The organism is Saccharopolyspora sp. ID03-671, from assembly GCF_045278815.1.
Lineage (GTDB): Bacteria > Actinomycetota > Actinomycetes > Mycobacteriales > Pseudonocardiaceae > Saccharopolyspora > Saccharopolyspora ipomoeae.
The window spans coordinates 6928468-6986138 of sequence record NZ_CP134054.1 but is presented as its reverse complement, the minus strand read 5'-3'; the positions used below and the strand labels follow the sequence as shown (position 1 = coordinate 6986138).

The 57671-nt window shown below is 67.2% G+C and carries 39 protein-coding genes, 1 tRNA gene and 1 pseudogene (1 of these 41 running past the window's edge); 17 read left to right on the top strand and 24 right to left on the bottom strand.

Annotation, left to right across the window (positions count from 1 at the left end; translation table 11 throughout):
- The first annotated feature begins 344 nt into the window (after nt 1-344).
- From REH65_RS32420 to mobF, 4 genes are all read left to right on the top strand, one after another.
- The gene (locus REH65_RS32420; RefSeq protein ID WP_406690531.1) at nt 345-983 is read left to right on the top strand and encodes a hypothetical protein; all 639 of its coding nucleotides are present in this window, start codon (nt 345-347) and stop codon (nt 981-983) included.
- A gap of 219 nt (nt 984-1202) precedes the next feature.
- The gene (locus tag REH65_RS32415) at nt 1203-1790 is read left to right on the top strand and encodes a hypothetical protein (RefSeq protein ID WP_406690530.1); all 588 of its coding nucleotides are present in this window, start codon (nt 1203-1205) and stop codon (nt 1788-1790) included.
- Between the two features lie 761 nt (nt 1791-2551).
- Nucleotides 2552-3652: a hypothetical protein gene (locus REH65_RS32410; protein WP_406690529.1), complete on the top strand. Its 1101-nt coding sequence runs from the start codon at nt 2552-2554 to the stop codon at nt 3650-3652.
- A gap of 571 nt (nt 3653-4223) precedes the next feature.
- A complete protein-coding gene (mobF, locus tag REH65_RS32405) occupies nt 4224-9281 on the top strand; it encodes a MobF family relaxase (RefSeq protein WP_406693279.1) in 5058 nt (1685 codons plus the stop codon).
- 20 nt (nt 9282-9301) lie between these two features.
- Here mobF and REH65_RS32400 read toward each other — a convergent pair whose 3' ends face one another.
- The 13 genes from REH65_RS32400 to REH65_RS32340 all read right to left on the bottom strand — a co-directional run bounded on the left by REH65_RS32400 (nt 9302) and on the right by REH65_RS32340 (nt 23521).
- The gene (locus REH65_RS32400) at nt 9302-9952 is read right to left on the bottom strand and encodes a hypothetical protein (RefSeq protein WP_406690528.1); all 651 of its coding nucleotides are present in this window, start codon (nt 9950-9952) and stop codon (nt 9302-9304) included.
- A 1085-nt stretch (nt 9953-11037) separates the two neighbouring features.
- A complete protein-coding gene (locus REH65_RS32395) occupies nt 11038-11397 on the bottom strand; it encodes a WhiB family transcriptional regulator (RefSeq protein WP_406690527.1) in 360 nt (119 codons plus the stop codon).
- Nucleotides 11397-12077 (bottom strand): GGDEF domain-containing protein, encoded by a 681-nt coding sequence (locus tag REH65_RS32390; protein ID WP_406690526.1) that lies wholly within the window; start codon nt 12075-12077, stop codon nt 11397-11399. The genes REH65_RS32395 and REH65_RS32390 overlap by 1 nt, the downstream gene beginning before the upstream one ends.
- A 20-nt stretch (nt 12078-12097) precedes the next feature.
- A complete protein-coding gene (locus REH65_RS32385; RefSeq protein ID WP_406690525.1) occupies nt 12098-12511 on the bottom strand; it encodes a thioesterase, FlK family in 414 nt (137 codons plus the stop codon).
- Nucleotides 12512-12728: 217 nt separating this feature from the next.
- Complete coding sequence (locus tag REH65_RS32380; RefSeq protein WP_406690524.1) at nt 12729-13358, bottom strand: hypothetical protein; 630 nt, start codon at nt 13356-13358, stop codon at nt 12729-12731.
- Complete coding sequence (locus REH65_RS32375) at nt 13355-15235, bottom strand: type IV secretory system conjugative DNA transfer family protein (protein WP_406690523.1); 1881 nt, start codon at nt 15233-15235, stop codon at nt 13355-13357. The genes REH65_RS32380 and REH65_RS32375 overlap by 4 nt, the downstream gene beginning before the upstream one ends.
- Nucleotides 15232-16353: a C40 family peptidase gene (locus REH65_RS32370; protein WP_406690522.1), complete on the bottom strand. Its 1122-nt coding sequence runs from the start codon at nt 16351-16353 to the stop codon at nt 15232-15234. The genes REH65_RS32375 and REH65_RS32370 overlap by 4 nt, the downstream gene beginning before the upstream one ends.
- Before the next feature lie 23 nt (nt 16354-16376).
- The gene (locus tag REH65_RS32365; protein WP_406690521.1) at nt 16377-17939 is read right to left on the bottom strand and encodes an ATP-binding protein; all 1563 of its coding nucleotides are present in this window, start codon (nt 17937-17939) and stop codon (nt 16377-16379) included.
- Nucleotides 17936-19441 carry an SCO6880 family protein gene (locus REH65_RS32360; RefSeq protein WP_406690520.1) on the bottom strand — a complete coding sequence of 502 codons (1506 nt, stop codon included), beginning with the start codon at nt 19439-19441 and terminating at the stop codon, nt 17936-17938. Before REH65_RS32360 ends, REH65_RS32365 begins: the two co-directional genes overlap by 4 nt.
- A 44-nt stretch (nt 19442-19485) precedes the next feature.
- Complete coding sequence (locus tag REH65_RS32355; protein WP_406690519.1) at nt 19486-21234, bottom strand: hypothetical protein; 1749 nt, start codon at nt 21232-21234, stop codon at nt 19486-19488.
- Nucleotides 21235-21236: 2 nt separating this feature from the next.
- Nucleotides 21237-21830 carry a hypothetical protein gene (locus tag REH65_RS32350; RefSeq protein WP_406690518.1) on the bottom strand — a complete coding sequence of 198 codons (594 nt, stop codon included), beginning with the start codon at nt 21828-21830 and terminating at the stop codon, nt 21237-21239.
- 240 nt (nt 21831-22070) lie between these two features.
- A complete protein-coding gene (locus tag REH65_RS32345; protein WP_406690517.1) occupies nt 22071-22454 on the bottom strand; it encodes a hypothetical protein in 384 nt (127 codons plus the stop codon).
- A complete protein-coding gene (locus REH65_RS32340; RefSeq protein WP_406690516.1) occupies nt 22451-23521 on the bottom strand; it encodes a hypothetical protein in 1071 nt (356 codons plus the stop codon). Before REH65_RS32340 ends, REH65_RS32345 begins: the two co-directional genes overlap by 4 nt.
- A 608-nt stretch (nt 23522-24129) precedes the next feature.
- Here REH65_RS32340 and REH65_RS32335 point away from each other — a divergent pair.
- The 5 genes from REH65_RS32335 to REH65_RS32315 all read left to right on the top strand — a co-directional run bounded on the left by REH65_RS32335 (nt 24130) and on the right by REH65_RS32315 (nt 33360).
- Nucleotides 24130-26406: an ATP-binding protein gene (locus tag REH65_RS32335; protein ID WP_406690515.1), complete on the top strand. Its 2277-nt coding sequence runs from the start codon at nt 24130-24132 to the stop codon at nt 26404-26406.
- A 173-nt stretch (nt 26407-26579) separates the two neighbouring features.
- Nucleotides 26580-28046, top strand: a complete 1467-nt coding sequence (locus REH65_RS32330) for an FAD-binding oxidoreductase (protein ID WP_406690514.1) — start codon at nt 26580-26582, stop codon at nt 28044-28046.
- A 73-nt stretch (nt 28047-28119) separates the two neighbouring features.
- On the top strand, nt 28120-29424 hold the full coding sequence (locus REH65_RS32325) for a helix-turn-helix domain-containing protein (protein ID WP_406690513.1): 1305 nt from the start codon (nt 28120-28122) through the stop codon (nt 29422-29424).
- Between the two features lie 577 nt (nt 29425-30001).
- Nucleotides 30002-31660: a class I adenylate-forming enzyme family protein gene (locus REH65_RS32320; protein ID WP_406690512.1), complete on the top strand. Its 1659-nt coding sequence runs from the start codon at nt 30002-30004 to the stop codon at nt 31658-31660.
- 215 nt (nt 31661-31875) lie between these two features.
- Nucleotides 31876-33360 carry a HEPN domain-containing protein gene (locus REH65_RS32315; protein WP_406690511.1) on the top strand — a complete coding sequence of 495 codons (1485 nt, stop codon included), beginning with the start codon at nt 31876-31878 and terminating at the stop codon, nt 33358-33360.
- A gap of 239 nt (nt 33361-33599) precedes the next feature.
- On the opposite strand, the gene REH65_RS32310 is transcribed toward REH65_RS32315, so the two are convergent.
- From REH65_RS32310 to REH65_RS32295, 4 genes and pseudogenes are all read right to left on the bottom strand, one after another.
- The gene (locus REH65_RS32310; protein ID WP_406690510.1) at nt 33600-34715 is read right to left on the bottom strand and encodes a pentapeptide repeat-containing protein; all 1116 of its coding nucleotides are present in this window, start codon (nt 34713-34715) and stop codon (nt 33600-33602) included.
- A gap of 649 nt (nt 34716-35364) precedes the next feature.
- Nucleotides 35365-36525, bottom strand: a pseudogene (locus REH65_RS32305) (IS3 family transposase).
- Between the two features lie 232 nt (nt 36526-36757).
- The gene (locus tag REH65_RS32300; RefSeq protein WP_406690509.1) at nt 36758-39160 is read right to left on the bottom strand and encodes a WD40 repeat domain-containing protein; all 2403 of its coding nucleotides are present in this window, start codon (nt 39158-39160) and stop codon (nt 36758-36760) included.
- Complete coding sequence (locus tag REH65_RS32295; RefSeq protein ID WP_406690508.1) at nt 39054-41039, bottom strand: AAA family ATPase; 1986 nt, start codon at nt 41037-41039, stop codon at nt 39054-39056. The genes REH65_RS32300 and REH65_RS32295 overlap by 107 nt, the downstream gene beginning before the upstream one ends.
- 138 nt (nt 41040-41177) lie before the next feature.
- Between REH65_RS32295 and REH65_RS32290 the strand changes: the two genes are divergently transcribed.
- Genes REH65_RS32290 through REH65_RS32280 form a run of 3 tightly spaced genes read left to right on the top strand, consistent with a single transcriptional unit; the run spans nt 41178 to nt 45764 of the window.
- The gene (locus tag REH65_RS32290; protein ID WP_406690507.1) at nt 41178-42512 is read left to right on the top strand and encodes an esterase/lipase family protein; all 1335 of its coding nucleotides are present in this window, start codon (nt 41178-41180) and stop codon (nt 42510-42512) included.
- Nucleotides 42509-45085: a hypothetical protein gene (locus REH65_RS32285; protein ID WP_406690506.1), complete on the top strand. Its 2577-nt coding sequence runs from the start codon at nt 42509-42511 to the stop codon at nt 45083-45085. The genes REH65_RS32290 and REH65_RS32285 overlap by 4 nt, the downstream gene beginning before the upstream one ends.
- A 49-nt stretch (nt 45086-45134) precedes the next feature.
- A complete protein-coding gene (locus REH65_RS32280; RefSeq protein ID WP_406690505.1) occupies nt 45135-45764 on the top strand; it encodes a hypothetical protein in 630 nt (209 codons plus the stop codon).
- Between the two features lie 275 nt (nt 45765-46039).
- Here REH65_RS32280 and REH65_RS32275 read toward each other — a convergent pair whose 3' ends face one another.
- Entirely contained in the window at nt 46040-46357 is a 318-nt protein-coding gene (locus REH65_RS32275; RefSeq protein ID WP_406690504.1) for a GyrI-like domain-containing protein, read from the bottom strand.
- 372 nt (nt 46358-46729) lie between these two features.
- On the opposite strand from REH65_RS32275, the gene REH65_RS32270 reads away from it, so the two are divergent.
- Complete coding sequence (locus REH65_RS32270; protein ID WP_406690503.1) at nt 46730-47668, top strand: tyrosine-type recombinase/integrase; 939 nt, start codon at nt 46730-46732, stop codon at nt 47666-47668.
- Between the two features lie 349 nt (nt 47669-48017).
- On the opposite strand, the gene REH65_RS32265 is transcribed toward REH65_RS32270, so the two are convergent.
- Together REH65_RS32265 and REH65_RS32260 are read right to left on the bottom strand one after the other, a co-directional pair.
- Entirely contained in the window at nt 48018-48977 is a 960-nt protein-coding gene (locus REH65_RS32265) for a tyrosine-type recombinase/integrase (protein WP_406690502.1), read from the bottom strand.
- A 115-nt stretch (nt 48978-49092) separates the two neighbouring features.
- Nucleotides 49093-49166, bottom strand: a tRNA-Pro gene (locus REH65_RS32260).
- 222 nt (nt 49167-49388) lie between these two features.
- Here REH65_RS32260 and REH65_RS32255 point away from each other — a divergent pair.
- The 3 genes from REH65_RS32255 (at nt 49389) to REH65_RS32245 (ending at nt 52298) form a co-directional block, all read left to right on the top strand.
- A complete protein-coding gene (locus tag REH65_RS32255) occupies nt 49389-50270 on the top strand; it encodes an SAM-dependent methyltransferase (RefSeq protein WP_406690501.1) in 882 nt (293 codons plus the stop codon).
- A gap of 56 nt (nt 50271-50326) precedes the next feature.
- Nucleotides 50327-51361, top strand: coding sequence for an esterase/lipase family protein (locus tag REH65_RS32250; protein WP_406690500.1), 1035 nt, complete (start codon nt 50327-50329; stop codon nt 51359-51361).
- Between the two features lie 130 nt (nt 51362-51491).
- A complete protein-coding gene (locus REH65_RS32245; protein WP_406690499.1) occupies nt 51492-52298 on the top strand; it encodes an alpha/beta fold hydrolase in 807 nt (268 codons plus the stop codon).
- On the opposite strand, the gene REH65_RS32240 is transcribed toward REH65_RS32245, so the two are convergent.
- Nucleotides 52288-53700, bottom strand: coding sequence for a sugar porter family MFS transporter (locus REH65_RS32240; RefSeq protein WP_406690498.1), 1413 nt, complete (start codon nt 53698-53700; stop codon nt 52288-52290). The genes REH65_RS32245 and REH65_RS32240 overlap by 11 nt on opposite strands.
- 109 nt (nt 53701-53809) lie before the next feature.
- Nucleotides 53810-54805 carry a zinc-dependent alcohol dehydrogenase family protein gene (locus tag REH65_RS32235; protein WP_281456461.1) on the bottom strand — a complete coding sequence of 332 codons (996 nt, stop codon included), beginning with the start codon at nt 54803-54805 and terminating at the stop codon, nt 53810-53812.
- 162 nt (nt 54806-54967) lie between these two features.
- Here REH65_RS32235 and REH65_RS32230 point away from each other — a divergent pair, with 162 nt between their 5' ends.
- Nucleotides 54968-55972, top strand: coding sequence for a LacI family DNA-binding transcriptional regulator (locus tag REH65_RS32230; protein ID WP_406690497.1), 1005 nt, complete (start codon nt 54968-54970; stop codon nt 55970-55972).
- Here the strand turns inward: REH65_RS32230 and REH65_RS32225 are convergent.
- Both REH65_RS32225 and REH65_RS32220 read right to left on the bottom strand, forming a co-directional pair.
- Nucleotides 55962-56993: an aldo/keto reductase gene (locus tag REH65_RS32225; RefSeq protein ID WP_406690496.1), complete on the bottom strand. Its 1032-nt coding sequence runs from the start codon at nt 56991-56993 to the stop codon at nt 55962-55964. The genes REH65_RS32230 and REH65_RS32225 overlap by 11 nt on opposite strands.
- A 157-nt stretch (nt 56994-57150) precedes the next feature.
- On the bottom strand, nt 57151-57671 hold the 3' portion of the coding sequence (locus tag REH65_RS32220; protein WP_406690495.1) for a PQQ-dependent sugar dehydrogenase. 508 nt of this gene lie beyond the right edge of the window; 521 of the gene's 1029 nt are visible here — the last part of the coding sequence; the start codon falls outside the window, past its right edge; the stop codon is at nt 57151-57153.

Below are 57671 nucleotides of genomic sequence, written 5' to 3'. Positions count from 1 at the left end.
GACCCATGGGCGGTGGGCCGTCAGCGATCTGACGGCCCACCGCCCATTTTTCGTGGACCCAGCGCAACCTCAGTCGCTAGCTCGACGAGTCGGTCGTCGACGATCTCAATGACGCCCACCCCGAAATCCGCGAGGCCCTCGACCGCCACGAGGGCCTGCCACACATCGATCCGTCCAGGTGCTGGGGCCGCTAAGACACACCCGGTTAATGGGGCGAAGCGATCGTGCCTTGGTGGGGTGGGGAGGTCCAGCACAAAGACGCTGGACTTCCCCACCCCACCAAGGCCTTCGCGCGAGCGCCCCACCAACCGGTGGGAGGCACCCGTGTGAAGGGAGACCCTGACATGCACCAGCTGCCCCGCGACGTCTTCAACCAGATCCAGCAGAGCCAAGCCAACAGCACCGGAGCCCCCGACAACGAACTGTGCTCGGTCGCCAGGCTCTGGGATGTCTCCGAGCCCGCGAACATGCGGGCCGTGCTGCTCGGCCACCTCGGGATCGAGCTCATCGAGCTCCCCCGCACCCAGCCCTTGAGCACCATCGCAGACCTGGTCGGTGACCCGGTGCCCGAGCGAGTCCAGTACACCCCCGACGTGCTTGTCTGGGTTGGAGACAACAGCCGTTACTCCGCCCCGCCCAACGAGGACGCCACCGGTCTCGTCTGCGAGCTCATCTGCGACGTCGCCAACGGCACCTACTCATCCACCGAGCACGGCCGGGCCCACGCGGAACGCCTGGCCGCCACTCCCGATTTCATCCCGCACCTGCACGGTCGCGTCTTGCTCACCGGCGCCGACCTCAACAGCGAACCCGCACCGTTCAGCGACGCGTTCCGCGGGTGGTTCGGCGCCATCATCGAGCAGGCCGCCCGTGCCGCCGAGGCACAGGCCCAGGCCGTCATCGACGTGGTGCAGCACCTGTTCGGGCCCCTCGACCGTCCGAACTCCGACGCCGGTGAGTCCGATCGACCCGACCGGAACTGACACCCTCCTCACACGCTTGGTGCCCTGGTCCACGGACCAGGGCACCAAGCCCGATCTACGTCTCCTGCCGCGTGCCTACTAACGGAACCGACGCACGAGTCGGTTTCCTGCCGACGCCTCTGTCCGTCACCTACCGAAACGCCACCAGAACCGCACGTCCCTGTCCGAGGCTTGTCCGCAGGCCCGACGCGTCTACGAGCCCGACTGCCCTGGTTCGATGTGGCCAGCGACGTTTACGTCGCTCCCGCTCGCTCCGGCGACACCATGCCGTCCTCGATCAGGAGACGCCAGCTCTCGGGACTCGTCTCCACTGCGTGCCTGCTCGCTATTCGCCAGTGGAGTAGCTGGTTTCCGGTCAACCTGGTGGGCGCGGCCGGCGGCGATGAGTCGGCGAGCTTCCTTTTCGCTGCGGAGCTCAAGCAGTTCACAGACCTGAGCGGCGCTGCGCCCGCCTTGCTCGTGGATCGCCCAGGCTGCGCGGGCTTGCCGGGCGTGCTGCCCGGCCATCTTCTGTTCAGATTCAGTGCGGGCCTGGTCGATCTTGTGGCGCAGGGCCGCAATTCGATCTTCCAGGGCCGCGTGTTCGGCCGCGATGACATCTCCGGCTTCGATGTAGTCGACGAGGTGTTCCTCGACCAGTTGCTCACGCCGCTTCTGCTCGGCGAGTTGCTCGGCATTGCGTTCACGCGCGCGTTGCAGGGTTTGGCTGACCCGGGTCGAGCGGCGTGGCCGTCGGCCCCCGTTCGGTGTCGCAGCAGCCATGCCCTTCTCCCCTCTCACCGTTGGCTTGGGCGTCTCCGACGCTAACCAGGGAGCACGGCGCGGCGTCCCGACACGCCGGGCGGCAACATCCGAGGGGACGTGTGCCGCGGAGGAGAGGCGGGGGTGCCCGGCCGTAAGCCGGGCACCCCCGCGTGCCGGTTGCGGCAGTCCCGTAGGACCGACCGCCCGAAGGGGGCGGCTCCGCCAAGACCGCAGCGGCAGCACCGCCCGGCAAGCACCAAGGCTCATTGAGGGCCTTCTCGCCGGACGTGTGATCAGTGTAGCCAGTTCCAGCGACCGGCCCACAGAGTTTCACTACCCAGCCCTGCCAGCGACGCTTTACAGAGACGGGACGGTCCGAAGGGCGCCGTTGAGGTTTCTGGCTTCCTGTCGCAGCTGGTTGGTTTTCCCGGCGTTTCGACGGCCGGATTGTCTCGGCGTTGGGAGGTGCCGCGTCAAGGGCACCCCAAGGTGGGGAAGAATTCTTCTCCGCAAGCTCCGAACAATTATTCCCCACCCCGGGGACCCCACCCTTGACCCGGCACCTCCCAACGGAGTGATGGCCTTTATCGAAACGACGGCGAAAACCAACCAGCTTCGCAACACGCCCGCATGACCCCATCTGCGCAGTTCAACAGCCTCTTGATCGCTTTCAGAGCGCAAGCTAATTCACCCTATCGAACCAGGCCATGAATCACTTTTTCCCTACATCTATTTCCTATTTTTAGATATACTGATATCGCATCATTCGGGAACCGCCAAGCCCGGACGTGCGACGACACCATAATCATTGATTTGGGGTTTTCATGTCGAATTCTGTAACGCTTTCTGATGCCGTTCTGTCCGTCGCGGCGCTGCTGCGCGCCGGTGACCTCGACGCCGCCCGCAGGCAGTGGCACACCGCGTTGGCCACCGCCCAAGAGGTCGAGACGGCCACACTCCGCGAGTGCGGCCGCATCCTGGCCGCCTACCCACGCACCGCGACGCCGCACCTGCGTCGCCTCTGGCAGCGCACGAGCGACGAGCGCGCCCGCGCGGTCATCGCGGCATGCGCACCGCTTCCCAACCAGCAGCCCACACCAGGCACCGAGGCATCGGCCGCGCAAGCGCCGCGCTGGGACCGCCGCTCCATCGAGCACGCCCGCGCGCAGCACCGCACCGGCGGAACCGTCCGCACACATATCGACGCCGACCAGCGCCGGACCCGCACCCAGCAGCGCCAGGCCGCCCAAGAACTCGCGGCCCGTCTCGACCACACCGACACCACCGACGACCGGCCCCAGCGGCAGGACACCGGTTCCCGGCCCGACGGTTGGGCCATCGACTACGACCTGATGGCCATCAACCCCGTTGCCCACGACCCCGAACGCCCCGACCCCCGACAGACCGCCGTTGCTGGCAACGGACGACCGTGCGTGGCGGTGGGCTGCCACGTGGAGCCCAGCCGTGCCGACCGCCAGCACCAGGACGGGTTGTGCCAGGAATGCCGCGACGCCGACCGCCCCGGCATCCAGGTACCCGAGAACGCCAGCCGCGCGCAGAGGATCGAGGCCCTGTGCGCCTACATCTGGCAGCACTACCCCGGCGGGCTCGACCACCTCCGCCGGGAATGGGCGCGGTACAGCAGCGAGACCGACCGCGCCACCGTCGCAACGTGGGTCAAGACCCACGTTCCCAAGGCCATCCCGGATCTCACGACCTGCGAGCAGTGCCCGAGCGTGCGGCAAATCCGCAACGGGTTGTGCCTGGACTGCCGCCGACTCGACGAGGAGGACATGCCCAGTCTCGCCGCCGTGCGCAACCACCCCACGGCCACGCCCGCCGACGACGAGAGCACCACGGTGGGAACTCTCGTCGGCCCGCTCAGCGAGTGGGCAGCCGACCAGCACGCGACCGCAGCGGCCTAGCCGCTGCGCCCGGGGGGACCGGCAACGCGCCGGTCCCCCCGGGCGCTTTCCCTTGACGAGCACGCAGCCCATTACCGGCCACCGACCGCGCCACCACGCGGAGGACGCCGACGTGATCGCTGCACGGTGGTATCGCGCGCCGGGCAGCGGAAGGCCGAAGCGCGGTGCGACCCTGCGCGAGCGTCGCGCGGCCTGTGCTGTCGTGCGCCCACGCAGGTGGCCCGACTAGCCCGAGTCTGTTCTCAAGCCCCCGGTTTTCGCCGGGGGCTTTTTGCTGCGCGCCTCACCCTGGCACGCATCCGTACTCGGCGGTGCCCGCGCCCTACCTGTTGCCGTCGGTGCGGTGCCGCCGCGTCTGGTTACCTTCCGGCCGGCGCCGCACGTGGTGACGGTGCCGGCGCCCGTTACCTGGCCGGGTCACCTCGCACACAGCACCTCTTGCACTTGAAGTGCTCCCCGGAACTGTATCGATTTCGTCTGCGACAGAAGTCCCCACCGTTCGGCCTAGCGTGAAAGCACGGTCGTGCACGCAATTTCAGGGTTTGGGGGCGTTGTGATCGGTGTGCGCAAGATGTCGCCCAGCGGTCACGAGTACCTGACCGGAAGCGTCGCCTGCGGCGACCGCGACCTCGATGCAGGTGAGTCCCTGTCGGACTACTACACCGCCCACGGCTACCCGCCCGGGCAGTGGTTCGGCCGCGGTGCCACCGAACTGGGCGTCGACGGTGAGGTAACCGCAGCGCAGATGCGGGCGTTGTTCGGGGAGGGACGACACCCGGATTCCGACCGCATCGAAGCCGGCCTCATCGCCGCCGGGGCCTCACCGAAGGAAGCGCTGGAGGCAACCAAACTCGGTCGTCGCTTCCCGCGACACAGCGAAATCGACGACCTCCGCACCCGCGTCATCGACGCCTACAAGGCCCACAACCTCGAACACGACCGCCCCATCGGCGCACCTATCGACGAGGCCACGCGCGCCCGCATCCGGCACGACGTGCAGGCCCAGGCCTACGCTGACGCCCACGACGGCACCCGTCCCACCAGCACCGATCTCAAGGAATGGCTGGCCCAACAGAAGAAGCAGGTCAAGAACGCCACCAGCGGCTACGAACTTGTCTTCGCCCCGCCCAAGTCCGTCAGCGTCGCCTGGGCACTGTCCGATGAGGCCACTCGCGAACAGATCGTGGAGTTGCACCGGCAAGCGGTGCGCGACACGTTGCAGCACTTCGAGGACAACGTCGCCCACACCCGCAAAGGTGCCGGCGGTTACGCCCAGTACGACGCCCGCGGCATCACCGCCGCCTGCTTCGAACACTGGGACAGTCGCGCCGGAGACCCGCACCTGCACACCCACGTGCCCATCAGCACCAAGGTCCAGGGCCCCGACGGAACCTGGACCAGTCTCGACGGCCGCACCGTGCTCGCCGCCGCCGTGACCACGTCGGAGCACTACAACAGCCGTTTGCGGGACCTGTTCCGTCAGCACGGTGCGGCCTGGAGGGAGAAGCCCAGCGGCGGGATCGACCTCAAGCGCCCCGTCTGGGAACTCGACGGAGTCCCCAGCGAGCTGCTCGCCGGGTTCTCCCAACGCGCCTCCGCGGTGGAGCAGGAACGAGCCCGGGCCATTGTGGAATTCCGCAACACCCACGGGCGTGAACCGTCTCCGAAGGACATCCTGGAAATCGGGCGCCGCGCCCAGTACGGCACCCGTGACCCCAAGCAAGCACCCCGCACACTCACCGAACACAGACAGCGCTGGCGAGATCAAGCGCGCGAATTCGCCGACCCGGACACACTCACCAATCTGGGGCATCGCGTCTTCGGTGGCGAGCCCGAAACGGTCGCCGAAGTCGATGTCGCCGACCTCGCCGCCCGTACTCTGGCCACGGTCTCCGACCACCACAGCCACTTCAACATCTGGAACATCGAAGCCGAAGCGCACCGTCAATCCGCCCACCTTCGCGTACCGGACAACACCCGGGGTGCCCTCATCGCTCAGGTCGTAGAGGCGGTTGTGCGCGACTCCGACACCGTCAGCTTGCAGGCGCCTTCGCTCGTGGACGAACCCGCGGAGCTTCGCCGAGCCAACGGCGAAAGCGTGTTCACCGAGCACAACGCGCAGCGCTTCACCACCCACCGGACGCTACGCGAGGAAGCCGCCCTCGCGGCCTGGGGACGCCGCCGTGATGGCACGCGCATCAGCACGTCAGCGGTGGAGAAGGCGCTGCGGGGGACGAAACTCAACGACGGTCAGGCCAAAGCGGTGCGCGCGTTCGCCACCTCAGGACGCCGGGTGCAGCTGCTCTACGCGCCGGCCGGGACCGGAAAGACCACTACTATGCGCGCCTTCGCCGAAGCCTGGCGTGCCGAGGCGGGCACGGTGTATGCCTTCGGGCCCAGTGCCCGTGCCGCTCAAGAGCTCGGCAACTCCATCGGCGCCCAGCCGCACACACTGCATCAAGTCACCACCGCGCAGAAGTTCGGATTCGCGGGATTCGCGTTCCCGTTCGCCCGGGGTGATGTGCTCATCGTGGACGAGGCCGCGATGGCCGGCACCCACACCCTCCACGCCGTCGTCAGCTACGCCCTCGACCGCGGCGCCGACGTGCGCCTGGTCGGAGACGACCGCCAACTCACCGCCGTGGAGGCCGGTGGCGCGGTGCGCTGGTTCGCCCACCGCAACGGCGCCCTCCGCCTCAACGAGGTCGTGCGCTTCGCCGATCCCGACCAATCCAAGGCCTCCCTCCTGCTCCACGACGCCAACCCCGCGGGGCTCGACTACTACTTCGAGCAGAACTGGGTGCAGGCAGGCAGCCGGGAAACCATGCGCGATGCCGCCCACCGCGCCTGGCGCAGCGACCTGGACGCCGGGTGTCCGTCGCTGCTGATCGTGCCCGCCAATGACGACGTCACCGCCCTCAACCACCAAGCCCGTCAACTACGGCTGCAGCGCGGCGACGTCGACGGAACCGGCCGCAGTGTCGCGTTGCACGACGGCACCCACGCCAGCACCGGCGACCTGGTTGTCACCCGCCGCAACGACCGCCTGACCACCCTGTTCCGGGGCAAGGACTTCGTCAAAAACGGAGACACCTGGACCGTCACAGCCGTCACCCACAGCGGTGGACTGAAACTCCGCCACCACACCCACAAAGCCACGGTGACCCTGCCCGCCCACTACGTCGCCGAACACGTCGAGCTCGCCTACGCCACCACCGGCAACCGCGCCCAGGGCATGTCCATCAACGGCAACGCCCACAACCTCGTCACCCGCGGGCTCTCCCGCGAGCAGCTCTACACCCAGATGACCCGCGCCATCCACAACAACTACAGCTACGTCGAGATCCTCCAGCACACAATCGACTCCCACCAGGAAACCCCACCCGAAAGCACCGCGATCGGTGTCATGAAAGCCGCCCTCAAGCGCTCGTCGGCCGAAACCTCGGCAACCGAGGAACTGCGGGGCGCGCTGGAGAAGGCCGAATCGCTGCGCACCCTCGTCGGCCACCACGACTTCGTCGCGCACCTGCACACCGACACCCGCATCGAAACGGTGCTCACCGACCACGTCCCGCACCTGCTCGACCACCCCGCCGCACCCGCCCTCCGGCAAACCGTGCGCACTGCCGAAGACCTCGGCTGGCAAGCCGAACAGCTCATCCCCGCCGTCCTCAACCAAGGCCCCCTCACCGACACCGACGACCCCGCCGGTGTCCTGCAATGGCGCATCGCCCAACGTCTCATTCACGACACACCACCACCTCGCCTCGGCACACCTACCCAGCACCAACTCACCCAATGGCGTGCCCTCGTCCAGCACCACAACGACACCGCCGAGGTGGGCGAACCTGCGTGGGACCACGTGTGGAAGCTCGCCGCCGGAGGTGTCGACGAGGGCCTCGACGGCGAAGTCGCCGTCGAGGCTGCGGCCCACCAACTCGCCCAACGCCCCAGCCATGACCCGATGGACGCCCACCACTACACCGCCAACACCGTCACCGCGGCGTTGGCCGAGCAGCGCGCCCACGGTCACGGCTGGAACCCCGCGCTGCCCTGGCTTGCCCGACCCGAAACCCAGGCCTTGTCCGAAGACATGAACGACTACCTCGAACGACTCGGCGCCGCGATCGACGCCCGCCACACCGAGCTCCGCGCGCGAGTCTCCGCCGACCCACCCGCCTGGACCGCTTCCCTCGGCCCACGCCCCGAAACCCCGGAAGCAGCACAGCGCTGGGACACGGTCGCCGGACTCGCCGCCGCCTACCGCGACACCTACACCATCACCACCAACGACCCCGCCGCTCCCCTCGGTCCACGCCCCCAAGGCAACGGACTACGCGCACGTGCCTACGCCAGCATCCGCGAACAGTGGCGCCCCACCGGCCACACCCAGGGACGGCCCGACGTCGCTGACCACGCCCACGTACAAGCCGACGCCGTCGAACAGCTCCGCACCGACATCGACGCCGACGAACTCCTGCGCACCTTCGCCGAGCCCCTGCACCAGACCACGCCTGAACCGCTCTCCGTGCTCGTCGCACAGCATCACGACCTCAGCCGGCAACTCATCGACCACGTCTCGCGCCAAGCCCTGGCCGAACACGCCCCCAACGCACTCGGTCAACCCGCCGAACCCGCGTTGCTGGCCACGCTGCGGCGCGCCGAAGCACACGGCTGGCAACCCGACCGCCTCATAGCCCGCGCCGCCACCACCCGCGGGCGCGACCACACCGACGACCTCGCCGCCGTGCTGCGGTGGCGCATCGAATCCCACATCGCCGACCACGAGCCACCCGCACGAACCGCGGAGCCCACCCCTGACCAACTCGACCGGTGGCGCGACATCGTCACCCAACACGCACCCCAAGCTCAGATCACCGACAACTGGCAACTGCTCTGGCGCCACGCCGCCGGCGGCGCCGCCGAAGGCCTCAACACCGACGCCGCACTCACCTCAGCCGCCCGCGCACTCGCTAACCGCCCCGACCACGACCCCATGGACGCCCACCGCTACACCGCCCAAACCCTCGTCAACCACCTCGCCCACCAACGCGACCAACACCCCACCAGCCAGGCCGTCCTGCCGTGGGTCACCAAGCCCCACCGCACCCTGCACACCACCAACCCGGACCTCGGCGAACGACTCGACGAACTCACCACCGCCATCCACACCCGCTACACCGAACTCCGCGACCACTTCCCCACCAACCCACCCGAATGGGCTGCCAGCCTCGGCCCCAGACCACAGAACCCCACCACTGCCCACACCTGGAACGACGTCACCAGCCTCGCCGCCGCCTACCGCGAGACCTACCGCATCAACACCAACAACCCAGACGCACCGCTCGGCCCCGAGCCCAGCGGTCCCACCGCCAAAGCAACCGCCTGGCGGGACATCACCGAAAAATGGAGCACCATCATGACCAACCCCAACCCCCACTACCAACAAGACGACACCCTCGAACGCCTCGAAGCCCTCCGCGACCAGATCCAAGAGACTCACGACCACTGCCACGACGAACACACAGAACAACGCGAGGATTACCACGATGACTCGGCAATCCGCCGGGCCAACGAATACGATGACGATGGACTCGACCACGGGATCGAATCCCACCTTGGTTTCTGATTATACGCACTGTAAATACCCTACCCCGCAATTCCTCTCTCCCAGCTTTCAATTAACTCGCGCGGCAAGCCGCTAAAAAAATAGAATTCAGTTATGATTCGATCCAGTTGATGCCAAGCGCGAAAAAGGTCCTTTTCAGATGAGGCCATTTCCGCCACGATTTCCGTAATTTGCGACTCAGACCAGGGTGAACTGAAAAGTCGATCAAATTCCCTTGCGGGACCCGTTGCGAAGTCGTACCTAGATTCAATCGCATCCTCGAATCGGCGAAGAAATTCAGGAAAGTAGACCTGGAGAACGGACCGCAAGCTACGGCGAGCCGCACGGCGACGACTAGACTTCTGCCACCTGTACAGCAGCGGCGTCTTCGGGTGTAGCACTTCCCTGATGTCGTCGTACGCTTCCTCAACGTACGGCCCGGAAAGATTCACACGCGAAAACATCTCCCTGATTCGAAGATCTGCCGTTAGGGCCTCATCGTTTACCTTGGCCTTAATATAATCGTTTGCATTTGCGGCGCGCTCACACCATTCATAAACAATCGAATGAAGCTCCAATAATGATTCGAATGTCTCCGGCCACGACAGCGGAGATTTCGAAGATTCAGCCAAAACAGCGCGCGCCGCACCGAGACCCACTTTTCCGATTACTCCATACTCAGACAGCGTCACTACTTCCTCCTCAGTTTGGCGGATCACTACATCGCCCATCAAACTACCAGGGAACGCCGGACTTTTGACTTTGACCAATTTTGAGCGGCGAGCGCATCAACGTTCTCGGCCCGACCGTATGGCCACCACACTCGAAGCTTGGTTACACGAGCATCCCGGCCGTACGGGTGGGGCCCTGCCGAGGCACCTTCACCCGCAGCCTCGGACTCGACCGACACGCCGTGAGCACGGCCCCCAATTAGTACACATTGGACTTCTTTAATAAGGGAACACCAGAACATATCTGACCAAGCGACAACTGTACGACCAGGTCTGCCCGTAAGCCAACGCTACACGTAGTTAGAGCTGCCACGATCATGTGCTCGACTCCGATCGAGGTTACTTCGAGTCCCTAGCGTCTAACCCGATGCATTGGCCACACCTCGGCCTACTCTTTCTCGGGGGAATGACGCCTCCTCCGTATGCCTTGGAGCTGGCGCATGTCCCCTTACTGGACGTTTGCGGCTGTGGCCGCCCTCATGATTCTGTCGATGCTCGTGCTCGGAGTTGTTGCGCTGTGTCGTGCCAACACTGAGGACATCCCAGCGGTGTGCGAGAAGATCGGCGGTTGTTCACATCCCTCCGGCCGTGGGGGCGCCGCTGAAACCAAATGAGACCGTGACGAGGAATAGACCACAAGGGTGACCGACATCGGCACCTCATCACACGCTTCTCAACCCGTAGCCCACTGAGAGCCGTCCGCAGGGACCGGTAGCCGTCGAGCAGAAGCTCGACGGCTACCGGTCGCACCCCGACTACCCATGTGCGTCCGATCGTAGGTATCAACGACGCGTTGATACCCCGCGTTGGCTACCTTCGACCATGTCCTGGTGTCCAAATCTCACCACGACCGAGAATTTCGTGTCCACACGTACTCAGGTAGGGACGTTCTGGGTCATCAGCACCTCACGATCCTGATGGGCGCCACAATCGACCCGCATGCGTTCCTGCTCACTGCGGGGCCTGGTCATCGCCTTCGGAACAGGCCGGGCCACGCACCGGATGCGTAAACGCCGCTCCGCGAGGACTGGGCAGAACTGACGGTGCTAGCCGTGGCGCGTGCGTGGCTGTTGCGGCTGCGCGGGTTGTTCCAGCAGCCGACGCACGTTCTCGATTCCGTCGGGCGGCCGGTACTCAGGAACGAGGCCGGCCTGGCGCCATCGTGCCAGGAGTCGTTCTCGTGCTCGTGGTGTCAGTCCTCCTCGGATTCCGTGTTGCTCGGCGAGTGGCCGGACCAGTTCTTCTGCCAGACAGTCGGTGCGTACCGGACAACTGGCGCAGACTTCGGCGGCTCGTCGTTGTCGCCAGCGGGCTTGGTCTTTCGGCTCCGGATAGCCTTCGGGGCCGAACCAGAGCTCGAGCATGGTGTCGTGGCAGGCCGCACGATTCCTCCAGTGTCCACTCATCACGGCCGCACCTCCGCAAACTTGAGTTCGCTGCACGACCGCTCGTGTTCGGTTCGGGGGCGTCCTTTCGCCTCGTACATGGCCGCGTCCGCAGCGGCGAGAGCCATCGAGAGCGGCATGTCCGGTCGTGGTGTGACGGTGCCGATGGCCGCGCGGACGTTGATCGTGCCGATTCCGTTGACCTGAACCGGGTTGGCCAAGGCCGACCGCAACCTGCACGTCTCGGGCCCGCCGGGTCGGCTGGTGAGGAAGACCAGTTCGTCACCGCCGTAGCGGCCGATAATCGCGCGTGGCCCGAGTTCGAGTCTGAGTCGGTTGGCGGTGGTGCGCAGTACCTGGTCTCCGGCGTGGTGGCCGTATCGGTCGTTGATCGTCTTGAAGTCGTCCATGTCCACCAGCCCCACCACGCCCACGAAGCCAAGACGAGCCCACAGGGCGTTGGCGGTATGTTCCCAGGTTCGGCGGTTGAGCAGCCCGGTGACATAGTCGTGTTGGGCGTCGTCGAGAGCTCGCCTGGTGTCGCGGCATTCGCGGCGGACGTGGTGGAGTTCCCGGGTGCGTTGGCGGAGATGGCGGGACGTGGTGGCCCAGCCGGTAGCGGTGGCCAGGGCGCCGGCCGCGAGGGCCAGCGTGGCGGGGCGGGGCTCGGGAATGCGGTAGTGGCGGTGGGCGTGGTTCATCGTGGTTCACTCCCTGGTCCTCACGTGTGCAGCCGCCGGTAGAAGCGGCTTCGGCTGGGGGTGGCGAGTTCGTGGTGCAGGACCCCTGCTGGTTGGCCGGTGTCGATGTTGATCGCGCGGGCGGTCCAGCGTTGTCGCCCGCCGCCGTCTGGGAGGTGGCGGGAGGTGACCTCGATGCGGACTTGTTGGCCTGGGAGTGTGGGTGCGGTGTGGTGGTAGGTGCCCCCACAGCCGAGCATCGCGCGCTCAAAGGGGACCTCGGGTGCGATGGCTTCCCAGGTGGCGTCTTCCATCATGGCGATGAGCATCGCGGTGGCCAGGACGGGTTCGCCGCGGCGGGCGAGCATGCTGTTGGGCAGGATCTGCGGCACGGTGTGTGCTTCGCTGATCACGCGGCGGGCCGTGTGGATGCGCAGGGGCTCGGTGGCGGTCATGATCGGGTCTCCTTCAAGGCGGGTGCGGTGGTGGAATTGGTTTCGGTGGTGTTGTTTTCGCGGAGTCCGGGTTGTCCGGGGTAGCGCCAGGAGATGGCGCAGTCCGGGCAGATCCAGCGTGCGATCGGTGGGGTGAGCCACCGCGTGGGTGCGTGGCATTGCGGGCAGGATGGTCCCGGTCGTGGGTCGAGGAATGAGCGGACGGGCATGGTTGCGGTCATGTCGGTTCTTCCTTTCCTGATTGGGTTTTCGATGTTTCGTCCTGGGTTGCGGGGGCCGGGGCGAAGCGGGTGAGTCGGGCGGGTGCGCCGACCGGCCGGTGACGTCCGTCCGTGCAGTGGGGGTGGATCCAGGTGGCCAGGCGTGTGGCGAAGCCGGCTCGCCAGGTGTGGTGCCAGTACTGGGCGTCACGGACGTTGGCGGTGGCGCCGACGTTGGCGCGGCGCCAGCTGTAGGCGAGGGTCGCGACTTCCATCGCCAGTCCTGGATGCTGGTGCCAGCAGTCCGGGATCGGTACCGCCGGGCTTCCGGGCAGTCCGAGATAGGTGGCGTTGAACCACGCCACGAAGTTCTCCAGCGTCCACTCGGGCGTGTGCCCGTTGAGGGCATGTTCGCGGTCTTCGGCCGCGGCCGGTGGAGTGAACACGACCCACGGGGCCGGTTGATCCGACGGTCCGTCTTCGTCCTCGCTGTCGGCGGTTTCGAGTGCATGCACACGCCGGGTGAGGGCAGTGACTTTCCCGGCCAGGCCGCCGATCAGTTCCATCAGGACGCTGATCTGTTCCTGCGGTCCGCCGCGTGGCTCTGGCAGCGGTCCGGGGTCAGGTGTGAGTTCGTCGTCGTTCACCGCACCTCACCTCCCACCACGGTCGGGGCCTGCTGGTTGCCGCTTCGGAGGTACCCGTCCGGGGTGACGGAGGCGGTGCCGTTACGGATGGTGGTGACGTCGCCGTCGAGGTGTTTCCAGTCTCGGCGTTGGGTGACGTCGACGGTGCGGGCCAGGATCGGTTTGAGGTGTCGGTGGATGACCAGGACCCGGCCGCGGTCCAAGGTCCGCACAGCGCCGGGCCGGTAGGTCGGGACGGTTTCGGTACCCACCGAACTGCGGCCGATTCCGAACAGGCCGTCGGATTGTTGCTGGTAGCGGCGCCGGTCGTGGTGAGCGGAGATCGTGGAGATCCACTCGAGAGTCTTCGGGTCCTTGATCCCGCCCCAGAGCGTCAACGTGGTGGTGTTGTCGAGCAGTTGCCGACGTCCGGTCTCCCCGTACAGCGAATCCAGGTGGGCCAGGGATTGCGCGGCCCAGTGGATGATGACTCCGCGGCCGGCCGAGTCGGCGAGGATTTCCGGGAGCTTCGGCACCGGGGTGGCGTCGTAGAGCTCGTCGAGGTTGTTGGTCGCCGGTGGGTCCAGACGCCGCGACGGATACGCCAGCGCCAGTTCTTGCTGGTGGGTGAGGAGGTCCTCGACCAGGGCGGTCAGCACGGGCCGGACCTGGGCTGCCTGGTGCTCACCGGCGACTAGGAACAGGCTTCCCTGCTTGCGGATGAAGGACGCAGCGTCGAACTCCCGACCGGCCACCGGGGTGCACAGGTCCCGCAGGTGAGGGTCGAGCCAGGGCTCGATGACGCGGCGTACTGACAGCCACACGGCGTCGGAGGTTTCGGCGACCATGCCGATCTCGGAGCGCAGGTTGTCGGCGAGTTCGGTGAAGCCGTGGTCGCGGAGGAGCTCGACGGGTTCTTGGTCGGGTGGTTTGGTGATCGCCCACCGCACCAGATCGGCCACTCCGCGGCCGGCACTTGCGGCGGCCAGGAGGTAGGCCTGGATGACCATTTTCGCGCGTTCGCGGAAGACTTTGTCGTTGCCGCCGGTGTTTTCCATCCCGACGGCGGCGGCCTCGACGAGGGTTTCGGCGCGGCGGCGCGCGGTGGTGAAGTCGCCGCATCCCGTGACCGGGGACCAGTGGACTTGGGCGGGCCAAGTTACGTGGCCGGTGGTGTCGAACACCAGCACCGGGCCTGCGTTCGGTCGGCGCGTGCGCGCGAGTGCGGCGAACTCGAGGAGGTCGGGTTTGGTGGTTGAGCACAGCAGCATCCCCGGGGCGGCCAGGGCCTTGTGGACCAGGTCGGTACGGGACTTGCCGGATTGGGTGGGGGCGAACGCTCCGGTGGGGTTTTCGAAGGGTGTGCACAGCACCTGGCAGTACGGTCCGCGGTGCAGGGGCGCGGCCACCTCCTCCAGCGGTGCGCGGCGACGTTGCTGTGGGGTGAGGCTGGGCCGGGTCCACTCGGCGGTGCGCCGCGCGGCCTCAAGGGACAGTTCACGCCGGAGGTCCTCACGACTGGCGTGGCCTGGCTGCACCGGGCCGTAGTGGCGCCACAGCACCCGTCCCACCACCGTCAACACCGCGGTGGTACCGGTGGTGATCCCTGTGGTGACCATCCAGTACAGGCCTGCGCGGCCCGTGAGCGCCTCCATCCATGGGGATCCCAGGTTCGCGCCCGGATCGGTGGGCTCGGACAGCAGGCTGATGCTCGTGGTAACCCACGTGTCGAAGGCAGGCATCTGCCACGGCCCGCCCGCCACGGCCGTGGCTGTAGCGACGCCGGCCATGAGCGCTGCGGTCAAGCCCAGGACCGCTCCGAGGAGGCCGATGAGCAGGCTCATCAGGGCGATGTCGCGGTCGGCGGTGGGAGACAGAGTTCGTCGGCTGTTGGTCATTTCTCAGCCCTCCCCATGGCGGGTGTGGCCGGTTCGGCGACGCGCCGGATGGTGACGATCTGGTCGGCCCAGGCGTCGAGGCGTTCGAGGATCACGCCGGTCGAGGAGTCGTAGGCGTTAACGATCACGCCGTGGCCGGCGTACATGCCCACGTGACCCGGGTTGGACGGTGATCCCAGCGAGCCGGGAATCAGTAGCAGGTCACCGGGTTGCACCGCGGCGAGGGAAGCCACGGCCCGGCCGTCGTCTTTCTGGCCGTAGGTGCCTGCTGAGATCGGGACACCTGCGTGGGCCCACGCGGCCTGCATCAGCCCCGAGCAGTCGAACTCATCCGGGCCTTTCGCGCCCCAGACATACGGTGCGCCGAGCTTGCTCAGCGCGAACTCCACGGCCGCGCGCTGCTGCGGATCCGCAGGTAGCTGGAAGCCTGGCGGGATCTTGGCCGGGTCCAGGGCGATGTTCGAGCTCGATGCCCCCTGTTCCGGGCACCCAGCGGTTGGACCTGTCGAGGCGTGTTGTGCACTGTCGCGGCTAGTAGGAGCTGGGAGGGGGTTGTCCGGTCCGTTCCAGAATCGGGCCGTGAGTGCCTCTGCTGGTTGTTCTTGTGGGGCGTAGCGGTCCGGGAACGCCGAGGCCTGCACCTTCTGCTGCGCGACGCCAGGGGCCATATCGTGCCAGCCGTCGAGTTCAACGAGGTGATCGAGGAATTTTCCCGTGGCATAGACCGGGTTGGTGACCTCCTCGGGAGAGCCCCACCCCATCGACGGGCGTTGCTGGAACAGCCCGAGCGAGTCGCGGTCGCCGTAGTGCACGTTTTCCAGACGAGACTCGACGATGGCGGTCGAAATCGCCAGCACTGCTGCCCGTTTGGGGAGTGTGCGTTGCTGCACGACGCCGGTGATGGTCTGGGCGTTGGTCAGCTGCTCGCTGTTCCACTCGTCGTCACCGACCTGCGTCACACCTGAATCGGTGCCACTGGGCCCATTCGTGGCGGTGCCGCGTTGACATCCGCCCAGTGGCGCGAGGAGACCACTGGAGACCGCCAGCACCGCCACGCCCAGTAGGGCCGCTGGCATGACGACGAAGACCACCACGACGCCCGCGATGATGGCCAGCACTGTGCCATGTCCCGTTCCAGGCATCACGACCACCTACCGGGTGTCGCGGGACCCTCATCAGTTCCACCGCCCGCCCCGAACGAGGCTGGGTTTTCGCGCAGTTGGGCGTTGGTGTCGAAAGTCTGTTTCTCCACGCGGGACAAGACGCTTTGGACCTTGTAGCCGGGTTTGTTTTCCAACTTCCAAAGGGCCCGTCCGGTGCGTTCCATGCACCATCCGGTGGTCACATCGGACTCCTTTCCCGAGAGAGCGAAGTCTTCGGCGAGTTCGTCCGCGACGCGTGTGGACTGTCCGAACAGGATCCTCGTGGAGCACAGAGCCAGAAGGTCCTTGGCGATGGCGACTTCTTGCGATCCGGCGTTGCCGACCGAGAGGAAGTCGGAGGGTTTGTGTCCGACGAGGATCTGAATCTTCTTTTCCGCACGGCTCAGTCGCAGATCGGAGTCGACGGCCTGGACCGCTTTCGGTCCCAGGCGCATTTGGCGCCAGACCTCGTCGCGCACGACGATGCGGATCTCGCCGTCGTCCTGCAGATCGGTGATCATCGAGGACCAGGACCCGAGGCACGTCAGCGCCACAGCCACGGCTTGGTCTCCTCTGCTGCGCAGGCGGGAGAGGTCCATCGATTGGATCGGGGCGGCCCAGTCGAGTTCGAAGTTGGTGGGTTCGTCGAACAGTCCGGCCAGGGGGCCGTGGATGAGGTTGGCCAGGACGTCGGTGATCGGGCGCAGTTGATCGAGGAACTGCCGGCGGTCGGCGAAGCGGGTGGTTTCCCAGAGCGTGGTGTCAGCGGCGGCCAGTTCACGTTGAACGTCCGGGATGGTGACCGGGCACAGGTGCGTGTAGCCGTCGGCAGCGCCGACGAGGCGACGCAGGACCTGGGACAGGACGGCTTCGTCGGTGACCGTGGGCGTGTAGCCCTGCGCCTCGGCCAGGGCGGTGAGCAGTTTGACCCACCTGCCCAGGACGCCGTCGAGCTCGTCGCGCTGGCGAGCCACCGACCAGGTATTCCAGTGCTGGCTCAGTGGCCCGAGGTCCAGGGCGTTGAGGCGTGCTCTGGAGCCGCGGCCCAGTCCGATGGGTTGGATCCCCAGTGCGTGCAGGAGTGGGGTGTATTCACCTTTGACGTCGCCGGAGATCAGGGTGCGGACACCGACGAGCATCATGCGCAGCAGGAAGGCGACAACCGTGGACGACTTGCCGCGTCCGGGTTCGCCGAAGATGACCATGTTGGGGTTGGTGCACATCCCGCGCAGGACCCACTCGATCGGGTGCGCGTAGAACGCCCCTCCGCTGAGCGTGTCGTAGCCAATGCGGGCCCCTACCGCGGGGATGCCGTTCGCGGCCAGGAGTGGGAACAGTCCGCCGATCTCGTGGGTGGCGGCCTGATACACCGTCAGCGGAGCCTCGACCGGAGCCCACCCTTCACCTCGTCGGGCCCGGCCCCGGCGTGGCGCCACGGGTCGGTTGATCCGCTCCGAGGGTGTGCTGGGTCCGTTCGGGGTTCGGGTTTTGCGGGCAGGAGGAGCGCCGAAGTCGGTGAGCAGCTGTGCCGCTGTGCGCTCGGTCTTGATGCGCCGGGTCATTTCAGGCCTCCTCTCGCGCGGGGCAGGCCGATGCCGAGCGGGAGGCAGGCGGCGACGAAGGTGGAGTCCTGGGCGAGGTCAAGGCGCAGGAGGCGGAAGCGGCCGGCGGCGTCGTGTTCCAGTCGTGCGGCGTGGTCTTCGGCGTTCCAGTGCGCGGGCACGGTCACGGCGGCGGCCACCGCGTAGCGCACGAGTGAGTGTCCGGCCGCGACCGCCCGCTCCTGGGCGTGGGCACCGCTGGCCTCGCGTTCGTCCGTCGCGGAGGCCGAGAAGCCCTTGGTGCGCTTGTAGTCGCGCAGGACTCCGGCGCGGAAGCGGTAGTGCTGCACCGCTCGTGCCGCGCGGCGTGCGCCCATGACCTCGTAGTGGATCGCCAGGCACCGGCGTTCCCCGGCGGTCTGCACTGCCAGCAGCGGGCTCAGTGAGCCGAAGACGGTTCCGGCTTCGGGCATCAGGACCGAGTAGGACACCGTGGAGTAGGCGTCGTGGTCGTAGCGCCGCCACCCGGGGGTCGGGGCCTCGGAGGGCCCCGCGGCTGCCTTCGGCAGCCCTTCACGGCCGTCCCCGGCCAGTCGGCTTGCCCGCAACACGCCGCTGGCGGCGGGGTTGAAGCCGGTGCGGATCGCCTCGGCCAATCCGCTGCCGGAGAGCCACTCCACGTGGTCGGCACCGAGTGCCTTCAGCGGGTCTTCGAGGCCGTCGAGGACCCGGTAGAGCACCCGGGCTCGCCCGTCTGCCCCTCCCCCGGCTGCCACCGCCGGTTTCCGCAGCGCGTCCTCCGAGCCGGACAGGCTCACGAACACCTCGTGGCGCACCGAGACCGAGCCGATCGTGCGGTCCAGTTCGTCGGCTGCCTGGCGGGCCAGTGGGGGTGCGTCGGGGATTTCGTGGTGGGTGCGCCACACCTCGTGTTCGGTGCCGTCATCGGGCACGGTGCGCACCAGCAGGCTCATGCGGTCGATGAGGTCGCGGTGCCCGATCGACAGCAACAGGTTGCCCAGCCGGGACGCCAGTCGCTCGCACTGCTCGTTCGAGAGCATCCCGACCCCGGTGTGGGTCAACCGTGCCGTAGCTCCCCAGCGGCCGTCGCGGGTGTCGTGGATCAGGCACACCCGGCCGCGGTCCTTGAACACCGGCCCATCCGGGAACCGCACCCGCTGCAGCACCCCGGGCAGATCCGGTTCGTCCGGGTCCACCGCAGTGCCGGAGGCGGCGTGGGACTGCCACCGGGACCAGCCCAGCACTGATCCGAGCTGGTAGGCCACGAGGTGGCCCAGCCAGCGAATTGCGGGACGCCCCCGCACCGGCACCACCACCAACACCGCGGCGAGCCCACACACCGTGGCCGTGAGCAGGGCGTGGGTAAGGTGGCCGGCGCTGACGCTCCACAGGACCGGGACCGCGAGCACGAGGCAGCTCAGGGCTTGGCCTGGGGTCAGGCCCATGATCCAGCCCGCGTGCTCGCGGCGCGCCAAACCTCGGTAGATCCGCACGTTGCTCATACGGCACCACGCCCTCCGTACCGTCATCACCTGGGATGTGGTCATCACTGCTGGTCACCCGGCCGCTGCTGGGGCGGTGGTCGGTCACCGCCGGGGTCATCGACGCCCGGGCCCGGCTCCGGTGACTCGGGGGCCTCGGGTGGCTGGGGGCTTTCACCCTCGGCTCCGCCGTTGCCGGTACTTCCGGCGTCCGCGTTGCCCGGTGGCTCGTCCGAGTTCGGTGCGAGCGGCACAGCCGAATCCGCGGCTCCGTGGTCGGACGTGTTCGGCCTAGCCGCGGAGACATCCGGGGCCTCTGGTGGCGACGGCTCATCACTGCCGCCCGCGGCCTCGACCCCGCCACCTGCATCGGAATCCGAATGGGATGCAGGCACGACCGGACTCGGTCCGTTGTCCCCGGCATTGCCGTCATCGCCCAAGGCGGGCTCATCGACCTCAGCCGGTTGCTCACCGGTTGCTCCTCCAGCGCCTCCGCCACTCGCCTCGGCGCTACCTCCGAAGCCAGCGTCATCGATGGATTCGCCGCCAACGGGGTCGTGGTAGGCCGCAGGCCGGTGAGGAGACCCCTCGCGCCCACCCGAACCGCCGTCGGTACTCGAGTCGGCATCGCCATCGTCGGCGTCGGGGCTGGGGTCAGGCGGCGAAGGTGCGCTCGATCCCCGGGAATCTTCCGATCCCGTGCTGCTTCCGCTACTGGATCCACCGGCCCCATCGGGTTCGCCGGATCCACTGTCTGAGTTGGCGGAATTGGCAGTGTCTTTCGGTCGTGCGTCGGAATCCTCGCCCTGGCCGGTTGTGGCGTCGTCGAAGCGATCGGTGTTGGCGGACTCCTGGGCATCACCGTCTTCGTCGCCACCGAACCCGTAGAGCGTGGCCAGGGCCGAAGTCGCTCGCATGCCGGGACTGTTGGAGCCATAGGACTCCGTTCCAGTCATCGCCAGCGCATCACGGAACGGACCGTCCGGGCGACTGTCGGCATCGACGAAGACGAACAGCCGAATCAGCAGCAGTGGCACCACGAGAACGATGATCAGGACGCCGATTCCCGCCAACAGCCCAGACAGTCCTTGCGCTCCCCCGGCGATGGCCACGCCGAGCACCAGCGCCAGGGCCAGGGCGGGTTTCATGACGCAGCACACGATGATCATGCGCAGCGCGATCCAGTACCAACCCATGCTGACCCGGGCCAGCAGACCGGCAGCGGTGATCGGGATCGTCGCGACCAGAACGTAGATCGCGGCTTCGCGAAACAACATCTCCAAAACGAAGCCGATGCCTGCCGGGATCAGCCCGAACACCGCGCAAATCCCCAAGACGACTGCCTTGATGCCATCGACCGCGCCGTCGGCGAAGCTGGTGTGGGTCAGGGCTTCCTGAAAGTTCTGTGATTGCAGGCCGTATTCGAGAATCCCGCGAGTGACGCCGTCGGTCGCGCCCAGGAACGCGGCGACCATCCCCACCGTCACCGCCAGGGCGATGCCGTACTGCACAGGGCCGATCACCAGGCGGAGGAATCCACGTCCGCCTCGCAGGGAGGTGAGGGTCAGCTGCCAGAAGAACAGCCCGAGCGCGAGGATTCCGGATATCCACAGCATCATCGGCCACAGCACCGACACAGGGCCGGTGCGGGTGTCGACCGTGAAGATCGAGAACTGGTCGGCGAGTTTGAAGGCTTCGCGCAAGATGGCCAGGCCTGCTTCCCACAGGACCCGCATCGCGACCTCGAACAGCGACGCCCCGAACTGCTGGAGTTGGCCGCCCATCGTGGTGCCGAGGTCGTCGAAGGGCCACATCGCTAGCCACCCCGCTTCAGGTCGCGGTAGCCGGCGCGCACCGCATCCGGGCTGCCGGGCCACGCGTTCGGCGCCGCCGCCGGGACCGGGCCCGGCGAGATCCGCCAGTCCCCCTCGACGTGGCGCAGGGCCTGGCAATCACCCACCCCGGCGGTGAGCGTGTGGCCGCGGTAGTCCACGGAGAACTGACCCAGCACGCAGGCCACGACGAACCGGCCGCTGTCGGTGGTGCCCTTGATCTGGCCGTGGGTGACCTGATAGGTCGCCGTCAGCTCAGGGACAACCCCGGTCGGTTCCAGTTCCGCGCTGGCGCGCAGGGACCGCAGCAGAGAAGACAACCCCGTGGCCTCGACGGGCGGTGCTCCGGGCAGGGCCAGTTCGTGGTAGCCGAGTGCGTAGGTGGCCGGATCGGCACCGCGCATCGCGGCTTCGTCCAGGGCCACCAGCTGCCCCAGAGCGCCTTCGGGCGTGGGTGGGAAGCCGCCTGGGATCCATCGCCCTGTCAACTGGGTGGGGCCCGGGACGGTGAGTGGGGCCCCGGCGAGCTCGGCGGTCATCGGTTGGGGCTGGGCCGCCACCACGGGCAACACGACCATCGGTGACCCAGCCAGCGCACGCTGCCCCGCCGTGTCCCACCCTCCGGGGTCCACGGACGGCCCGTTCCATCGCGGCAGAATCGGTGTGGGCGGTGCGGGTCGAGTGGCTTCGTGGGAGGTCGTCAGCGCTGCGATCACGGCGACCGCCGACAGCGCCAGGACCGCGATCACCGAGAGCCCTACCGTCAACCGGCGCCGAGGCTGGGGCTGGTGGTGTTGGTCTGCGGGGGCGGCCATGGCTCAGCCACCCCACGCGAAGGTGCTGATGAGCTGGTAGCCGACGCCGTAGAGGATGCCGCCGCCCACGGCGCACAGCATCATGATCACGCCGATCTTGCCCGCACGGTGGTGGTCGACCCAGCGTCCCCCGGCCCAGACCAGCAGCCCCATAAAGAACCCGACCATCAGCGCGACGCCGGCGCCCCACTTCACATTGCCCGCGACCGTCATGATTCTGTCGGAACCCGGAGGCGGTTTGACGGTGGGGTTTTCGAAAGGAGGCGGCAGCGCGCACTCACCCGGTGGCGCCAACGGGTGCGGTGGTATGCAGTTTCGGGGTTCGACCTGCGTGGGGAAGTGGTCCAGCAGCGGCATGACGGTGTCGGTGAGGAAGTGGGTGATCACGACAGGTCCCCCTTCAGCACTCCCAGCAGGCGGTCGACCAGACCGGGCACGGTGGGTGGGGACAGCAGATCCCAGCGCTGCAACACCGGGACGAGGGCATCCCGCAGCCGCGGCGGGGTCACCTCCGGAGTGATGCCCGAGACCGCGACGTCGGAGTCATGTGGAAGGAAGGCCGCCTCGTCGATCAACGGCGCCAGGCGTGGTCCGGCGCAACCTGCGATTCCGGCGGGCCACCGCGTAGCCCCGACGACCACCAGCTGCACCGGCGCGGCTGTCGCGGTGCAGGTTTCGAGGCGGGCCAGGACTTGCTCGGCGTGCAACAACGACGGCCTGCTGGGACGGCACACCAGCACCGGCCGCGGCATCGGTGTCCCGGCACGCAGCCACGCACCTGCCCCCGCCAAGGGGGCGGCGGCGATCCGCCAGGGGTCGTGGCCGAGGTCGACCACCGTGGCCTGCACCGACCTTGAGGTGGGCTTGAAGAACCTCGGTGGCGGGACCATGCCCGGTGTCACCAGGGGCAGGTCGGATTCCACCCGTGCCACCAGGGCGCTCGCCCGCCAGGACATCCGGATCCTCACCGCGCTGTGCGGGCTCGCCGCCGCTGGGCCGTCGGAACGGGCCGCCGAGGCCAGGCCCGAACGTGCCGGATCGGCCACGTCGACCATCAGCGTGTGCAGATCGGCCAGTTGCAGGGCATCGGCCAGCACAGTGGTCACCACCGAGGCACCTGCCCCGGCCGAGGCCGACAGGACGGGAATGACGGTGCCGAATCCGGCCCAGTCCGCGTGCGCCGTCGTGGTCGGGTCCAGGCCTTGGCGCTGCACCGCTGCCGCGGCCCGGCCGGTCTCGGCCGCGACCTGCTGTCCTGCTCGCTCGCCATCTCGTGTTCGAGCGGCGAGCTGGCCGGCCTCGACTGCGGCGACGACGTCGGCAGTGGGAAGGTCCGACCATGCCTCGGTAGCCGCACGAGCAAGCTCCTGGCCGCCGGGCCCCTCGGTGTGGGTTGGCAGGGGGTTGTCCGCAGGAGCCCCGTTCCTGTCCTCGGTGGGTGACCCGGGAGGCATCGTCGGCGTGGGTCGACGTGGTTGCAGGGTGATGCGTTGCTGGTTCTTGCTGTTTCCCAGTGTGTTTGGTGGCGGTTGGACCATGACAGCGGACTCCTTTACAGCGGCCGCGCCCGGGTGGGATCAGGCCTGTTGAGGGCGCACGAGCCCCGGCTCGAAGGGGTGCATGCACCCGGTTCGAGGAGCGCGGTGGCGGCATGGGGTTGGCAGAGCCCAGGGGATGCGGCGGGCTCTGCGCAGCAGCGGGATGGCTGCTATTCCTGGGCCATCACGGGTTCGAGAGCATGAGGGCGACTACCCCACGAATGGGTGATATTCGCCGTGGTTGCGGCCCCAGTCACCCTGTTTCAGGTGTGCTGGCGGTGACGAGTTGAGCCGTCACTTCCGCAGTCGCGATCGTTCCAGCGGTGTCCCGGTTTTTCGGTTGGGACCAACGAGATTGGGTTCACCGTCCCTATGGGATCGGCGCCGTCGTTGTTGGTCCGTCCACTGTGGGATCCGCCGATAGCGGTTGGCCAGAATTGACACGTTGACCAGTCATGTCAATTTTGTGCTCGTTGTCGCTGGTTACCATCGATTGCCGCGCAAGAACTGGGGGTGTTGTTGCGGTGGTCGAGATCGATTCCTTCGTGGGGCGTGAGGCCGAGACCGAGCGGGTCATCGGGCTCCTGGATTCCGGCGCGCGCTTGGTCACGCTCACCGGGCCTGCCGGGCATGGCAAGAGCCGTCTGGCCAAGCACGTCGCGGCCGGGCAGGAGTTGTTCGACCAGTGGGCCGTGGTCGACCTCGCGGCAGTGGACGACCTCGATCTGGTGGCCGGGCATATCGCTCAGAGCATCGGGGGCGGCCAGCAGGTCACCACCGGCGTCGCCGGGTGGCCGCAGCTCGCGCAACTCCTCTGTGAACTTCGCTTTCTTCTTGTTCTGGACAATTGCGAGCATTTGCTTGACGCCTCGGACGACCAGGAGGGTCTCGATGAGCTGGTGGGGCTGCTGCTGCGCAGCGCGCCGCAGCTGACGTGCCTGGCCACCAGCCGGATGGCGCTGCAGGTCCGCGGCGAGCATCCCCTGCCCCTCGAACCGCTCCACGCGCCGGATCCGGCCGAGCAGCCCGAAGCCGCACTGACCTCCGAGGCGCTCCAGCTGTTCATCGACCGCTCCCGCGCCGCCGACGCGACCATCGACCTCGCCGAGGCCGGTAACCGGCGCGCGGCCGCTCGTCTGGTGCACCGGCTGGGCGGCATCCCGATGCTCGTCGAACAGGTCGCTGCTCGAGTCGGGACGCGGTCCTCGGTCACTGAACTGGAGACGCGGTTCACCGCCGATTCCTACCGCAAGCTGCTCTCCCAGGTCATGGCCTGGACCTGGGAAGCCTGCAGCCCAGACCAGCAACGGCTCCTCGCCCGGCTCACGGTGTTTCGCGGCGGCTGGTCACTACCCGCGGCCGAAGCCGTAGCCGGATCCGAGCTCGACGAGATCGACGAGCTACTCAACGAACTCCGGCGAAGCGGACTGGTCATCCGCGCACCAGGGGTCGTGCCCACTCGGTATCGGATGTTGCAGGCCGTGCGGGAATGGGTGCAGCACCGCCTTGATCCCAGCGAGCTTGACGATGCCCGCTCACGACATCAGCGCTGGTGCGCTCAGATCATCGACGACGCGGCGACCCAAGGACATGGGCCCGCCGGATCCGGCCTGCTGTGCACCCTGCGCGGCGAACTGGACAACGTCCGGGCCGCGCTCACCCGATGCACCACCCCGAACGATGCGCGCTGGGGACTCCCAGTCGCCGTCACGCTCGCCAACGCCCGCGTGCCCTTCATCCAAGGCGAGCTCTCCGAATGGGGCAGGCACCACCTCAGCCGCTTGCGGCAGCTGTACCCGCACCGTGACGCGACCTGGGTGGCCGCACTGGCGACCGAGGCCTGGGTAGGCGTCTGCCAAGGAGACCCGGACACCGAAACCCTGCTTTCCCAGGCACAGCAAGCCGCGGACCAGCTGGGAGAACCGGACCACTGGCTCGTGCTCTACGCACGGGCGGTGAGCGCTACGTTCGGTCAAGGCCCCGAGCACGAAGCTGGCGTCCTGTGGGAACAGGCCCTGACGGCACTGCGCGAGGAATCTCCTCCGGAGACGCACGTGTTCCTCGGTCTGGTCGGAATGTGGCAAGCGGTACACGCCGGCGGGTTCGCCGAACCAAGCGAGGCCGAGCGCATCATCAACGCCTACCGCACCGAATGCCGCACCCACGACTCCGACCACCTGCTGAGCTGGGGCGACTGGGCCTGGGCGCTACTGTGCGTGCGACGAGGCGACCTCAGCGAGGCCGTCATCGCCTTGCGTGCATCGATCACCACCCAACAGCATCACCACGACCTCTGGGGACTGCCCTGGTCACTGGTCATCGCTCTGCTGGTCACCGCTGACAGCCAGCAGTGGCGTGACACCGCACGCCTGCTCGGCGCGGTGGACCTGGTCATGCTGCGCACCGAAATCGCTTTCCGCCGACTGCGCGGCTTGGGTGAAGCCGTGGCCTCCGCCGAGCGCCGCGCCCGCGCCGCCCTCCCGGCCAAGGACTACGACTACGCCTACAGCCGTGGCCACGCACTTTCGTTCGACGACGCCTGCGACCTGCCCCTCACACTCCCCTTGTTCCGCGACCCTCACATGGCAACGCCGCTGGTCACGCCCGTGTTGACCGTACGGCAGCAGCAGGTCGCCGCTCTGCTGCTGCAGGGCGCGACCAACCGGGCGATCGCCGAACACCTCGGCGTCTCCCATGCCACCGTCGACAGCCACGTTCACCAGATCCTCCAGCGCACCGGCGCCACCAGCCGCCGTGATACCCGCACCATCGCCACTCACCTCCACCTGAGCACCGAGTAGCTGCAGCGCTCGCGGCGTGCCACGTCGTGGCTGTTGAGTAGCCGGGCTTGGTATTGAGGCGCTGTGGATTCCGGTGCCGCCCGCCGAAATCCACAGCGATTGTGGATGTCAACGACCTTGTGCCCTGGTGCATTGGAACCTGTACCGGTTCGCACCGAGGGAAGGGCACACCGTTGAAGCACGGGTTCCACACGCGAACGCACCGCTGGTCCACCCAGCCCAGTGCGCACGATGCAGGCTGGATTCCGCTCCCCGACTCCCTTCAAGCACGGGTCGTCACCGACCCCGACACGCTCACCGAAGCCACCCGCGACCTCGGCCACCAACACCACCAAACTCCCGGACTTCTCCTCCGCCCCCAGTCCACGCACGACGTCGCCACCGCCGTGCGCTTCGCCGCCGAGCACGGTGTGCCCGGCGTCATCGCCCGCGGCACCCGCCACGCCACCGGCGGACAATCCCTCGGCACCCACGACGGGGCGCTCTACCTCGACATGCGCGCCCTCGACCAGATCCAGGTCGAGGCCACCCACGTCACCCTCGGCGCCGGAGCCACTCTCCGGGCCGCTGCCGAAGCGGCTTGGACCCACGGTCTGCGGCTCACCAGCGGAGTCACCGGCTACGCCGGCCTGACGGTCGGAGGTGTTCTCAGCGCCGGAGGATGGTCGCTCGACCACGTCACCGGCACCGTCGGCGACTACGCCGACGAACTCGAGATCGTCGACGGAACCGGCACCATCCACACCTGTTCCCCCAGCAACAACCCCGAACTGCACCGCTGGACCCTGGGCGGGCTCGGCCAATTCGGCATCATCACCCGCGCGAAGCTCCGGCTCCAACCCGCCCGCCCCTACGCCAGCTTCCGCGTCCTGCGCGGCATGGACCACGCCCAGATGCTGCGCGCCGCCCGCAGCCTCATCCGGCGAGGCCAGCTCAACTCCGTCTACGGACGCCGCCGGGGCGACGACCCGTCATGGGAGATCCTGGCCACCGCCTACCACCACCGCAACGACGACCCGATGCCCGACATGCTGCGCGGCGCCCCCGACCCACGCGCACACGCCGGCGACGTCCAGCTCTACATCGACCAGGTCCTCTCCCACGACGTCGACCTCTACGACCCGCTCATCGACCAAGGATGGGCACAGCTCCCGAAGCGCTGGTGGGACTACTTCCTCAGCGACACCACGATTTCCGGATTCCTCGCCGCCGCCCACGCCAGCGAACCACGCGGCGTCTTCGGCGAGACCGCCGTCGCGCTCGCCATGCCGAAGTTCCGCCAAGCCGTACGGACCGGCCTACGGCTACCAGCACCGTGCGGCCGCAACCCGGGCGAACTGGTGTGGCTGGCCGACGGACTACTCGACCCCGGTTTGGCCTCCTCCTGCAACCTGAACCAGTGGTCTCGTGCCGCCGAGAACTGGATCGCGCACCTCACCGAAGAGGCTGCCCACGGCGGCGCCACGATCTACCACATCGGCAACGTGAAGCACTCCATGCAGGCCCACTACCAACGCGCTACCGACCACGTCACAGCCCTGCGTGCCGAATACGACCCATCCGGCCTGTTCGGCAGAGGCCTCTGGCGAACAACCGAAAAACCAGCAACCACAGCGCAACCAGCACCACACCACGCCTAGCGGGCCCGGAGTCTCACTCCGGCGACCACCACGGTCGTGGACCGGTTGCGCACCAACACCCTGGGGGACACTCATGCGCAGCAGCCACACCAGCCCACCCCTGACCGGCCCCTGCATCCAGCAGGATCCGAAACACAGTGAGCTGACCCAGTTCGGGGCGCTCGTCGTGCGCTGGTGCGAAAACCGGAAACGCAAACAGGCCGACCTCGCCAACGCCGCCGGCCTGTCCCCCTCCTACCTATCCAAACTGATCCGCGGCAGACGCGAAGTCACCGTCGCCGCGATTACCGCGCTCGAACAGGTCATGCACACCGACGGTGCACTCGCCGACGCTGCCGCGCGCAGCAACGACAATGTCCCCCACCGGCCGCCCCAGATCAGACGACGCACCGCCCCAGCCCAGCTCCCGCCCACCGTCTCCACACTCCACGGCCGCGACCACGAACTCGCCTCCATCGCCACCTGGGGCCCAGCACCCGGACTACGGCTGTTCATCGACGGCGCCCTGGGCACCGGCAAAACCGCCCTCGCCGTCACCCACGCCCACCGACTCGCTCCCACCTATCGGGCTGGAAACCTCTTCGCGGACCTCCGCGGTCACCACCCCGACGGGCCCGCCGACCCCAGCGACGTCCTCGCCCACCTCCTGAAGTCGCTCCGACTGCCCGTCCCGGACTCCTTCACCGACCGAGTACAAGCATGGAGATCCGCGACCTGGTCCACGCGTCTACTCCTCGTCCTCGACGACGCCCGCAGCACCGAACAACTCACCCCACTACTCCCATCAGGAGCAGGCTGCGCCGTCATCATCACCTCCCGATACCGCCTCTCCACCCTCCTAGTCGGCACCAGCACCCAAACCCTCACCCTCGCTCCACTGACCCGCACCCACTCCCTCAACCTCCTCGCCACACGCCTTGGCCGCACTCGCATCACCGCCGAGCCCGACATCTCCAACCACATCGCCGAGGTCTGCGGCGACCTCCCCAAGGCACTCGCCCTCGCCGCAGAACACCTCTCCACCCACCCCAACGTCCCACTCGAACGCCTGCTCTCCGAACACGAAGACCGCTGGGAACTCACGAAAATCACCGATAATGCCGACGGCAGCATGCACGCCGCCCTCGACGCCTTCTACAAGACCCTGCCCCCGGACCACCAACGCGCCTGGCACCTCATCGGCAGCATTGACCGGACAACAACAGCCGAAGAAATTGCGGTGCTGACCGGGTGGGCACCCGGCCACACGCGGAGCGTCCTCGAAGGCCTCGTCCTCGCCCACCTCGTAACACGCCGCGACAGCACCTACGACATGAACGCTCTAATTCGCAAGTGGGGATCCCAAATGGGCACCGGACACCAAAGAGGATCTTTCTAACTTAGAATTCACCAACCCAGACCCCCTCGCAGATCTCCTCAGGTCCGAACAACCTCTATTCACCTTTAGAAGATCCGTCTACACCTTCACCGAAAGGTGCGTGAACCAGCGCACCCCCTCAAGAATCGCGCTCAAGCCGTGGAGAACCCCGATAATAGCAACTTCCACGGGCCTCGTACTGATCTCGACCCGTTCCCAAAAGTCCGATCAAAATCGCCTCAGTTTCTTCACTAACTGGAGGCGCAGCATCCGCCAAACGCTGCGCAGCAGCCAGGTCACCCGGACCCAATTCACAAGCGTTCACCTGCTCATCGAAGGCCCGATCAAGCATTTTTCCACCCCACTGCGTCAGCGCGGTTCAAATCGCAGCACGTCCGGAATCATTTGGGTTAAATCGTAATGCCACCAGAACTAAATTCGTCGCACTGAACGAGAGGAATTAGCCGGATCATCGAGGCCGGCGAGTGGACTACTGACACATCCAAGCAGCAACATCGTTGGCACAATCCAGCTTGCACGTCGCGCAGGGCACCTCGACAGCTGGGCACCATCTGCCTTGAGGTCGGAAGGACAAGACATGGCCGTGTCCGACGAGCTACCGTGCGCAGCTGTGTTGCCTCCCGGTACCGAAGCAGAGACGAGAAACGTCCACGCCTCTCTTGCGGATGCGTGGAAAGCGCGCGTGGAGAAAGCTCCGAACGCCCCGGCGCTGCGCTACTTCGACGGCACCTTGTCGGCTCAAGAGGTGGACGCGGCTTCGGATGCCCTAGCGGCTGCGTTCGAAGCGCGTGGCACCAAGCGCGGCGACAGTGTGGGCGTGTATCTGCAGAACATCCCCCAGTACGCACTCGTGCTGCTTGCCCTGTGGAAACTGGGTGCCACGGCGCTGGGACTCAACCCGATGTATCGGAACCGCGAGCTGCGCCGGCTTATCGACGACGCCGAGGCGGTCGGGATCGTGTGCACCGACAGCGATGTCGACGAAACCCTCGACACTCTACGGGGGAGCACTGTCCGGTGGCTCATGAGCACCTCGGCCCTGGACTACCAGTCGCGCAACGACCCGCGAGTGTTCGCCACGACGGAACGCTCCGCGCCAGCGCCGGACGGCGATCTCGTCGACCTGATCCGGGAATACGAGGGCGACCGCCCCACGCCCGTCGCCGTCACCCATGACGATGTCGCGTTCCTGACCTACACCTCCGGCACGACCGGGCCGCCGAAGGGCGCCATGAACACTCATGGCAACGTCCTCCACACGGTCGCGGCCTACGGTTCGTGGATAGGGTTGAGCGACGGGGACGTCGTGTTCGCCATCGCCCCGCTATTCCACATCACCGGCGCGGTGGTCAACGCGACCCTCTCGCTGATCACGAACACCACCCTCGTGTTCGCCAACCGGTTCCACCCCGAAGTCGCTCTTGAGGCGTTCAGCGAACACGGCGTCACGTTCACGATCGGCTCCATCACCGCCTACAACGCGATCTACGAACTACCACAGGCCGGTCCGGAGGACTTCGCGGCCGCGAAGACCCTCTATTCCGGAGGGGCCCCAATCCCTCCGGCGACCGTCGAGCGATTCCAGAACCGGTTCGGCGTCTACATCCACAACGGGTACGGAATGACCGAGACCAGCTCCGCGGTCATCGCGGTACCTCCAGGACGCAAGGCGCCGGTCCACCAGCCTAGCGGGACCCTGTCCATCGGCATGCCGATGCCGAACCTCACCGCTCGCATCGTGGACACCGACGGCGCACCCCTACCCCACGGCCAGCAAGGCGAACTCGAACTCAGCGGCCCACAGGTCGTGCCCGGATACTGGCAAAAACCCGAGGCCACCGAGCAAACAATGCCCGAAGGCCGACTGCGCACCGGCGACGTCGCCATCATCGACGAGCAAGGCTGGATCTACCTCGTCGACCGGCTCAAAGACCAAATCAACGTCTCCGGCTACAAGGTCTGGCCACGCGAGGTCGAGGACGCGCTGTACGAACACCCCTCGGTGCACGAAGCCGCAGTCGTCGGACAACCCGACGACTACAGAGGCGAAACAGTGGTCGCGCACGTCTCACTGAAGGCAGGCACACACGCCACGGAACCGGAGCTGATCGCCTTCACACAGGAGCGCCTAGCGGCCTACAAGCGCCCCCGCCGCGTCCACATCATCGACGAGCTGCCCAAAACCCAGACCGGCAAAATCCGGCGCGCCGAACTCCGCAAACCCCAAAGCGACTGACACACCTCCTGAACCCAGACCGAACCGTCCCGTCAACGCACAAACGCAGCAGCAGCCGGGGCTGCCCAGCTTTGCAGTCGACAATTCAAGCGGCCCCTGAGCAGCCTCAACCCTAGCCACACGTCCCTACCCCACGCCGCCGCTTGGGTGCCGTGGCGTTCCGTCGCGGAGGAGCTGCTAGAGACGGGAAGAAGTAGCCCCTACAGGAGAGAACGATGGCTAACGATCCTTTCAACCTCGACGAGGCCGGCGAGTGGGTTGGCCTGTGGTGGGTTCCGGACGCCCCTGACAACCAGGTTCCAGGTGTCCTCCGGTACGATCCCGAGGGCGGTCTCTCGCTCTCGCTGATCGGCACGTTCGAGGACCGGATCACGTCAAGCCCTGCGCCCGGGCTTACGGCGTACCAGGAGGGCGCCAGGACGTGGAACGTCATTCACGGTGCGGCCGAGCAGCGCGAGATCACCCTCCTCGGCTGCATCGCCACTTCCGGGAAGCGGACCATGTTCGCGCGGGTGAAGAGCCCGGACAAGCAAACCGTCACGGCGACGACCGCGATCATCGGCGCGCACGTCAGTGACAAGAAGGACGCAGCGTTCTCTGCGGCCGAGGTTTCGGTCGAGGACCTGGGGTTCTGGGCCGCCTCATCTGCATTCGAGGGCACCCTCGGCGCACCCGATGGCAAGATCGACGGGACCGGATGCATCTCGGTGAAGCCGGTTGAGGCGCAGTCGGTGGTGGTCGATGGCACCGAATATTGCCTCGCGCACACGCACACACTGCCGTTCTTCGAACAGCGCAAAGGCGGCACCGTGGGGCGCATGCGGGACACGGCTTTCGTTCGAGTCACCCCGGCCGAGCCATTCGCCCTGAGCGCCGCGCTAAAGGCCGCGAGCCTGGTGCAGGACCTCGTCGCCCTGGCGACGCACCGCGCCGCAGGCGTGATCTGGCTCCGGCTGGAGGTGGCCGGGACCGAGTCGACCCTGCCGAACGGCCAGTCTGTGCCCCGCCGGCGCGCCGACGTGCTCTACTCGCCAGCCGTGCTCGGCAAGCACGACGCGAAGGCTGTCGACCGCAACCACGTGTTCTTTACCTGCGATTCGCTCCCATTCAAGGACGTCGTGCCCCGCTGGTCGGAGGCACACGCGCGTCTGCAGACAGCGACCAACATGATCCTGGGCCTGCGCTACGCACCGGCCCGCTTTATCGAGAACAATCTCCTCACGGCGGTGGGCGCTGCCGAGGTTCTACACCGCGGTCTCCGAATCGACGAGAAGCCGTTCCCCAAAGCGGAGTTCACGGCGATGCGCGACGCGATGCTCGGGCAGGTTCCCGAGGAACACCGGGACAGGTTCAAGGGGTCTATCCACAACGATCCGACGCTCTTGGACCGGCTCCGTTCACTCGCCGCGCGCCCTGACCAGGACGCGATTGCACTTCTCGTACCGAACGTCGCCTACTGGGCGACGAGGACCACGCGGGCCCGCAACGACCTCGCGCACGAGGGCAAGACCCCAAAGCACTCCTTCGAGGAGCTGATCGCCGTCGTCGAAGTGACTACGGCCGTCGTGATCCTCAACGTGCTGCATGAGCTGGGACTACCGCGTGAGCGGCAACGGGAAATCGTGCAGGAGCACCCTCAACTGAGGGCGACATCGCGGAGCGCTGGCAATTGGCTGGAACCTCCAGAGTCCGACTCCTGAGCGCACTCGTCCTCGCAGGCGGTCATCCGACTACCTCAACCCCCGAGCCGTTGAGTTAATCGCACTCCTTTCGGACGCCTCGGCCAAGTCCTCGGAATTGGCGATGGGCAGCAGCCGCTGCTGCTCGCGAGTCGCGTCACCTCCCGCGCTTGACGCTCCCCGGCGTTCCACGCTTGCTCAAGTGGCTCGGTGTTCGGCGGATTTCGCCCGCACCCATCGGGGGTGGCCGGCGGCGCGTCTCACCACCATGGAGGCGTTCGATGTTCCTGCGAGGGCAGCGATCTCAACTCGTTAATCCAGCCCTCCGGCCAGCAGTGAGCATGCCCGTTCTGTGTGTCCTGATACCGGACCTCAACGCACCCTGGAGGGGCACCGGTGAAGCGCGCGCCAGCGAAATCCACGTGCCCCTCGAAATCTACGCACCAATAGTTGGCGAACTTGAACCGAGCGTCGCGGAAGAGCGCCGATCCATGAAATATGTTGTGTGTGAACCAGCCAACTTGCCCGACCTCGACTCCAGTGAAGTCCGCATCCTCGCCGAACTGAGCGCGGGAGAACTCGGCATTTAACCGAAACCTCGCCGAGCCGAACAACGCATTCACGGTGAAGTTCACCCATCGAAACCAGGTGACGCCTGAAAACGTCGCCCCTCTGAAGTCGGCCCACCAACCGCCGAAGGTCGCGTGCACGAACCGAGCCGTGCCTAAGAAATGTGCGCCTCTAAACCCAGTCGATCCGATAAAAGTCGCCCTCTCGAAGTCCGCCGCCGCGAACTCACAGCCGTCAAAACGGGCCTCGTGGAGCACCGCACCCACAAGATCGACACTCACGCCTTCCCAGAAGGACGTCGACTGCGGCAACGAATCCTCGCCACGAAACGGTCTGAGGTGCCCTGCCAGGATCCCCAAAGCCGACCGTCGCACCTCAGCCTCCGAACGGTCGTTGCTATCCCACGGGGTCCGGAGGTATCCGCAGATTGCGTCCACTACCGTCTGGCGCTGACCACGATAATCCTGGCCGAGCGCTGACAAGACACGGAGCCCACCCAACCTAGTATGTGCCCGGCTGGAGTCTAGATGGTCGATGGCCTTCTGGTAGAGACCGAAGAACTCGCTTCCACCGGCAGAGTCACGACGCTCGTCCAACGCAAGGAACTGCTGCCGCACACGGGCCATCCGCGGCTGGTCGAGCACAGCGACCACTCGCTCCAGGTGGTAGATCATCGTCCCCCCAGAAACGTTCGCACTCAGGATAGCCCGTTGGCTCACACTCAACTCTTGGTTGGTCACAAACACCAGTCCGTCAAAGCCAGCCCCGGAGGCTCTGCGGAAATCTGTGTCGAACTTCTTCTTCACTGCCCCGAAAGACTGCTTTCCCCGAGGAAAGTACACCCCCACACCCCAGGTGCGACCATCTCGACGCGCAATCGCATCTTTGCCACCGTCGGGCCCACCAAGTGGGTGGCTCGGGTCGAGATCAGTAAAGCCCTCTGCGAGCAAGATCTGCACGGCCAGCCGCTCTGACTGGCCTTGGCCGTTAGTCCACTCCTGCACCCGGTGCCACGTTTCATCCCACCTCACACTCACCCCGCTAGAGTGGCAGCAACCTCAGTCACAACTCGCACCGGTCTCGTCCACCCAGCTACCAACGCTCCCCGCGACTAGGAGCGACTAGCGTTTCAACGAAACCCTGGGCAGACCCTCCCTACGCCACGACCTGGTTTGGGAGTTCACGGCAGTATCGCCTCGGTGTGGATCTTCCAGTGCAGTCGGCGGCATACGACATCACCTCGTATACCCTCGGAATCCACCACCTCGGCGTAAATTTCATTCGCCACTGAAGTGCTCGCATGGACCAAACACAAGTGGGCCTGTTCGCCCGGACCACCTCCACGTACGTGGAAAGCACAAGCGGGAAAACTCCAACGTCGCATTGCCGGACGGATCATCTCCGTGCGTGGAGGGGACTGCCCAGGGTTCGGTTGACACTCGGGGTTGAGTGTTTTCAGGCCGCTGGGGCGGCGGTGTAGATGGTCTCAAACTCGACTGGGGTGAGTTTGCCGAGGCGGCGTTGTCGCCGTCTGCGGTGGTATTTGGTTTCGATCCAGGACACGATCGCCAGCCGTAGCTCCTCGCGGGTTTTCCAGCGTCTGGTGTTGAGAATGTTCTTTTGCAGCAAGGAAAAGAACGATTCCATGGCCGCGTTGTCGCCACAGGCACCGACCCGGCCCATCGACCCGGTCAGCCCGTACTGGCGCAGCAAACGCCGGTAGCTGGCCGACCGGAACTGGCTGCCGCGGTCCGAGTGCACGATCACGCCGTGCGGGTTGCGCAGGGCGATGGCGTTGCGCAACGCGGCCACCGCCAGCGAGGAGCGCATGCGAGGGCTGATTGAGTAGCCGACGATGCGGTTGGAGTAGCAGTCCTTGACCGCGCACAGATACAGCTTGCCCTCGCCGGTGGCATGCTCGGTGATGTCGGTCAGCCACTTGGTGTTCGGGGCGGTGGCGGTGAAGTCCCGGTCCACGAGGTCGTCGTGGACCGGCGGGCCGGCCTTCGGGTTCCGGCCCTTTCTCTTGGCATGCGCCGAGAAAATGCCCTGCAGCGAGCAGATCCGCCACACCCGGTTCTCCGAGGCGGCAAAACCACGCCGGGCGAGTTCGTCGGCGATGAACCGATAGCCCTCGGTGGGGTCATCGGCATGGATCTCCAGCGCGGCGTTGATCAAATGCGCGTCGTCCCAGTCACGTTGCGAGACCGGGTCGGACTCCCACTGGTAGTAGGCCTGCCGGGAGACTCCCAGCACCCTCCCGCGTCACCGCCACCGGCACCCGCAGGGGCGCGTCGGCGGCGGCCAGGTCACGGACGAGCGGGAACGCTATTTTCCCGGCAGGCTGCCCTGCGCGAGATAGGCCGCGGCCTTGCGCAGCACCTCGTTCTCCTGCTCCAGCAACCGGTTGCGTTTCCGCAGCTCCCGCAGCTCGGCCGACTCCTCCCGAGTCACACCCTCCCGGGCTCCCTCGGCAACCTCGGCGGCACGCATCCAGTTCTTCAAACAGCCGATCGAGATCCCGAAATCAGCTGCCACCTGCGTCAACGACGCCTCACGACGACGGGCCACCGCGACCACATCATCACGAAACTCCTGCGGATAAGGCTTAGGCACGGACGACATCCTTCCAAGCAAGGCCGAAGCCTCACACATCAGGTGTCAACCAAACCCTGGGCAGACCCTTGAGTGGTTAGCTGTTGTCGCTGGGGATGATGCGGCCTTCGAAGGTTGTGGCCCCAAGGACATCGTCGACACGCTCAACATCGACACGAATTCGCACGCCCTGCGCTACTACTCCGCGACAGAACTGCTCACGGCCGACGGAGCTCGGCACCCTACTCGCAGTTCAGCGCTCCAGCATCGCGAGGTCGACAACAGCGAACCCCGCATCGCTGCCAAGAGCCAGTAACCCGTTGCCAGTGGTGATGGTGTGCACTGCGGGTCCGACAACGAGCCGTACCAACTCGTCTTGTGTGCTGACATCCCAGAACCGCACCGTGCCATCGTCACTGCCGGTGGCGAGGAGCGTGCGGCCACCCGACCACGGCACCGCCGCCAGCGCCGTCAGGCTGCCGGTGTGGCCGGCCAGCGGGCCACCGGCCAACGTGCCGGTGTGTGGATCCCACAACCGCACCATGCCATCGTCACCGCCGGTGGCAAGGAGCGTCCGGCCATCCGACAACGGCACCGCCACCACCGCCCTCACCGTGCCGGTGTGGCCGGCCAGCGGGCCACCGACCTGCGTACCGGTGTGTGGATCCCACAACCGCACCATGCCATCGTCACCGCCGGTGGCAAGGAGCGTCCGGCCACCCGACCACGGCACCGCCACCACCGCCCTCACCCTGCCGATGTAGCCGGCCAGCGGGCCACCGACCTGCGTACCGGTGTGTGGATCCCACAACCGCACCATGTCATCCCAGCTGCCGGTGGCGAGGAGCGTGCGGCCATCCGACCACGGCACTGCCACCACCGCCCTCACCCTGCCGATGTGGCCGGCCAGCGGGTCACCGACCTGCGTACCGTGGTGTGGATTCCACAACCGCACCGTGTTATCCCAGCTGCCGGTGGCGAGGAGCGTGCGGCCATCCGACCACGGGAGCATCGCCACCGCCGCCACCGTGCCGGTGTGGCCGGCCAGCGGGCGACCGACCTGCGTGCCGGTGTGTGGGTCCCACAACCGCACCGTGCCATCGCCACCGCCGGTGGCGAGGAGCGTCCGGCCATCCGACAACGGCACCGCCGCCAGCGCCGTCAGCCTGCGGGTGTGGCCGGCCAACGTGCCGGTGTGTGGGTCCCACAACCGCACCGTGCCATCGTCACCGCCGGTGGCGAGGAGCGTGCGGCCATCCGACCACGGCACCGCCACCACCGCCCTCACCGTGCCGGTGTGGCCGGCCAGCGGGTCACCGACCTGCGTACCGTGGTGTGGGTCCCACAACCGCACCGTGCCATCGTCACCGCCGGTGGCGAGGAGCGTGCGGCCATCCGACCACGGGAGCATCGCCACCGCCGCCACCGTGCCGGTGTGGCCGGCCAGCGGGTCACCGACCTGCGTGCCGGTGTGTGGGTCCCACAACCGCACCGTGTTATCCCAGCTGCCGGTGGCGAGGAGCGTGCGGCCATCCGACAACGGCACCGCCACCACCGCCCTCACCGTGCCGGTGTGGCCGGCCAGCGGGCGACCGACCTGCGTGCCGGTGTGTGGGTCCCACAACCGCACCGTGTTATCCCAGCTGCCGGTGGCGAGGAGCGTGCGGCCACCCGACCACGGCACCGCCGCCAGCGCCGTCAGCCTGCGGGTGTGGCCGGCCAACGTGCCGGTGTGTGGATCCCACAACCGCACCATGCCATCGTCACCGCCGGTGGCAAGGAGCGTCCGGCCATCCGACAACGGCACCGCCACCACCGCCCTCACCGTGCCGGTGTGGCCGGCCAGCGGGTCACCGACCTGCGTACCGGTGTGTGGATCCCACAACCGCACCATGCCATCGTCACCGCCGGTGGCAAGGAGCGTCCGGCCACCCGACCACGGCACCGCCACCACCGCCGCCAGCCTGCCGGTGTGGCCGGCCAGCGGGTCACCGACCTGCGTACCGGTGTGTGGATCCCACAACCGCACCATGCCATCGTCACTTCCGGTAACAACCAGAGTGCCGCCATCAGGCGTTTGGAGGGCGGCGAGTGCCTCGACCGACGAGCCCACGTGGGCGAGGACATTATTTGTGACCTGCCAGCGTGCTAAGCAGGGGCGCAGGCCTGGCGGGTGTACCGCGTTCGTGGGCGGTAGTCCAAGCGTGGTGCGCGCGAAGCCGTGGCTGAGTGCGCGCGATTGTGGTGGCGCGTCGGCAAGGAAGGGCTCGATGCTGGCCCAGGCGGCGAGCTCGGCGTGGTCGGGATCGTCGGGTACGGGAAGCCCGAGTCCGCTGCGAACCCTGCCGCTGGTGTCCCACGGCAGGAACGGTGCGGGCACGTGCCGGTCGTCGAGTACGCGGCCACGGACGGCGTGTTCGACAAGTCGTCGCCGAAGGTATGGGTGCGGTGCGATCTCCGGGCTGTCGGGCAGCAGCGCGGCCAGGTTCTCAGTAATGCGCCGGTGCACGTCCTCGTGTAGCTCGGTGCCGTCAGATTCGGGGGTGCTGTCAGTGGGCATCGGGTGCTCCCAGGAACAGTTCCGGGTGATCACGTAGCGTCTCGGCGAGGGATTCGTGTACGGGGCGGAAGACGACACGGGCGTCGGCAGTGCCACGGGCCAGGTAGCCACCGAGTCTGCTGTGCAGCAGGTACTCGATTGTGGTGTCGGGGACCGGTGCGTCGAGGACTGCTGTGGCGACGGCGGGCCAGATATTGGCGAACGGCACCCCCGTGCCGAGCGCGAACGCTGTGGCTCGCAACCCGGCAAGCAATGCGGTCGCCGGATGCTCGGAGGTCGCGGTGTCGGTGAGGTCGGCGCGCAGCAGCCCGACGGTGCCCTGCTGTAGATCGTGAAGGCCCACGTCCCCGGTGATCAGGGGGTCGCTCTCGCGGAGTCGTTGACCCGCGAACCGGGCGTCGAGGAACGACGGGGCGATGGTCCGCGCCAACTCGGTGATGAGCCGGTCCCGTTCGGCCTCGTATCCCTGGTAGTGGTCGGCGACGAGTGATGTCAGATATTCGGTGAGATCGCTGAGGGTGTCGTTGTCGGTGCGTAGCTCGGTGCAATGCAAGGAGAACCCGGACACCAGGTCGAGCAGGTCGTGTCCTGGCGCGGGGCCGTCGGATTCGGGGACAGCACTGCGCACCCCAACGATCAATCGGAACCGGGGGTCCGCGGCGGTTGCGCGCAGCAGCGGGCCGAGCAGGTCCGTGATGAGCCGGGTCGGATCGGTAGCCTCGTCGAGGCCGTCGAGCACGAGTGTCTTCCCACCCTCGACCAGACCGAGCAGTTGCGCGCGCAGGTCAGCCATCCGCGTTTCCGGTGCCGTGGTGGACGCCGGGGTGGCGCCGAGTGCTCGAATGAGCTGTTCGGCGACGTCGGTGACGGACTTGTTGCGGGCCAGCACTGCCGCCGCCACGGAACGCACCGGTGGCACGGTTTCCGCCGGTGCGCCTCTCATGGCCTTGTCATGCCGGGGATTGCTGCGGAAATCGGGGTCGCTGAGTGTCACTGCGCGGGCGATGATCGCGGATTTGCCCGTCCCCGCAGCGCCGGTGACGATCAACAGTCCCTGCCCGTCGCGAAGGAAATCGGCTACGCGAGTGGTGAGTTCGCGCCGTCCGGAGAAGTACCAGCCCGGGTCGTCGGTGGAGGTCCGGCCGCTGGCGCGATCGAGCCAGTAGTCCAGTTCGTCGGCCGGGGTGGAGACCTGTGCACGGGCGGCGTCGACGACCCGCGGTGCCGGTCGGTATCCGGGGTTTGGCAGGCAAGGGCTGGGATCAGGACTGGCCAGCTTCGGCCACATGAACCGGATCGGTTCGGGTAACCCGGGCTGAGTTTTGGCCAATCGCCGGTGCGCGCCGTACAGTTCGGCCGCGAACTGGTCGAAGCTCAGACAGTCGGTGGCGTACCCGGCCTGGTCGCTACGCAGGTATCTGTGGACCTCGGCGAGGATGCCGGCGAATTCGCGAACCTGGGGCATCTCGTCGAAGTCGCCGGAGAAGAACAGTTCGATCGAGTCGAGTCTGCGGTGTGGCAGATCTTCGCGCAGGGTTTCGATTTCCTTCGCCAGTGTCCCGGCGAAACAGGAGTTGGCGATCACGAGCAGGTGCTTCGCGTGGGAACCGAGAACGGCCCCGAGTATTTCCCGGGTGGGATAGCCCTGTGCGACATGTTGCCCACGCGGCGTTTCGGGCAAATGTAGGAAATGCCCACTGCGGCCGGCCATGCCGTGTCCGGTGATGTAGAGAACGGCCACGTCGTGTTCGGTCAGGTTACGCAATCCAGCTTCGTCAACAGCGTTCTCGACGTCCCGGCGGTTCCGGATGGGCCGCAGCTCAGTCTTGGTTAGCGCCCGTTCCTTCAGTTCTGCGGCGGACCACCAGTCGTTAACCACCGCGAGCTGATCGTCGATGCCGTCGGCGAACCCGCTGTTGTGAGCTTCCGGATAGTCGCGCACCGCGAGGACGAAAAGGCGGCGAGACGCGGACATGGCTTCTCCGGCTGTGGTTCGGGGACTCGGTGCTGCCCGTGCCGTATCCGCTAACGTAGCGCGGGCGGATCGTCACAATAAAGCATGGTGGGGGTATGTGTGCGTGCGATGGGGGATCAACGGACACCTGATGCGGTCATGCTCGTGCCCGGCCTGCTGGGTAGCGCACTGCATGACACGGTCACCGGCGACACCATTTGGGGTCTCGAACCCCGGTGGCTGGTACGGATGCTCAGCCGCCCCAGCAACGCGTTGGAGGCGCTCAAGGTCACCGACGAGGAACGTGACGGCCGCACCGGGCGGGTCGTGCCGTCGCCACTGAAGTATCCAGCGTTTCTTCCCGGCTTCGGCGGCCTACCGCCCTACCGGGGTCTGCTGCGGAGTTTGCGGGAGGGGCGACGGCCGGAAACGGTGCGGGAGTTCTCCTACGACTGGCGGCTGCCGGTCGCGCACAACGCCGGGTTACTGGCTAAGAAGGTCGACGAACTCGTCTCTGACCTCGGCAATCCCCGTGCCGAGGTGGTGCTGGTGGCTCATTCTATGGGCGGGCTGCTGTGTCAACACCTGCACACGATCCCCGGAGCCGTCGCGAACGTGCGGAACGTAGTCACCCTGGGCACCCCCTTCGGCGGGGCCGCGAAGGCCGCCGCGGTGCTCGGGGGCGGCACGGAAATCAGCGGGCCGCCGTGGCTACGGGAGGAGCTGCGGCAGGCCGCGGTCACCATGCCCGGTCTGTACGACCTGCTGCCCACCTACCGGTGCGTAGTGAGGGGCCACGACCTCACCAGGCTGACCGCCTCCGATATCGCGGGACTCGGAGGCGACGCCGGACTCGCCGCGAACGCCCTGCGCACCCGCACCGAGCTACGCGACACCCTGATGACGGGACACCACGCCCTGTTGGGCGTCGAACAGCCCACCGTGTCCAGCCTCGACCTCACCGACGGCACCGTTCACGGTCTGCCCCACACCTACGTTCCGGTCTCGGCGGACAGCGTGGCTCGTGAGCCCGACGGCACGCTGACCACGTTGCCAGGTCTCGGCGATGGCACCGTGCCGCGCAACGCGAGCCTGCCTGCCGCCGACACCGCGCGGACACCGGTCGCGCTGCAGCACCTGCCGATGGCCAGCGCCGATGTGGCGATCACGATCACGCGTGACATCGTGGTGCATGGCAAGGCCGACTTCGGGCCCCGGCTCGGTGCCGGCGACCTCGGCATGAGAGTACCGGACGTGGTAACGCCCCAGCGGGAATGGGCAGTCGAGCTCACCGAGGCGGATCCGATGCTGACGACCGTGCGCCTGATCAACGTGGCTACAGCGACGGAGATCCCGGGCAGCCACGTGCACCGCCGGTCCGGAGTGTTGCAGTCGACGGTCACGGTACCGACGCCGGGACTGTACGAAGTCCGCGTTGAGGGTGGCGGTGATGCAGTCACCCAGTACGTGCTCGCGGAGGACCCGCACGAATGACTCCGCGGCTGGAACTGTTCCCGATCGTGATTGGTCGTTACAGCAACCCCAGCTGGGGTGAGAATGCGGTGCTGCCGGTGGACGACGAGATCACCCATATCGCCGAGCAGTTGGCGTTCTTCGACGCGCCGGTCGTCGATTGGGAGGTTCCCGAAGACCATCGTGACGACACGGCGATCATGCATCGTCGTGAGGAATGGGTACAGCGCGGGTCCCCATGTTCGCTCTTGTACTGGGCTGGGCACGGTTTCGCCAACCAGCACACCGCCACGCTCGCACACACCCACAGTCCCAATCCGGTGGGTGCGGACGGAGTCAGTGCCGCGAAAATCGCAGACACGATCGCCCGGCGAACCGTCGCGACCGACGGCTGGCACATCGTCGTCATCGACACCTGTCATTCAGCGAAGTTCGTTCAGACACTCAGTCCGGAGATCGACCGACGGCCAGGGACCCGGCGGGTGTTGCTGGTCGGCACCTCCGGTGATGGGACCACGACCCTGGGCCGGTTCAGCGAAGCGTTGGAACCCGTCTTGTCCGGGACGTTCCGCAATACCGCTCAGATCACCGTATGGGAGTTCGAGCACGAACTACGCAAAGTGCTGCCAGAAGCGGAGGTGGTGCTCAAGAAGATCGATCAGCATGCCGTGCTCAAACGCAGACGGGGCGTGCCACTGATCGGCCCGGTCGACGAGGTGAGCGAACTCGACGCGGCGCTCAACGAGCTCACCCCTGACGAACAACGCCACTTCCTCCCGAAGGCCCAGGGCGCGGAACTCGGCGAACAGTCCTGGTACTTCGAGGGCAGGGAGACGGAATCCGAGCGGATCGCGACGTGGCTGCGCACCACTGGTCGTGGCCTGCTGGCTGTGACCGGGCGTGCGAGCTCTGGCAAGTCGGCATTACTGGGGCATCTGGCGGTGCAGAGCCGACCTGGATTGCGCGGTGCACTGGCCGCGCACGGAAGGCTCACCGACGCACCGGTCGAGCTCCGTCCTCCGGACGACTGTTTCGACGTCGTGCTGCACCTGGCCGGACTCTCTTCGACCGGCGTGATTGCCCGCTTGGCTGCCGATACTGGGCTCGGCATGCCGCCGGTCGGCGAGCACAACGAGCAACTCCGTTGGCTCATCGAGGAAATTACTGTCCGTGTCCGTGCGCGTGAGTCCGTGACGGTGCTGGCCGACGCGCTCGACGAGGCCCAGGAGCCAGCCGTCACCGCACGCCTTTTACGTATGTTGGCTGATCTCGACAGGGTTCGCGTCGTGGTCAGCACCCGCGCTAACACTCGGGAAGGACCAGACCGATCTGCGCCGGACGACCATGACCTGCTCGACGCACTTGGCTCCTCACCCCGCGACACCGTGCACGTCACCCGCTCCACCGAGGCCATTACCGAATACGTGCGGGTGCGCCTGAGCGTCGCCGCTGATCGCGGACTGCTCCCAGGCAGCGACGATCCCGCCATCCGTGCTACCGCATTCGCAATCGGCAGCAGCACGCAGCACGAGTTTTTGTTCGCCCGTCTGACCGTCCATGAAATCTTGGCCAGCGGCCAGCTCCCGGACGGTATGGAACTCGACGTGTTGCTGCGCAACACCCACAGCGATCCGTTCGCCAGCGCCGTTGCCCGGCTGACTCGCGCAAATCCCGCGAGCACCCCGGTCTTGCGCGCCTTCACGTTCGCCCGTGGCCGCGGTGCGCCCATCGCAGGTGGCATTGCAGCCACGATCGCTTCGGCGATGCACGAGGACGGCCCGGTAACGACCCCGGATGTCCACACGGTGCTGGCCACCGCCGCGCCATACGTCCTGGTCGACGAGGAACAGGGTGAGACCGTGTACCGCCTGGCACACCACACGTTTGCCGAAAGCTTCACCAGCGAAACGCACCCCACTACCCGCGACCGTGACGCCCATCAGTCGATCACGAGTGCCCTGCTCGACCAAGCCGACCGCAGCTATGGTCCACTGAGCCCGTACGTCGTGCACCACCTCTCCGGCCACGCCAGCGCCGCTGGCCGGAAGGGTTGGGAAACGCTAGCGACCAACACAACCGTGCTCGATCAACTCGATCCGACGATGGTGTCGGCCGACGCCATGCGATCCGCCTTCGGCTTCTATGCCCTTCCACCGGCCATCGGCGTGCTAGGAGCAAGCCACCTCACCGCAGCCACCGAGCCGGCGGAGCGGCAAGGATCACGCCAACTCGCAATGGCCCGACACACCCCCACAACCGACAATGGCGCATCCGAACCACGAGGAGCGCACACTGCTTGGTTGGTCCAAACAAGTAGTCTTCGGCACCGCCGTATCCACCGAACGATCGCCGGTCATACGGACATGGTCAAGTCGGTGGCGGTTGTGCCGTTGTCGGATGGCCGCACACTCCTCGCCACCGGAAGCAACGACGAAACGGTGCGGCTATGGTACGCCGATTCCCAAACTCTGTTTTCGACGCTCGCTGTCGGCTTCGCAGCGAATTCCGTTACTTGGCTTGGCGGCAAGCGTCTCGCACTTGGCACCTACGAGGGTTTCGTCGTGATCGCGTTGGAAACCCTTGACGAGTGGTAGTCGTACGCGAGGATCGTGCGAGCACAAACGTTTCGGGAAGGAGCACGCGTTGTCGGAGCGGTTACAGGTGTTGAGCGTCGTGTACCAGGCCGAACGGACGGATCGGGCGACCACGCTCACCGTCAGCCTCGCGACGATCGGTGCGGCGGTGACGTATCTCGTGGGCACGATCGCCTTTTACGACAAGCTCGATCTGCTGGGCTGGGCGATCAGCCTGCTGCCGTTACCGATGATCTGTGTGGCCGCCTTCCAGTCCCAACTCCTCAACCTCGCCGCGGTCCGTGCCCGCTCTATCCGCTCCCTCGAAGATGCGCTGTTAACCCAGGCCGACGGTCTGGACGACCTCGATCGGGAGCACATCGGCGTTGCGGCCAGCGAACGGACCGCGAATGTGCACACGGCGGCGCTCGCGAACAAGCTCACCCTGATCATCGCCTACGGCGGTGTCGCCCTCGCTTACCTGACCTTCATCGTTCTGATGCTAGTCAGGGCGACCCGCCACATCTCCGGCTGGGTCGCCATTCCCGCGGTTACCTACGCGCTCTTGCTGGCACCGATCGGGTTCGCGGTACGGCACGCTGTCCGAAACCTGCGGGCTGCGACGCAGATCATCGACCCCGGGCTGGAAACCAAAGCACAGGACCAGACGGGAGCTGGCTCGGTATCCACCCTGAACTAGCCAACGCGCGCATGTGCGCGTCGACCGAACAACTCGCCGGGCACGGGCAGCCCTGTCGGTCAAGACCCGAGGCGGCTTTGCCTATGCCCTTGTACGGAGTTACGACGCACTTGCCGGTGGAACCCCTTGTCGTCCAGCGGGACACTAAAGATCGTTCCCGAGGCGCACATGGTTTCACTGCTCAGGAGTGGGTTGCGTTCCTTGCGGCGTCAAGCAGGGCGAGTTCGTCCTCCGGACCTGAAGAGCATCACGGTGGGGTGGCCAGCGGTGGCTGGTCACCCCACCGTGATGTCCGGGTCGTTCACTCCGAGTGCGCTAGTCGGCTGGCTGTCAGCCTGCTCGTTGGGGGCCAGGGAGGGATTCCATGCTCCGTAAGTCTCCCGTTCCGCCGGGAGCCGGCGCTCGGCATCCGCCTTGCTGCCGTTCGCTGACATCGGTGAACGTAGGGTTTCGGGGACAGACCGGCTGCGGTGCGGGTTCGACGGGAACCATTCGATGAACACGTACCGCCACAGGTACTGGATCGCTTCCGGCGCTGGGCCCGAGGTAGTGAACACCGCCCAGGTGCCGGCCGGCACGGACAACGCGGCCATGCCGCCGGCACCGATGCGGAGGTGATCACGGCGTGGTAGGAGTCGAGTTCCGTGCCTTCGGCGCGACTCGGGTCCAAGTCGTCGCAGACCGCGAGAATGCCGCGCGGCTCGGCATTGGACAACCGCTCCATCCCCGTCTTGGTCCTGTCATCGATCCCGCGGGGTTCAAATCCCCCTACCAACCCGCTCCTGCGGCTGCATCCCAGGTTCAAGTGCTTCTCAATTGGCACCTTCTCCCGTGAGCGCAGCGAGCCGTCAGCGGTCAGTCGAGCCTGGGTGCGATGGATTTTCCGAATTCAGGGCTAGCGTGGTTGGCCAACGGAGGCTCAGCACAGTGCTACGCGGCTGAGCATCGGACTCTGGGGAGGCGGCGTGGATCTTGATCGATTGTCGGCCGGTTTGTCCGAGTCGTGGCGTTGCCTGGTTCGGGACTGGGACCGGTGTTTGCGTTCGACTGGTCGACCTGAGACGACCCGGTACAACTATCTGCTCGCGGTGGTCCAGCTCGGAAAATTCGTCGTGGCCAACGGCGGTGGGGATGCTTCTGAAGATCCCGCAGCTGTGTCGCGTGCGGACGTGGAATCGTTCCAGGCGTGGATGATTGAGACTCGGTCGGCCTCGACCGCGCTCAACAAGCACAAGTGTCTACAGCAGTTCTTTCAGTGGCTGGCCGAGGACGAGCAGGCCGTGGACCGTTCACCCGTAGACGGGGTTCGACCGCCCCAGCCGCCGACGAAGTTGATCCCGGTCATCAGCACTGACGACACGACACGCTTGTTGGAGTCGTGCAAGGGTTCTGGGTTCATGAATCTTCGTGATCAGGCGATGATCCGGCTGTACTGCAACACCGGCGCTCGGCTGTCCGAGGTGGCCAACCTTCGTGTCGATGACATCGACTGGAGCACGGATTCGCTGGTCTATCACGGTAAGGGCGGTAAGACCCGGCGCGTTCGGATGGGTCCCAAGACCGCGCGGGCGCTGAGCCGGTATCTGCGGGTACGTGCGCGGCATACGGGTTCGGAACTTCCCGAGCTGTGGCTTGCCGAACGCGGTGGCGTCCCGTTGCGCGCGAACGGAATCAAGCTCCGCCTACGACGTCTGGGAGACCGGGCTGGTATCGCTCGGGTTCATGCGCACCGGTGGCGGCACAATTACGCCCACGAGTGGAAACGCTCCGGCGGGGACACCGGCGACCTGATGTTATTGCTGGGCTGGAGCAGCGATGCCATGGCCCGCCACTACGGCGCGAGTGCCGCAGCCGAACGAGCTCAGGAAACGCAGTCGAGGATGCGGATCGGTGACGATGTCTAAGCGCTCAGAACTCACTCCCGAACAACGCCGCCGGCGCGCGCGGATCGCAGCGCACGCTTCGTGGACGAACACCTCGGATCGCTCCGCTCGTACCCGCTCGGGAACCTCGGCGTTCCTCACACGGTTTGAAAAGCAAGTCGACCCCGACGGTGTACTCACGCCGGAGGAGCGATCGCATCGGGCTTACCACGCACGCATGGCCTACATGCTCGCGCTCGCCGAACGGTCCGCTGAGGCACGCCGCCGGAGCAAGGACCGTTGCGAACACAGCGATCCGAAGCACAGCTAAGAACCGTCCAGACAGACAACAGGGGCGGGAACCGACTGGTTCCCGCCCCGTCGCTCCTCCTTAGAGGTCGTCGCCGATGGCCAACCGGTCCTGGGCCACCTGGGCGCGCTGTGCCGCTGCGCTCGCGCCGTAGTGCCGGGCCATCGTCTCCGAGCTCCAGCCCAGCACCAACATCAGATCACCGGTGTCACCCCCGGCGGCCTTCCATTCGTGGGCGTAGGTATGGCGCCAGCGGTGGGCATGCAGGTTCTTGATACCCGCCTGCTTGCCCAGGCGCTTGAGTCGGATCTTGATCCCATTGGCATGCAGCGGCCGACCACCCCGACCCGCCAGCCACAGATCCGGCAGGTCCGCGCCACTGCGCTTGGACCGGGCCCGCACATACCGGCTCACCGCCCGCGCGGTGCGTGCGCCGATGCGCACCCGGCGATCCTTGGCGCCCTTGCCGTGGAACACCACCGTCTCGGTCTTCAGGTCCACATCATCGATCGTCAGCTGGGCGACCTCGGACAGGCGCGCGCCGGTGTTGGCGAACAGCCGGATGATCGCCTGATCCCGCACGCTCAGGAAATCCTTGCCCGTGCAGGCCTCCAGCAGCTGCGTGGTGACGTCCCCTTCGATCACCGGGATCAGCTTGGCCGGGACCGAAGGCTTGCGGACCCGTTCCATCGGTGAGCGGTCGATCTCGCGCTCGTCGTTGAGCAGCCAGCCGAAGAACACCCGCAACGCCTTGTGCTTGTTCACCGCCGTCGACGCCGAGCGGGTCTCGATCATCCACGCCTGAAACGCCTCGACATGGTCACGGGTGACCTCGGTCGGGTCCTCCGCGGCGTCATCGGCATCCGGGTCCGGGGAGTGCTCGGCGAGGTAGCGGGACAGCTGGGCGGCAGCCAGCAGGTAGTTGTAGCGGGTGGTCTCGGGATGGTTCACCGAACGCAGGCTGCGATCCCAGTCGCGGAGGTATCCGGACCACACCGTCGAGAGGCCCGCGGTGAGCTTCCCAAGATCAAAAACGGCCATTCCAAAACTCCGTAGTCAAGGTGTCCATGAGCGGCGTGCTTGACTCCGGGAGGCGAAACAAGAACATAAAAAGAGGGTTCCCGCTGGTTCTGACCTGCGGAAACCCTCTTGCCGGTCGGGACGGCGGGATTCGAACCCACGACCCCTTGACCCCCAGTCAAGTGCGCTACCAAGCTGCGCTACGTCCCGGCCACCCCGTGGGGTGTGCCAATAGCTTACCCCACGGATCTGGGGCTGATCATGGGGGCCTGCTAAAGCTCGTTCGCGCAGGTCATCGGCCATTCGGCGCCATCCTGGAGCTTCCGTGCGGGGGTACGTGGATGATCGGGTTCCGCTTGGTCCTGATTTTGGGTCGTCGTCCTTTTCCGGCCTGTCCCTTCTCCTGTTGAAGGCCTGGGGATGCGATCATCTGTGGGGTACGGATTCGAGGGCAGGGGGTTGCCGGTGGTCGAGCAGTCACGTGATGCGGCCGGGTTGGACGTGAACCGTCCGAACCCCGGGCGGATCTACGACTGGTTCCTGGGCGGGACCGCGCACTGGGCGATCGATCGGGTCTTCGGGGAGCGATTGCTGGGCATGTGGCCGCAGATCGCGGGGGTGGCTCGGCAGAACCGGGCGTTCCTGCGGCGGGCCGTGCTCGACGCCTACGACGCCGGGGTCCGGCAGTTCCTCGACCTGGGCTCGGGCATCCCGACCATGGGCAACGTGCACGAGATCCTCCAGGACCACGCCGACGAGCCGGTGCGCGTGGTCTACGTCGACTGCGAGCCGGTCGCGGCCGCGCACACGCGGGTGAAGCTGCAGGACGTCGAGTGGGCCGGGGTCGTGCAGGAGGACCTGCTGAACTGGCGCGAGGTGCTCGACGACTGCTCCACCAAGCGGTTGCTGAACCTGAACGAACCGGTGTGCCTGCTGGCCATCTCGGTGCTGCAGTTCATCGGCCCGGAGGGCGACGTCCCCGGGGTGCTGCGCCGCTACGCCGGCAAGCTCTCCGCGGGGTCGCGGATCGTCGTCACCCACTTCGCCTCCGACGTGCCCGACCCGGAGGCGCGGGCGGCAATGGAGCGGTTCCGGACCGAGTGCGACGTGACGCCGAACCCGCTGTGGCTGCGGGACCGCCCCACGCTCACCTCCTGGTTCGACGGGCTCGGCGAGGACTGGCGGCTGCTCGGGCCTGGTGTGGCGCAGCTGCCCGAATACCGCCCGGACATGATCACCTGCCCGGAGGACGTCGCCGAGTCGGAGAAGATGCGCCCGTACGCCTGGTTCGCCATCGGCGAGAAGTCCGCCTAGGGGCTGTTGAGGAACACCGGGCGCAACCTCCGGCGGGGCGCGTCGTTGTACGCGGCATGATCAGCCGTTGGGTGCACAGCGTCGTGTTCTCGTTGGGGATGGTCCTGCTGCTGGCACTGGTACCGGTGCCCGCGCAGGCGGAGTCGGGGTTCGCGCCGGTGGACCGGCCCGGTCACGCGTTGAGCGTGCCGCCGGAGCAGTTGCGGGAGTCGCTGACCTGCCACGGCGATCCCGGGAGCGATCCGCAGCCGGTGCTGCTGAGCCCCGCCACCAGCGTCACGCCGCAGGAGAACTACTCCTGGACCTACGAGCGGGCCTTCGCCGCTCAGGACCGGTTCTCCTGCGCGGTGACGATGCCCGATCACACCCTCGGCGATATCCAGGTCGCGGGCGAGTACCTGGTGCACGGGATCCGCGAGATGCACCGGCTCACCGGCAAGCGCATCGCCGTGCTCGGGCACTCCCAGGGCGGCATGAACCCGCGGTGGGCGCTGCGCTTCTGGCCCGACGTGCGCGGCCTGGTCGACGACGTGATCGGCATGGCTCCCTCCAACCACGGCACCGAGTCGATGCCCGGGTGCGGACCCGCTCCGGCCGAGTGCGAACCGGCGGTGTGGCAGCAGCAGGCGGGTTCGGACTTCACGCGGGCGCTCAACAGCCGGGCCGAGACGTTCCCCGGCATCAGCTACAGCGTGATCTACACCCGGCTCGACGAGGTCGTGACGCCGCCGGAGTCCTCCGAGCTGCACACCGGTGACGGGATGATCAGCAACGTCGCCGTGCAGGACGTGTGCCCCGCCGACGTGTCGACGCACCTGCTGGTCGGCACCATCGACCCGGTCACCTACGCGCTGGTCGTCGACGCGCTCGACCACCCGGGCCCGGCCGATCCGGCACGGGTCGATGCCTCGGTGTGCGGGCAGCCGCTGATGCCGCACGTCGACCCGATGTCGGTGAACACCTTCCTGCAACCGCTGTCGGCGGTTCCCGGCCTGCTCAGCACGGCGCTGCCCGGGGTGAACCTGGTGGGCACACCGTCAACCGACCGGGAACCGCAGCTGCGCTGCTACGTCTACGCGGCGGGCTGCTGACAGCTGAAACCCGCTGCGTCGTCAGGGTTTCCACCCGGCGGTGCGGCGTGCGGCCTGGATCGGGTTGGTCGTTGTTCCGGTCTGTTCGTAGGGTCCAGCTGTTGGCGTCCGTGGTGCGAGGGGTGGAGCGTTGAGCGAGGTCGTGGGCCGGTCGGACGAACCGGAGGGCATTGACCGCCCGAGTGACCGGGTGCGGCGCGTGGTGGCTCTGCCCGGGACGTTCTGCGCGCCGATGGTGTTCGACCCGCTCCGGGAGCTGGTGGAGCCCCGGTTCGACGTGCGGGCTCTGCCGTGGATGACCGAGGCGCCGGAGTGCGGGATCGACGAGGTCGCCGAGTGGGTCGCCGGGATGATCTCCAGCAGCGCGAGCGGATCGGCGATCGTCGTCGGGCATTCGACCGGAGGTGCTGTCGCGTTGCGGCTGGCGGCGGAGCGGCCGGAGCTCGTCGAGGGGTTGATGCTGGTCAACACCGGTCCGAACATGCACCGGCACGGGGACGTCACGTCCCTGATCGACGGGATGGAACGCGACGGGACCGAGCAGGTCGTGCGGGCCGTCATCGAGCGCTCCTTCCACCACTCCCCCTCCGACGAGGACCGCAGGCGCCTGCTCGACTACGGCGATTCGGTTCCGCTGATCGCGGCGTTGCAGGCGTTGCGCAGTCAGCACGCCACCGATCTCGAACCGGTGCTGCCGGACCTGCCGATGCCGGTCTCGATCGTGCACGGGCGGTTCGACCCGGTCCGGACCGTCGACGTCGCCGAAGGGATGGCCGCGGCGATCCCGGACGCCTCCCTGCGGATCGTCGACGCCGGTCACAGCCCCACCTACGAGACTCCGGACGCCGTCGCCGAAGCACTCGTGGCCCTGGAACGCAGGAGTGGCCCCGTCCGAGGGGCGGACGGGGCCACTGGTCGCGGTCGGGTCAGGCGTTGACCGGCTGCTCGGCAGCGGGCTCCGGGTCGGTGCCCAGGACCTCCTGCTCGATGGCTTCCAGGCTCTTGCCCTTGGTCTCGATGAGGCCGCGCTGGACGAACCAGAACGACAGGACCGCCATCAGGGCGAAGAACAGGAACATCGCGCCCGGGCCGGTGATGTCGAGCAGCACCGGGAACACCAGGGCCACGGCCATGTTGAACAGCCAGTTGAACACCAGGCAGATGCCCACCGCCGAACCGCGCATCCGCAGCGGGAACAGCTCGGGCAGCATCACCCACTGCACCGGGCCCCAGGACACCGCGAACGAGGCGATGTAGACCACGATGCTGCCCAGCGTGACCGCCACCAGAAGCGGACCGTAGGACAGGCCGGCGACGTTGGCGATGCCCAGCGCCAGCATCGACACCAGCATGCCGATGCTGCCCACCGCCAGCAGCGACTTGCGGCCCGCGCGGTCGATCAGCCGCAGCGCGGGCAGCGTCATGAGCACGTTGACCAGGCCGATGCCGACGTTGGCCAGGATCGCGCCGGAAGTGCCGAAACCGAGCGTGGTCAGCAGCGTCGGGGCGTAGTAGATGATCGTGTTGATGCCGATGAAGTTCTGGAAGAACACCAGTCCCAGGCCCAGCAGCACGACGCGGCGCAGCCTCGGGGTCAGCAGCTCGCGGACGCCGACGGCGTTCTCGGCTTCCTTCTCCTTGTCGGCGGCGCGGATCTCGTCGAGCTCCTCCTCGATCTCCTCGGCGCGGACGCCGCGCAGCTTGGTCAGCACCTCGCGGGCCTGATCGGCCCTGCCGTGCTTGACCAGCCAGCGGGGGCTCTCCGGCTGGAAGTAGATGCCGATGCCCAGCAGCACCGCCGGAACCGCTCCCAGACCCAGCATCCAGCGCCAGGCCCCGCTGTCGGCCAGCGCGTAGTCGGTGATGTAGGCGACCAGGATGCCCACGGTCACCAGCAGCTGCATCAACGAGGTCAGGCCGCCGCGCGACTGCTTCGGCGCCAGCTCGGTCAGGTACAGCGGCACGACCACCGAGGCGATGCCGACACCGATGCCGATGACGAACCGGAAGGCCACCAGCGTCCACGCGGTGGTCGCCAGCATCGCGCCGACGGTACCCAGGGTGAACACCACGGCGGCCCACAGGATCAGCTTCCGCCGCCCCCACGCGTCGGCGAGGCGGCCGGACGCGCCGGCACCCGCCATCGCGCCCACCAGCAGGCCGCTGACCACGAGCCCCTGCTGGAACGGGGACAACGGGATGTCCTGCTTGATGAACAGCATGGCACCGGAGATCACACCGGTGTCATAACCCCACAGAATTCCGCCCAGCGCCCCGAATATCCAGATCAGGGCGTTGCGCGTGCGCGAACGCTCCGTCGCGGGGGTGGTTGGCGTCATTGCTCGAAACCCTTCGTCGGACTCAGAAGTTGGGGAGTCCCGGTGATGGGGGTGGGGAAGTTTTCATGAAAACTTCCCCACCCCATCGCGGCGGAACCCCGGTTGCTCGTTACCGGGCCGGGGCCACGTGGATCTTGTGGCCGTCACCGGACCGGAAGCGGGCGATCGCCTCGTCGTAGTCGGCCAGCGGCAGGGTCGCCGACACCAGCGACTCGACGTCGACCGTGCCGGAGGCCACCAGCTCGATCGCGGGCTGGAAACCCCGGTGCACGGCCATCGATCCGAGGATGTCGATCTCCTCGTGGTAGACCCGGAACGGCGAGAAGCTGGCCCGCGCGTTCGGGTCGGCGACGCCGAACTGCAGGAACGTGCCGCCCTTGCGGACCCGGCCGAGACCGTCCTCGATGGCCGGGACCGCGCCGGTGGCGTCGATGACCACGTCGTAGCCGTCGGGCTGCTCCAGCGCGTCGGCGTCGGTGGTGGCGCGGTCGGAGGCGTAGGACAGCGCGAAGTCCAACCGGGACGCGTTGAGGTCCACGGTGGACACCGACGCCGCCCCGGCCCGGCGCACCAGCGACGCCATGAGCAGGCCCATCGTGCCCGCGCCGTAGATGAGGTAGTGCGAGCCGGGCAGCCGCGGCAGCCGGCTCAGGCCGTGCACCGCGCAGGACAGCGGCTCCACCATCGCCCCGGCGGTGTAGGACACCGTCGAGGGCAGGGCGAAGCAGATGCCCGCCGGCACGGCCACCAGCTCGGCCGCCGACCCCGCCTTGCTCACGCCGATGGCGTCCCAGACCGTGCACAGGTTCCCGCGCCCGGCCCGGCACCAGCGGCAGGTGCCGCACGGCAGGTTCGGGTCCACCGCGACGCGGTCGCCGACCGCGATCCCGCTGACGCCCTCCCCGAGTTCGACGACCTCGCCGGCGAACTCGTGCCCGGGGGTCAGCGGGTGGTCGGTGGGCAGCACCCCGTCGACCAGGTGCAGGTCCGTCCCGCACAGCCCGCTGGCGTGCACTCGCACGAGCACCTGCCCGGCGGCCGGTTCGGGGTCTGCGACGTCCTTCACGACGACCTGACCTGGTCCTTCGATCACTACGGCTTGCACGATCACTCATCCCGTCACGCTGGCTCGCACCGCTGCGGGGGATCGCCGAACAGGCCGCCCCGGCGCGGTGTGCCGCACAAACTAGTTTTCGGGTAAGCGCTTAGGCAAGCGCTTAACCTGATGGTAAATTCCCAGCCGGAAACGGGAATGAGGGAGTTGCGCGTGGCCACGCTCGCAGATGTCGCACGAGTCGCCGGGGTGTCGTCGGCGACGGTGTCCTACGTGCTCAACGGAACCCGGAAGGTGCGGCCGGAGACGGAACGCGCCGTGCGCGCGGCCGTCGAGGAGGTCGGCTACATCCAGAACACCCTGGCCCGCTCGCTGGCCACCGCGCGGACCCTGTCGATCGGGGTGGCGATCTCCTCGGCGAGCAACCCTTACTTCACCGAGATCCTGCAGGGCATCGAGGCCGAGGCGGTCGATCGCGGCTACAGCCTGCTGGTGGCCGACCCGCGCGACGACCCCGATCATGAGCTGCGCGTCGTCTCGCACCTGCACCAGCGACGCATCGACGGGATCGTGCTGGCGCCCTCCCCCGACCCGTCGAGGACGATGCGCTACCTCGCCGACCACGACGTTCCCACCGTGCTGGCCGACCGCGTCATCGCGGGCGGCTACGACCAGGTCAGCACCGACAACACCGAGTCGACGGCCTCGCTGGTCGACCACCTCGCCGCGCTGGGCCACCGGCGGATCGGGTTCGTGGCCGGGCTCGCCGGGTTGAGCACCACCGACGAGCGGCTGGCCGGTTACCGGGAAGGATTGCGCCGCAACGACATAGACGACGACCCGGAGTTGTGCCGGGAGGGTTCGTCGGAGTCCGAGGCCGCGCGGCGCGCCGCGTCCGAACTGCTCACCGGCTCATGCCCGGCCACCGCGATCATCGCGGCGAACAACGCGATGACGATCGGCGCCATGCGGGCCGTGCGGGACCTGTCGCTGAGCGTGCCGGACGACGTGGCGCTGGTGGCCTTCGACGACTTCCCGTGGGCCGACCTGTTCGCACCGCGGCTGACCGCGATCGCCCAGCCCAGCCGCGAGGTCGGCGCCGAGGCGCTGCGGCTGCTGCTGGACAGGCTGGACGATCCCGATCGTGACCCGGTCGAGGTGCGGCTGGAATCCCGGTTCGTGCACCGGGATTCCTGCGGCTGCGCTGCTACTGCTTGAGCCCGGTGCCGTGGACGGCGTGCTGCTCGATCACGGCCAGCTCGTCGTCGGTGAGCTCCGGGAAGCGCAGCGCCTCGACGTTGTGGTCGAGCTGCCACACCGAGCTCGCGCCGATGAGCGCCGAGGTGACCTCCGGTCGGCGCAGCACCCACTGCAGCGCCAGCTGGGCCAGCGACTGGCCGCGCTGCCGGGCGAGGTCGTTGAGGGCGGCCGCGCGGGTGCGGTAGGTGTCGTCGATGACGTCGGGCGACAGGAACGCGCTGTTCTCGGCGCGCGCACCGGACGGGACGCCCTGGAGGTACTTGTCGGTGAGCAACCCCTGGGCCAGCGGCGAGTACACGACGAGGCCGAAGCCGTCGTCGGCGGCGAGGTCGAGCAACCCGTTGTTCTCCGGCGTGCGGTCGAACATCGAGTAGCGGGGCTGGTGGACCAGCAGCGGCACACCGGCCTCGCGCAGCAGCTCGGCGGCGCGGTGGGCGCGGTCGGGCTGGTAGTTGGAGATGCCGACGTAGAGCGCCTTGCCCTGCTGCACGGCGCTGACCAGCGCTCCCACCGTCTCCTCCAGCGGCGTGGACTCGTCGGGGCTGTGGCTGTAGAACACGTCGACGTAGTCGGTCCCGAGGTCCCGCAGGCTGTGGTCCAGCGAGGACAGCAGCGACTTGCGGGAGCCGCCCTTCTGGTACGGGCCGGGTCCGATGGGGTTGCCGGCCTTCGTCGACAGGATCAGCTCGTCGCGGTGCGGCGCCAGGTCCTTGGCGAGCACCCGGCCGAAGAACTTCTGCGCGGCGCGGTGCGGCGGGCCGTAGCGGTCGGCGTTGTCGAAGTGCGTGATGCCCAGGTCGAAGGCGTGCAGCACGATCTCGCGCTGCGTCTCGAAGGCGTAGTCGGCGCCGAACTTCTGCCACAGGCCGAAGGAGAACGCGGGCAGGTCCAGCCCGGACGCGCCCGCGCGGCGGTACTGCATGTGCTCGTAGCGGTCGTCGGCCGCCGCGTAGGTCTTCTCGAACGCCCCGTGGCCCATCGGTTCCCTTTCCTCCGCTCTGCCGGGTTCGGCCGGATGCGTCCGGCCGTCGCAGGCTCATACAACCACTTCGGACGACGCGGGGCAGCTGATCGTCTCGGGTCTCACAACCGGCGAAGCCGCGCGCTTCGCGGGCGAGGGGTTCACATCTTCCGGGTCAGGGCGCGGGGAAGGCGAGCATCCGGTCGTCTCCCGGGGCGGGATCGCCGCGACCGTCGGTGTTGCTGGTGAGCACGCGCAGCGTGCCGTCGGGCGCGACGGCGACGTCGCGCAGCCGGCCGAACTCGCCGACGAAATGCTCGGTGGAGGTGCCCGGCTCGCGCAGCGGGACCTCGCGGAGCCGCTCGCCGCGCAGGTTCGCCAGGTAGACCGCATCGCCGTGCACCGCGATGCCGCTGGGGCTGGCCACGTCGGTGGCCCACTGCTGCACCGGGTCGGTGAGGCCCGGTCGCTCGCCGATCCCTTCGACGGTGGGCCAGCCGTAGTTGGCGCCGGGTCGGATGATGTTGAGCTCGTCCCAGGTGTTCTGCCCGAACTCCGAGGCGTAGAGCGTGCCGTCGGGTCCCCAGGCGAGACCCTGGACATTGCGGTGGCCGTAGGTCAGCACCAGCGACCCGGGGAACGGGTTGTCCGGCGGGACGCCGCCGTCGGGCGTCATGCGCAGGATCTTGCCGCCGA

Coding starts and splice junctions, on each gene's coding strand:
- REH65_RS32295 (WP_406690508.1), bottom strand. CDS start 41,039: ATGTCCGCGTCTCGCCGCCTTTTCGTCCTCGCGGTGCGCGACTATCCG.
- mobF (WP_406693279.1), top strand. CDS start 4,224: ATGTCGCCCAGCGGTCACGAGTACCTGACCGGAAGCGTCGCCTGCGGC.
- REH65_RS32240 (WP_406690498.1), bottom strand. CDS start 53,700: ATGACGCCAACCACCCCCGCGACGGAGCGTTCGCGCACGCGCAACGCC.
- REH65_RS32285 (WP_406690506.1), top strand. CDS start 42,509: ATGACTCCGCGGCTGGAACTGTTCCCGATCGTGATTGGTCGTTACAGC.
- REH65_RS32315 (WP_406690511.1), top strand. CDS start 31,876: ATGGCTAACGATCCTTTCAACCTCGACGAGGCCGGCGAGTGGGTTGGC.
- REH65_RS32395 (WP_406690527.1), bottom strand. CDS start 11,397: ATGAGTGGACACTGGAGGAATCGTGCGGCCTGCCACGACACCATGCTC.
- REH65_RS32385 (WP_406690525.1), bottom strand. CDS start 12,511: ATGACCGCCACCGAGCCCCTGCGCATCCACACGGCCCGCCGCGTGATC.
- REH65_RS32325 (WP_406690513.1), top strand. CDS start 28,120: ATGCGCAGCAGCCACACCAGCCCACCCCTGACCGGCCCCTGCATCCAG.
- REH65_RS32420 (WP_406690531.1), top strand. CDS start 345: ATGCACCAGCTGCCCCGCGACGTCTTCAACCAGATCCAGCAGAGCCAA.
- REH65_RS32290 (WP_406690507.1), top strand. CDS start 41,178: ATGCTCGTGCCCGGCCTGCTGGGTAGCGCACTGCATGACACGGTCACC.
- REH65_RS32320 (WP_406690512.1), top strand. CDS start 30,002: ATGGCCGTGTCCGACGAGCTACCGTGCGCAGCTGTGTTGCCTCCCGGT.
- REH65_RS32225 (WP_406690496.1), bottom strand. CDS start 56,993: ATGGGCCACGGGGCGTTCGAGAAGACCTACGCGGCGGCCGACGACCGC.
- REH65_RS32390 (WP_406690526.1), bottom strand. CDS start 12,077: ATGAACCACGCCCACCGCCACTACCGCATTCCCGAGCCCCGCCCCGCC.
- REH65_RS32360 (WP_406690520.1), bottom strand. CDS start 19,441: ATGAGCAACGTGCGGATCTACCGAGGTTTGGCGCGCCGCGAGCACGCG.
- REH65_RS32375 (WP_406690523.1), bottom strand. CDS start 15,235: ATGACCAACAGCCGACGAACTCTGTCTCCCACCGCCGACCGCGACATC.
- REH65_RS32355 (WP_406690519.1), bottom strand. CDS start 21,234: ATGTGGCCCTTCGACGACCTCGGCACCACGATGGGCGGCCAACTCCAG.
- REH65_RS32275 (WP_406690504.1), bottom strand. CDS start 46,357: ATGGCCGCGTTGTCCGTGCCGGCCGGCACCTGGGCGGTGTTCACTACC.
- REH65_RS32365 (WP_406690521.1), bottom strand. CDS start 17,939: ATGACCCGGCGCATCAAGACCGAGCGCACAGCGGCACAGCTGCTCACC.
- REH65_RS32250 (WP_406690500.1), top strand. CDS start 50,327: ATGATCAGCCGTTGGGTGCACAGCGTCGTGTTCTCGTTGGGGATGGTC.
- REH65_RS32265 (WP_406690502.1), bottom strand. CDS start 48,977: ATGGCCGTTTTTGATCTTGGGAAGCTCACCGCGGGCCTCTCGACGGTG.
- REH65_RS32340 (WP_406690516.1), bottom strand. CDS start 23,521: ATGCCTCCCGGGTCACCCACCGAGGACAGGAACGGGGCTCCTGCGGAC.
- REH65_RS32350 (WP_406690518.1), bottom strand. CDS start 21,830: ATGGTCGTGTTGCCCGTGGTGGCGGCCCAGCCCCAACCGATGACCGCC.
- REH65_RS32410 (WP_406690529.1), top strand. CDS start 2,552: ATGTCGAATTCTGTAACGCTTTCTGATGCCGTTCTGTCCGTCGCGGCG.